Below are 57,671 nucleotides of genomic sequence, written 5' to 3'. Positions count from 1 at the left end.
TTCCGTTCATGTGTGGCTGCACGAAACTTCAGGATCGTGGTCCCCTGCGGGGTGATGCTCAGCTGCGGCTCCGTGCCTACCACGGCACGGATCGTCACAAGGTCACTCATGGCTTCCTACTCCTTCGAATTCCTTTGCCGGGCGCTTCGCCCGCGTAATCCCAGAGTGCCGCCCGGATACCCGACGGTGAGGTAGGGGCGGCGAACTGTGTATAACGCTTCCTCAGTTTCAATTTCGCAAAACGGCCAGTCAATGGGCTAAACTATTTTCGGTCACGCCTCCGTAGCTCAGCTGGATAGAGCAAGAGCCTTCTAATCTCTAGGTCGCCGGTTCGAATCCGGCCGGGGGTACACAAAATAAATCCCATCTTCCTTAGTTGACTAGGGAGGATGGGATTCATCTTTTACCTATTCAGTTTTTACTTGACAGAAACGCACTCTCATGCGGTCATCCTAAATCAGTACACTGCGGAATCCAGTAGGACTTAATCGGTACGCGGCGGAGTCCAGATGAGAGGCGTAAAATCCAGCGGTACGTCATCCTCATTAGCAATGTCCGGCGCCGCCTCGCCTAGGTAGACCGCATTCCCTACAGCTTCCGTCGAGGCGGAGGTTGGTTGCATTTCGGAGAGGTGCACGACGAATACAGGACTAGCGGCCCCCTCCAGTCGCTCCCAGCGCAACGGAGAATACCCCATCGTATCCAGTACCTCATCGGCAATATCACTGGGCATCTTGGAGGGTTCCCAAAAGCAGCAAGTAAAGCCCTCGGGGTCATCCTGTGTTGGAGCAGCGCGGCCAATTAGCAGGCCCGGAACCTCCAAGACTGTCCATAGAAACTCGTTTTCCATCTGCCCACCCACCTTGACGGCTCGGTTAATTGGATCAAGGCTACGCCTGTAAGGCCCGAAAAGGGTGCCCGGATTAGGGTGTGCGTTTCCCAACCGCGCCCGACCCCCGACAACCCAGCCGCCGAGGGCTAGACTGGATGTGTGAGCGCAAAACCTAGTGAAAGTCAAATCTAGGTTTATCGCAGACTAGTCTGCCGTTCACTCCGGCCATAATCTGCTATCACCCTTGCCGACCAATGATCACTCTTAGACTCAGGAGGTCACGATTGACTCTGATTAGCACGCTCCCCGCCGATACAGCGCCAGCCATGGAATGGCTGACACGACGAGAGGCCGCGGAATACCTGCGAGTATCCACAAGGTGGCTGGCCTCTGCCGACGGCAGGGCCACGGTTCCCTACTTCAAGTTTGGGAATCAGGTTCGATACTCCAAGACGGAACTAGACAAGTGGGCACGCGCGCAGCGCGCCAGCTAGGCGGTAGCCGTGCCAATGCCTAAACCTCCGCCGAACGCAGCACGGCAACTGCAATACATGAAAGCCGTGCGCGACTCCAGCCTGAGCCGGAACGCAAAATTCCTTTGCCTCACAGTGGCCACGTATGCGGACAATCAAACAGGGCATTGCTACCCCTCCAGAGAGACGCTGGTCAAGGCTACGGGATACTCCTTAAACGTGGTCAAGAGAGCACTTGCCGAGGCCACGGACACCGGCTGGCTGTACCGAAAACCGGGCCGCTTCAACGGCCCTGCCGACACATGGATAACCATTCCAGGCGCACCTGCGGACGGGCCAGAATCTGGCCCACTGTAAGGGGTCGTAATCTGGCCCACTAACTACATCACCCTTAACTACATCACCGTAGGGAGAGCTACGCTCTCCCCTCGGTAATACTCACTACGTTCGTATTACCTCGGCTGGAGGGCAGGCCCACATAGGCCTGCCTGCCTCGGCTATCCTCCGGTCGCTATCGCTCCCTACGGATAGCCTCGGTGGGGTTCCTTGACCAACGAATTAGACGGTCAGGGAACGGGCACCTTTGGGGGTGCCCTTCCATGGCAGCAGTCAAGGGAACGAAGCGAAGCGAAGCGAGGATGACTCGCCGCCTGATGGGCGCGAGTCTCCGAGTCGGAGCGGGTAGCACGCCGCGTTGTCTCCGAAACGCGGCTACCGGGGCAAAGCGTAAGCGTCCGCTCAAACCCGCCAATCATCGGTCAAGGTGTGGCGAATAGCGAGGCTTTCGCCACCTCACCCCAAACCCCTAGGTATAGGCAATTCGCCATTACCACACTAACCGTCAAGGCGCAATACCCCCTCTAAGGGCCTGCGTGGCCCATTAGAAGGACGAAACTACCTTTTAGGCACACATGCCTGTCCGCAACAATTCTAGGTCGTTAGATCGCATTCTACGGCCTCCGGCGTGACAATGCCCCCGAGGGGGCGAGATTGGAGACATACACTATGTCCACCGTACCAACCATCGAGCAGCTGCAGGCCTCACTGCAGGCCTGCCAGCAGCAGCACAGCCTACGGGTGAAAGAGTGCGCCACCATACAGGCCGAGGCGCAGCAGGCAAGGGCGGAATACTTGAGCCTGAAAGAAGTGTTTGAAGCGGGCGACTTCAAACTAGCTCCAAAGGTTGCCGATGCCAAGGCCGTATCCATGGCCTACACGGAGGCGCTGGGCAAGGCTGAACAGCTGCGCTTGGAGTCTGCGAAGCGTCAAGGCGACGCTCAAGCCGAACTTGAGCGCGTCAAGGTCATCCGCTCCGCCGACCTGCTCACCGGCGAGCAAATCGCCGCCTTGTTGGCGGAGGCGCAGACCGCCATCGACGGCGTGCTATCCCCGTACATTGAGGCGTTGGAGGCGCATGCCGCTGCATATGCCGCAGTGCGTGAGTTGCTGAACGAGTTCCCCGACCACATGCACCGAACACTGGGCATTCATGCACCCGGTTTCGCTGGGCCATACGGCCCTGACAATGGTATTGAAGTTCGCCTAGACGAAGGGGTGCGGCACTACAGTGGCCGCTCCACCGAAGGGGCACTGTCGGACGTAACGCGTGGTTCCTATGGCCGCTACAGTGAATCCCGGCGATAAGCTCAAGGCCACCTCCAACCGCGCCGTCATGGCAGGCGAATGCAGGGCCTGGCGATGCCAGCAGCGCAGCGGGCATGGGGAGTTCTGCACTTACCATGACGAGCGGCTTGCCTTAACTGGCAGCACGGCCAACCAGTGCACGGCCCCGGCCTGCGACAGGCAGGCCGAACGCGTACCCTCGGGCATTGGGTACATGCTCTGCCGATCTCATGCAATGCAACGCTACACTTTGGGGCACACCGGGCCATGGCAAGGTGAGGCCGAGCCTCACCTTGTGCCCCTTGACGGCGACAAAGTCCGTAGCGGCGAGCGCCGGGGGCTGACCCCGCTTGATCGCTTCATGCTGGACGTATCGGGCAACCCTGAAACGGGTTGCTGGGAATGGACGGGATATAGCGACCCATCCGAGCATGGCAATTATGGACAGTTCTGGGATGGTGGCAAACGCTACCGGGCGCACCGCTGGGCATGGGAACACGTGGCATGGCTTGAGTTAAACCCTGAGCTTGACCTAGACCATATATGCCGCAACTCGGCTTGCGTTCGCCCCGGCCACTTGCAGCCGGTCACTCGGAGGGTCAACGGGATTATGGCCACATCCCGTAACGTTCCCCCGCCGGACGGCCTTATCTACGTGAACCCGGTCAAGCACCGCAGCATACATGAGTGGACAATCGGAGGATACTACGGCCTGCCCATCTGGCAAGGTGACGAAGGGGTAATCATTACGGAGTACTTCGTCGACGAGTAAGCGGGTGGCGGTATCTGAATTGCTTAAAGCTACAAGTGAAAAGTCTCTGATACCGCCGCCCCTTTTTTCCGTATCACCCCCGATACGGGGCACCAGCCGCGCAAGAGGGTACCCCCCACCCTCTGGCCGAGCGCCACACGCCTCGGTCATGTGGCGCAACGCTACGCACCCCCATCGATATACCACCATTCGGTGCAGCCCCTAGCTTCACAACATAACTGACATTATGATGTGGTTATGGGAGAGGATTCTAGGGCCGGGGAGGTCGTCATCATGGGAGACATTGAGCAGGCAAACGCCACGCATGAACGCGCCGCGCTTATAGGCCAATGGCTGGCAGCATATCTTGACAGCAACGGAACGGAGGGAAACACATTCAAGGCCTACCGGGCAAACGCACAGCGCTTTACGCGCTGGCTGGATAGCACTGGACTGGACTTACTCGCAGTGACCCGTAGCGATATGGATATGTACCGTTACAGCCTCTCAGGACAAGGGCTTAGCGCCGCTACTGTCTCGCGCCACTTGACAGCGCTCTCCAGCCTGTACACATACCTAACAGACGAAGGCAAGGCCGAGGGCAACCCGGTGGCGCGCGTACGCCGCCCGGTCGTCAGCGCGGATGCCTCCACAACGCAAGGCCTCACGGTAGAGCAGGCCAAGGCTCTAGTCTCGGCAGCTCACAAACACTCACCGCGTGCATACGCGCTAATCGTGTTGCTACTCAATACCGGCATTCGCATTAGCGAGGCGTTGGAGGCGCATGCCTCCGACCTAGGCCACGACTCGGGGCACCGCGTACTAAACGTGACGCGCAAGGGAGGAACCCGGCAGAAAATAGCATTGAACCCTAGCGTCATCCATGCGCTGGCCGGATACCTCGGGGAAGGCATAGCCACCGGAACTGACCTTGAGGCGGCAACTAATGATGCGAAGGGCGCACCTCTGTTTGCCACCCGTACCGGAAAGCCCTGGGCACGTTCCGAGGCGTTCCGCCTCATTCAATCATTGGCGACAAAGGCGGGGATACCGGGTAAGGTATCGCCGCACTCATTGCGTCACACGTTCGCAACCGTGGCCCTTGACCGAGACGTTCCGCTGCATGCCTTGCAGGACAGCATGGGGCATGCCGACCCCCGTACCACGCGCAGATATGACCGGGCACGAAACAACCTGAACAAGGCCGCTGGCTACGCACTAAACGGCGTGTTCGATGACAAATGAACGGGCCGGGGAATTAATGAACGTCCGGCGACGTTCAGCCAAAGACAACCAAGGGGAGGTTTGGGGCAATGGCAATCAAAAGGCACACCGACGGCAAGCGCTGGCAGGTGGACTACTACACACCGGACGGCAAGCGTAAGCGGCCAATCTTTGGCACCAAATCCGAGGCCAAGGCCTTTGAGGCCGATATGGAATCGCGCAAGCGTGGCGGTATCTACGTTGATCCGTCCAAGGCCAAGGGAGTAACCGTTGATAGCCTGTACGCCCTTTGGACAAAGCGCCTCCAGACAAAGGGGGCGCGAGGCACGCGCCCCGTATCCCCCGATACGCTCAAGACCTATGATGTGATCTTTCGTTGCTGGGTGCGACCTCATTGGGAGTATCGCCCCCTCGCTTCAATCACACGGGCCGAGGTAGAGGAATGGCTGGCTACCCTCCGAATGGCCGACGGCTCCCCCGGTACAGACTCCGCCAAGTCCAAGGCGCTGAAACAACTTTCGCGCATGCTGGACTTCGCAGTATCCGAGGGCATTCTTTCATTCAACCCGGCGCGCGACCGCGCGGGGCGTGTCATCCCCACGCCGACCGTCACCCCGTCACGTACTCAAGTGCGCCTCACCATGAGGCAGCTGGTCCGACTGGCAGATGCCACCGGCGAATACCGCCTGTTCGTGCTATTCACCGGATTAACGGGCCTACGCTGGGGCGAGGCCACAACCATACGCCGCAAACACTTGGACTTCGGAGAGCGCCCCACAGTGGCGGTAGAGGCCGGCGTAGCCAAAAACAATGAGGCGCGTATCGTTCCAATACCTTCCCACGTGGCCGAGTTACTGGAGGCAAAGACCCAAACGCTGGAGGCAGAGGCCTACGCTTTCGCCTCACCCCGTGGCAACAGGCTGAATAAGTCGAATTTCAGCAATCGTATCTACGCAGATGCTGGAGAGCGCGCGGGCAATGCAGTGGCAGCGCTGCATGCCCGATTGGCCATCACCGGCGAATCACGGCGCATCCAAGACGGCACAGGGTTCCGGCTGGTCGCTCTCTACGGAGAGCGCACAGAGGCCGCCGTGAAAGCCTTTCAGACAACCGAGGGGCTGGAGGTTACCGGCGTAGTTACGCGGCCTGTATGGGCCGCGCTGGGTCTTACGGTGTATAGCCCCATGACCCTTGGCCTCGGGGATAGTGACTTTATTCCCCCGACCTTCCACAACCTACGTCATACTGCCGTATCTCTCGCCATTAGCGCAGGTGCGAATATCAAGGTTGTACAGCGTATTGCCGGGCATAAGTCAGCGACCATGACCCTAGATGTTTATGGGGATCTCTTTGAAGATGACCTGAACGAAAGCGCTGCACGGCTGGACGTGCAGTTGCGCGAAGTACTCGGCCTAGGCTCGGGCGCAGCCATTGCACAAAGCCTAGACGCAGTAGCCTAGACGCATCCCGTTGGTACTTTGTTGGTACGATTCCAGCTGATGAACCCCTAGAACTAGCGGAAATACCACGTACTTCTAATCTCTAGGTCGCCGGTTCGAATCCGGCCGGGGGTACATAAAACGCTACTTGACTTGGAACGCACCAAGTCAAGTAGCGTCGATCTTTCGCCTAAATCATAACCACCCATTGCTTACCCAACGGAAACAAGTCCAGCGCTGCCAGGGTCACAGGTCAATGAGCTGAAGGAAATCCTCGAACCATTCCTCGCTCGGCAATCGGGCTTCAAAAGGGGCAAACGGCAGTTTCCCGCCGCATGTACTTGTGGGTAGCAGCTGACGACACTAGATCTACCCCCGGCAATCCACCTTCGGTTTCCAGCGGAAGAACACACCTGGAGCGCCAACCATATTGCGAAGCGGCAAGTGACATGACAATTTAGGACCACATCACCCTGTTGTGCGTAGAAGGCCACGGTCCGAGTGAAGAGTTCGAATCCCATGCCATTGGGCTAACGGGTGCCCGGCTTGCTCTAGGAGAATCAGCACAGGGGGCTTCCGGTCTCCGCCATGAGCTCAGAATCCGCCGCCCGTACATTGGAAACCGAATTGACCATCGAGGCCGAGATCCTTGGCAACGCTGGCGACTTGGCGTGGACCGCGTTGCTCCCGCGAAGGGTGTTCAATCTCTGGATAGCCGGCGCAAAATTGAAGCAGTGACGGCCCGGATGACCGTCAATTCGAATCGCCTAGGCACCCACAGCCGGGGAATCTCCCGGCTGCTCGGGCTCGACCCGTGCGGGGGCTCCCTTCGATTTGAACGCGCCGAATACCACCATCACCGCTATCACCGCGGCTGGCAGCAGCCAACCGCTCCACCCCATGATGGTCATCTTGCTGGGCTCCAGGAAGGCGCCAAAAGCCAGGAACAGGGCGCCGAAGCCCACTGCCGCGTTGAACACCCCATGGGCAATCGCCACCGGCCAGACCGATGCGCTGTACATCCGCAGCCAGCCCAAAAACGCACCAAGCACGATGCACATACCCGACATGTAAACCAGGGACATGGGGCCTGATGAGTAGGGATAGTTGTACCCCAGGAGCAGCAACGGTGCATGCCAAACGCCCCAGATCACCCCGGAAAGCACGATCGCCGGAACAGCTCCGAGCCTGAGCAGCCGTGGCCAAAGCCAGCCTCGCCAACCGATTTCCTCCCCCAGCGCGGGCAACGCATTGAGGAATCCGCCCAGGACCACAAAACTGAATTGCAGGGCCAAGAACTTGGCGACGCCGTCACTACCGGCAAGGATCCGCACCCCGACCATATGCTCGAAATCGGCCGGGTACACGCCGATCGCATCACCCACGAACAGCGCCTGGAAGATCAGGGCCAAGGGTATGAGCACGCCCAGCAGGACTCCGAGGAGGAATCGGCCGACGGGTCGCACCGGCCATAGACCCACATCGCGGGCAAACCCCCTGAGCTGGCGCTGGAAGAGAGTAACGATCAGGGCGGCGATGGCCGGAGTCCACATCATGATCGTTGCAATCCACACGAATTGCGGGTGCAACAATCCCTCACCCATCCACAGTGGTAAGGCGACAACCCAGGCCAACCCCATGCTCAGGACCACGAACCAAAGAATCGGCACCAGCCATTGCACCTTGCTTGTTTTCAAGCCACCAAACCTGTCGTCAGTCCCAACTACGTGCCCTTTCACCCTAACGGCATCAATCGCCGATGCAACAAGACACACGAGTGGCAGACGGGTTCCGGACGCAATTGAACCGCTATCGACCAACACCGGCTGCCACTCGTTTCCAACAGATGGCCGGTGCAAGCTGTGCGGGACTTGTGGCCAAGCTCAACAGTTACCCAATTCGCGGTTCGGTGGACCACTTTTCGAAGTCAAGGCCCGGGATCTACGATAAAATCAAAGTACTGTAGTTATTAGGGAAGGTTTGCCAATGACCGTGACCACCGCACCAGCGCGCCGCTTCACCGGCGAACGCTTGGGCATCAGCCTGGTGTTTCTGCTGGCTGGGCTGTGGTTCGCGTCGTGGGCCGGGCGCCTATCGGTCATCAATGACGTTTTCGGCTTCACCGGCACGGGCCTGGGCGCCTTCCTTGCATGCATGACCGCGGGATCACTACTGGGCCTGGGCGTGGCTCCGGCATTGATTCGCCGGTTACCCACCCGTCACCTGCTGACCTACCTGCCTTTCGCCCTGGCACTGAGCCTGATTGCCCTCGGGGTCGCCGTCTCGGTCATGCGGACCCCGGAAACCGCCTATCTGACCTTGTTCGCAGGTGGTGTACTTTTCGGGATCCTGGATGTCACCATGAATGTCTACGGGGCCGGTGTGGAACGGCGTCTTGGGCACAGCATCCTTCCCTCGCTTCACGGATTCTTCAGTCTGGGCACGTTGATCGGTGCCGGCTTGGCGACGATGACCATCGGCATGCAGTGGTACACCATCTGGCATTTCGGGGTGGTGGTACTGCTGATGTCCGGATTGACGCTCTGGTCGGTTCGCTTGATCAGCCACGAAGCACACATTCAGCGACCACGGCCCCCGACGACGCAGCCCGCAGCGGCCCACCACCCCAGATACATGCTCCTGTTGCTGGGGCTCATGGTGGCCGGACTCAGCTTCACCGAGGGTGCAGCCAACGACTGGCTGGCGGTGGCCACTCATGACGGCCACGGCCAGGCCCACTCAACCGGCGCACTGGTGTTCACGATTTTTGTGGGTGCCATGACCTTGGGCCGCTTCACCGGTGGTCGTGTGGTGGACAAGCTCGGCGCGGTACCCGCTCTGCTCCTGATGGGAAGCGTCGGCCTGATCGGTGTCACGCTGTTCATCACCGGCTCGGACATGCCCGTTATCGCGGCCGGAGCGTTGCTCTGGGGATTGGGTAGCTCGCTGGGATTCCCGGTGGGCATGTCCATCGCCGCATCACGCTCGGAGCATCTCGGCCCGCGTGCGGTCAGCATCATCAGCACCTTCGGATATGGCGCAATGCTCAGCGGCCCGCCGCTGATCGGTTTCCTCGCGGATTACCTGTCGGTCCTGACGGCATTGTGGCTTGCCGCGGCCGTTTTGCTCGGTTCGCTGCTTATCACCCCGATCGCCGGCCGTAGCACCAGAACCCTTAGACCGGCAGCGTCTTCCGCTCCTTGATATTCCGCATCACGATCGTGCTGGTCAGCTTTTCGACACCGGGCAATTCCACCAGCACCTCGTCATAGAGCTGCTGGTAGCTGGGCAGGTCCGCGGCATAGACACGCAGCAGGAAATCGGGTTCCCCGAAGAGCCGTTGCGCCTCGACGATGAAGGTCACCTGTTCCACGGCGGCTTCGAAGTCCTTCATTTCAGACCGGTTCTTCAGGGTCACGAAGACGAGCGCCTCGAAGGACAAGCCGACTTTTTGCGGATCAATCACCGCCTGATATCCGGTTATGACCTGTTCTCGCTCCAGGTCGCGGATCCGCCTGTGGCAAGGTGCGACGGTCAACCCCACACGCTCGGCCAAGGCCGTCGCGCTGATACGTCCGTCCGATTGAAGCTCGGCGAGAATTGCACGGTCTAGTTGATCCATGCGTCAAGACTAGCCGATGGGCAATAAAAATCTTGAAATCCGTCATTCGTTCAAATATTTTTGCCCATATCATCAATTCAGCACGAAATTCGGCAAGCACATTTCTCCCGTTGTTCCATACAGTTGGCACCACTAGCTACTGCGATTGGAGAACACCTTGGAACTCTCGCTCTTTACCGGTTTCGCCCTGGTCTCCCTGACATTGGCCTGCACGCCTGGTGCTGATTGGGCCTACATCATTTCTTCCGCCATCTCGAAACGGACCTTTATTCCTGCGGTACTCGGATTACTCAGTGGCTATCTCTTCCACACCGCGTTGGTCGCGTGCGGGATAGCCGCTGTCGTCGCCGGCTCCCCTTGGTTGCTGTCCTGGCTCACCGCAGCCGGAGCGATCTACCTGTTCTGGCTTGGCATCAGCACACTGCGCGGATGGAAGGCGGCGAGCTTCCGTGACGGCGCGACGGTTCGTGAGCCCGATGCACGCACCGACTCCGGCTCGCGCACAGGCAATCATCACGCACCGGCAACCGGTTCGGTGGCACTCGTTACCACTACCGCCACGACCACGCGCGCGGATTTCCTCAAGGGCCTGCTTACCAGCGCAACGAACCCCAAGGCCCTGTTGCTTTACGTGGCTTTGATCCCGCAGTTCATCTCCCGGGAATCCCCCTGGCCGCTGCCTGTACAAACCGCTACCTTGGGCCTGATGCACTTTGCGGTTTCGATTCTCGTCTACTTCGGTGTGGCGATGGCCGCACGCATCCTGCTGCGCAGCCGGCCACTGGCAGCCAGGCTGGTCACCTTGCTCAGTGGGCTGATTATGATCTGCCTATCCGCCGGGCTTGTGATCGAGCAGGTCATACTGCCCTAACCAGTTTTCCCCTGCCCACGAACCACTGCCCGAGCCTGTTGCTCGGGCAGTGGTTCGTTAGGCACGTCAATCCAGCATCTACCCCGAGGCCGCGACTCGGGATTTTGCCAGAATATGACGTAGAATTGAACACCGATCAAGACAATTGAACAGTGATCAAGTATGCTCAATGGAACGTGCCAGAAGGCACCGATCCCCCGTTGCTAGCCGACCGAAAAGAACCCACCATGCAAGCCAGCCCGAAGGCCGCAGGCCAAACCAGTTCCGTGACCGTTCCCGGCATCCATCTGGAGAAAATCACGGTATTGCGGGCAGGCAAGGTAATTCTCGAGGACATCACGGTTTCCCTGAACGAACCACGCATTGGAATCATCGGACCGAATGGGGCGGGAAAGTCCACTTTGGTGCGTTTGCTGAACGGACTGGTTCTTCCCAACAGCGGTACCGTGCAGGTCGGGAATTTCACGACTGCGCGGGCAGCGAAGAGGATTCGACGGGACGTGGGATTCGTCTTCCAGAATCCCGCCAACCAGATCATCATGCCATTGGTGCGCGATGACATCTCCTTCGGTTTGAAGAACCTGGGCCTCGCAGCCTCCGAACGGCTGCGCAAGGTCGACCAGACACTTGAGGAACTCGGCATCGCCCATCTGGCCGAACGTGAAAGCCACACGCTGTCCGGAGGGGAACAACAGATGGTCGCACTCGCGGCGGTCCTGGCCATGGATCCCCGTGTCATCATCTTCGACGAACCCACCACCATGCTGGACCTACGGAACAGGCTTCGCTTCCAGAAGGAAATCAACGGATTGAACCAGCAGGCCATCGTGGTCACCCACGACCTGGAGGTTCTTGAAGACTTCGACCGGGTTCTGGTGGTCACCGACGGACGGATCGGATTCGACGGGGCGCCGGGCGATGCGGTGGACTTCTACCGTCACTGGAGCGCCCAGTGATTGCGGCCAAGAACGATTCGTGGCTTGCCTTGGTTCCGGCCGGGGCCAAGTTCGCCGTCTTGCTGCTGGTCAGTATCGGGCTCTACCTGGTCGGCCATTGGCAGCCATTGGCCGTTGCCCTGCTGGTCTCCATCGCGTTGCTCCTCTCCGCGAAGGTGGCACTGAGGCAGTTACTGTGGCCCCTTGTCTCGCTGCTGGTCATCGTCGGCATCATCTGGGTGCTCCTCGGTATACAAACGGGATGGGAACAAGGAGCCGTGGCCGCGCTACGGCTGCTGACCCTGTGCATCTTCGCCTACACCGTCAGCCTGAGCACCACCTTCGATCAAATGCTTGAGCTGTTCCAGAAGGTGGCCTCGCCGCTGAAATACCTGGGAGCGAATCCCGCCCAGATCTCCCTCGGATTGGCCCTGGCTGTACGCTTCATTCCCGAACTCAAACGCGTCTACCTGGAAGTCCGCGAGGCGCAATTTGCCCGTGGCCTTCACAACAACCCCCTGGCGGTCGCGGTACCCCTGGTCATCCGCTCCTTGCGCATCGCCGAGGAAACGGCAGAAGCCCTGGATGCCAGGGGATACGACAGCACCACCACACCGTAGCCATCACACCAACCACCACATTTCCCTAGGACCCACCATGCACAGCAAACCACTAGAGAGTTCCCCCGAAATCCCCGTCACCGGTGCAGCCGGCACCTCCAGCGCCACCAAGGACACCGTGCTGGTTGCGGTCTTCGCCGCGATGATCGCCGCCATGGGCCTGGTCCCTCCCATCACATTGGGCCTGATCCCGGTTCCCATTACCCTGCAGACCATGGGAGTGATGCTGGCCGGTGCGATGCTCGGACCAGTTCGCGGAATGCTCGCCACGCTCACCTTTGTTGCCCTGGTCGCTGCCGGATTGCCGCTCCTGTCCGGCGGTCGCGGCGGCTTGGGCGTGTTCGCCGGCCCGACCGGTGGCTACCTGATCGGCTTCATCGCCGGTTCCCTGGTGATCGGAGTGCTGTACAAGTACTGGGTGCTCTCCCGCCGCAGCAAGGCCGCCAGGCTGGTCGCCGGGTTCCTTTCCGCCGTCATCGGTGGCGTCCTGGTGATTTACGCCTTCGGAATCCCCTGGACCGCCATGGTCGCCGGAATCCCCATGGGCACTTCGGCCATCGGTTCGCTCGGATTCCTGCCCGGTGACTTGATCAAGGCAGGAATTACCACCGCCGTGGCTGTCACCGTGCACCGAAGCTACTCGGGTCTGATGAAATAGGATCCATGGAACTTGCCGCTACACTGCATCAGCGCACCCTGAACCATCCGGCCAAAGCGGCGCTGATCACTCCCACCGAAACGCTGACCTATGGACAGCTGTACGCCACCGCGTGGGACCTGGCCGTGAGGATCGGCCGGGGCGCCCATACCAGGGCCCGCTCCGGCCAGCCCAGCCGCGTGGGACTGCTGGCCAGCAACCCGGTTGACCTGATCGCCGGATACTACGCCGGGGCCTTGAGCGGCACCAGCGTGGTTATCCTGGACCCGGTATGGCCGGATTTGCGGCTGCGGACGGTGATCGCCGACCTGGGCCTGGAACAGATCATCTGCGGGGCACGGACCACACCGCTGGTCGGCGAACTGGCACCCGAGGTCGAACGGCATTCGGTGGTGCGCCATGGCGGGACGGACGTGTTCGTGGCCCCCGAGCATATCGATTCGGACCACGAGCTGATGGTCGTGTTCACTTCCGGAACCACGACCTCCCCCAAGGCCATCTGCCGTTCCCGGGCCTCCTGGCAGGCATCACTGCGGGTGGGTACGCGAATCCTGCATGCCACGGCCTCGCAGGTGACCCTGGTACCCGGTCCGCTGGCCCACGGGCTCAGCCTGTATGCCGCCGTCGAGAGCATCACCACCGGCGGAACGGCCCTGTTGACCGGCAAATGGGACTCCAGCGCGGTAAGTACCCTGCTGGCACGGTACGAGTGCACCCGGGTGGTGGCGGTCCCCTCGATCCTTGGCAGGCTTCTTGCCGAGCACCGGCAGCAGCTCAACTCCCTGCAGTTCGTCATCTGTGGAGGCGAGGCCCTGTCCCCGGCATTACGCGATGCCTACGAGGCCCTGGCCCCGGTCCAGGACGTCGTCGAATACTACGGCACCAGCGAACACAGCCTGATCGCCTACCGCACATCCGCCGATGCGGCATTGCCCCGCTCCGCGGGTTTCACCGGACGCTCGTTCCCGGGAGTGGATATCCAAATCCACCAGGCCAATCCCCAGACGGGGATCGGCGAGATTTTCGTGCACAGTCCCATGCTCGCCAGCGACTACCACCACAGCAGCACGGAGTCCTTCCGGCGACGCGGACGCAGGGTGAGCGTCCAGGATCATGGGAGCTACGCCCGCGGCATCCTGCAGATGGCGGGCCGTGCCGGTGGAATGATCAACCTCGGCGGAAACAACCTGCACCCCTCGGAAGTCGGAGAGGCTCTCGCCCGGGCCCTGGGCGTTACCGAAAGCCGCCTGCTGCTGGCCTCGGATCCCTCCGGAGAGGCGCGGCTGGTGGCTTTCCTGCTCGCCGCCGACTTGGGTGACCGGCGCAATCCACAACTGTTGTTGGATCTTCTGCATCACCAGCTGCCCAAATACAAGATCCCGCATGAGCTGGCCTTGCTGGATCATTGGCCAATGACCAACAGCGGGAAGATCTCCACCAGCCGGCTGCTGGAGGCGCATGCCGGGCAGCAGGCCACACGGGTCGTGCTGCGGTGAATCCCGTCTACCTGGTCGCGGCCCGACGCACCCCGGTGATGCGTGCCGGCAAGCAGTTCCTGGACGTGGGTGCCGAACGGCTGGCGGCGCTGGCCATCGATGCGGTCCTTGAGGACAGCGGCATCAGCATCCCCGATATCGACCACGTGTTCCTGGGAAATGCCGCCGGCCCCGGCGGCAATATCGCCCGGGTATCCGTGCTGGCCAGCCAACTGCCCGATTCGGTGCCCGCTACCAGCCTTGATGCCCAATGCGCCAGTGGACTGGATGCCATTGCCACCGCGGCACGGATGATCGCCTCCGGTGAAGCCCATGCGGTGATTGCCGGCGGTACCGAAAGCTCCAGCACCGCCCCCTGGCGACTCACCCGCCCCAACGACCCCATGGAACCGGTGCGCCGGTACTCACGGGCCCGCTTCACCCCGGCCCCGGACCCCGATCCGGATATGGGCCAGGCAGCGGAGAACATCGCCGAACGCTACGGCATCAGCCGTGAGCGGCAGGACCTGTTCGCCCTGCAAAGCCATCACCGGGCATTGGCCGCCCAGCAATCCGGGATCTTCGACAACGAACTGGTGCCGGTACAGACCATCCGGGGCCTGTACGCCGCCGATGGCTGCCCGCGGAAGAACCTGACTGCCGAGAAGCTCGCGGCCCTGCGCCCGGTCTTTCGTGCCGCTGGCACGGTGACGGCCGGTAACTGCTGCCCGATCAATGACGGCGCCGCCGCGGTGTTGTTGGTCGGGCACGAGATGTTGCATTCATTGTCCCCCGGTTACGCCCTGCGGTACCTGGGCGCTGCACATGGCGGTTACGATCCGCAACTGCTGGGAATGGCTGCGGTCCCGGCCTATCGTCGACTGGCCCGCTTGCGGCCGGACCATTTCCGGCATACGCCCCGGCTGGTGGAATTCAACGAGGCCTTCGCGGTGCAGGCACTGGCCTGTTTGGACGAGCTGGGTATCGATCCCGGGGATGTGAACCGTGATGGGGGTGCCATCTCCCTGGGACACCCGTACGGGGCCAGCGGGGCGATCCTGGCCACACGACTGTATTGGCAGGCCCGCCAACAGCGATTGCATGGCCAGAGCGTCGTCGCGCTCATGGCCGCTGCCGGTGGCACCGGTACCGCCGTGGGATTCGAAGGCCTGGATCTGGACGGAGATCTGCCCTAGAGGTTGAATCCCAGGGCGCGCATCTGTTCGCGTCCGTCCTCGGTGATCTTCTCCGGGCCCCAGGGTGGAAGCCATACCCAGTTCAAGTGGTAGGTGTGCACCAGGTCCTTGAGCGCCGAGGCCACCTGTTCCTCGATAATCTCGGTTAACGGGCAGGCCGCGGTGGTCAACGTCATGTCAATGGTCAGCACCGAGTCATCGCCGTGGCGCAAACCGTAGACCAGGCCCAGATCCACGATATTCACCCCCAGCTCGGGGTCGATCACCTCCATGAGCGCTTCACGGATCTGTTCAACCGGCCGGGTGATGCGGCTGGTCCTGATTTGCGATGCGTCTGTCATCAGCTACTCCGAAACACTCATGGATTTAGGTCTACCTTATGGCATTACGCTACACTATACGCACGCTATCGGTGATTCGTATAGTGGATCGCCACATGGCGCGGAATTTTTCACGTACTTTTCCACCAGACACGGGGTTAACGACCAGGCCGGCCAGGCAAAGGGCACGGGAGTGTCCATTGCCTGGCCGGCAGGTTGTTGCAGGATGGTTCCTAGATGTTGAACCCGAGGGCTCGCATCTGGTCACGTCCATCATCGGTGATCTTCTCCGGACCCCATGGTGGCATCCAGACCCAGTTCAGGCGGTGCTCGTCAACCACGCTTTCGAGCGTCGAGGCCACCTGCTCCTCGATGATGTCGGTGAGCGGGCAGGCTGCGGTCGTCAGGGTCATGTCGATCAGCAGTACGCCGTCTTCCGCGTACTTCAGACCATAGAGCAGACCCAAGTCGACGATATTGACACCGAGTTCGGGGTCAATAACATCCTTGAGCGCTTCCTCGACTTCATCCAGCGGGGTCACTGCCGATCCCTGCTGTGCTTGTGTTGATTCGCTCATGGTTGTTTCCCTAGGCCGTGACGTTCAGGTAGCGGTCGTAACCTTCATCTTCCAGGCGGTCGGCCAGTTCCGGCCCACCCTGTTCGGCGATCTTGCCATCGACGAAGACGTGTACGTGATCCGGCTTGATGTAACGCAGGATCCGGGTGTAGTGGGTGATCAGCAGGACACCCATCTCGTTCTCGTCCTGGGCGCGGTTGACACCCTCGGAGACAACCTTCAGCGCATCCACGTCCAGGCCCGAGTCGGTCTCATCCAGCACCGCGAACGTCGGCTTGAACAGTTCCAGCTGCAGGATCTCGACGCGCTTCTTCTCGCCACCGGAGAAACCCTCGTTCACATTGCGCTGGGCGAAATCGGCGTCGATCTTCAGCTGCTCCATGGCGGCCTTGACATCCTTGGTCCAGGTCCGCAGCTTCGGGGCCTCGCCGTCGATCGCGGTCTTGGCGGTGCGCAGGAAGTTGGTCATGGACACGCCTGGGACCTCGACCGGGTACTGCATGGCCAGGAACAGGCCGGCCTTGGCGCGCTCGTCGACGCTCATTTCCAGCACGTCTTCACCGTCGAGGGTGATCGAACCGGAGGTCACGTTGTAGCGTGGGTGGCCGGCAATGGTCGAGGCCAGGGTGGACTTGCCCGAACCGTTCGGGCCCATGATGGCGTGGGTTTCGTTGGTGTTGATCACCAGCGAAACACCCTTGAGGATTTCCTTCTCGCCCTGCTCGGTGTCGATCGAGACGTGCAGGTCCTTGATTTCCAGAGTAGACATACGTCGTTCCGTTTCTGTGTCTAAAAGCTTTCGAATTGTCCGGGCCAACTAGCTGTTGGTGACGGCCAGTTCCTCTTCGATGATGTCGTTCAAGCGCGCTTCGAGCTCCTCGTCGCGGATCTGCTGCACGATCTCGTTCAGGAAGCCGCGCACCACCAGACGGCGTGCGGTCTTCTCATCGATACCGCGGCTCATCAGGTAGAACAGGTGCTCGTCATCGAAGCGCCCGGTGGTCGATGCGTGCCCGGCACCATCGATCAAGCCGGTTTCGATTTCCAGGTTGGGCACCGAGTCGGCACGGGTGCCGTCGGTGAGTACCAGGTTGCGGTTGGCCTCGTACGAGTCGGTTCCCGGTGCCTCCTTGCGGATCAGCACGTCACCCACCCATACGGTGTGTGCCCCATCGCCCTGCAGCGCGCCCTTGTACAACACGTTGGACTTGCAGTTCGGCAGGTTGTGGTCCACCAGCAGGCGGTGTTCCAGGTGCTGGCCGGCGTCGGCGAAGTACAGCCCGTACAGCTCCACTTCGGCGTGTTCCCCGGTAAAGCGTGCCGAGGGGTTCACGCGCACCAGATCGCCACCGAAGGTGATGACCACGTGCTTGAAGTAGGCATCCTTGGCCACGGCAGACTGCTGGCTGGAGGCGTGGATGGCGGTGTCTTCCCAGGCCTGCAGGGAAACCACGGTCAGCTTGGCACCGGAACGGACCTCGAACTCGATGTTCTGGGCCAGCACGGCCGAACCCACATGGTCAAGCACCAGGGTCGCCTCGGAGTTCTCCTGGGCCACCACGATGATGTGCTGGGCCGCGGCGTCCATGGACTGGCCGGTAATGGTCAGCCGGGACTTGATGCCTTCGGCATTGGCCGGAATGGTCAGCACCTGCGCCTCGGAAGCGTACTTCCAGGCGTTGGCGGAGACCCGGTCATCCGGGGTGGCCACCACGCCGCGCAGCTTGTCGGCCTGCGGCACGGTGGTGATGGTGACCTTCTCGTCACCGCTCAGCTCGACCTTGGGGGCCGGTCCGGTCAGTTCCGCGGTGTGCAGCCCGCCCAGGCGCTTGAGCGGGGTGAAGCGCCAGTCCTCTTCACGCCCGGTCAGCGGGGTGAAGTCTTCGACGTTGTAGCTGCGCAGGCGTCCGGCACGGGAGGAGTCGGGAACCCCGACACCGCCACCGTGGCTGTGACCCTTGACGGAATCACCGGAAAGTGGAGCGGCGGCTTCGTTCAGCGGCGAAAGGTTCTCGCCCTCTTCGGTGAAGCCCGGAATCGAAGGGGCGCCAATGCGGGCCTTCTCGTCGGGAATATGGGTAGTGGTCTCGGACATGCTTAACCGACCGATCCTTCCATCTGCAGTTCAATGAGGCGGTTCAGTTCCAGTGCGTATTCCATCGGCAGCTCACGGGCAATCGGCTCAACGAAGCCGCGCACGATCATCGCCATGGCCTCGTCCTCGGCCAGGCCGCGGGACTGCAGGTAGAACAGCTGTTCTTCGGAAACACGCGAGACGGTGGCCTCGTGGCCCATGGTGACGTCGTCCTCGCGCACGTCGATGTACGGATAGGTATCCGAACGCGAGATCTGGTCAACCAGCAGCGCGTCGCACACCACCGAGTTCTTCGTGCCCTTGGCGCCTTCGCGCACCTGGACCAGGCCGCGGTAGGCCGAACGGCCGCCATTACGGGCCACCGACTTGGCCACGATGGCGCTGGAGGTGTTCGGGGCGATGTGCACCATCTTGGAACCGGTGTCCTGGTGCTGGCCCTCGCCGGCGAAGGCGATGGACAGGGTCTCGCCCTTGGCGTGTTCGCCGACCAGGTAGACGGCAGGGTACTTCATGGTGACCTTGGAGCCGATATTGCCATCGACCCACTCCATGGTGGCGCCCTCTTCGCAGACGGCACGCTTGGTCACCAGGTTGTACACGTTGTTCGACCAGTTCTGGATCGTGGTGTAGCGAACGCGGGCGTTCTTCTTCACCAGGATCTCGACCACTGCCGAGTGCAGCGAGTCGGACTGGTAGATCGGTGCGGTGCAACCCTCGATGTAGTGGACGTAGGATCCCTCGTCCGCGATGATCAGGGTGCGTTCGAACTGCCCCATGTTCTCGGTGTTGATGCGGAAGTAGGCCTGCAGCGGGATTTCGACATGGACGCCCTTGGGGACGTAGACGAAGGAACCGCCGGACCAGACCGCGGTGTTCAACGCCGCGAACTTGTTATCACCGGCCGGGATGATGGTACCGAAGTACTCCTCGAAAATCTCCGGGTGTTCCTTCAGCGCGGTATCGGTATCCAGAAAGATGACGCCCTGGGCTTCCAGGTCCTCGCGCAGCTGGTGGTAGACGACCTCGGATTCGTACTGGGCCGCGACACCGGAAACCAGGCGCTGCTTCTCAGCTTCGGGGATGCCGAGCTTGTCATAGGTGTTCTTGATGTCCTCGGGCAGGTCTTCCCAGCTGGTGGCCTGCTTCTCGGTGGAGCGCACGAAGTACTTGATGTTGTCGAAGTCGATCCCCGACAAGTCCGCACCCCAGGTGGGCATCGGCTTGCGGTCGAAGTACTTCAGCGACTTCAGTCGACGCTTCAGCATCCACTCCGGTTCGCTCTTCAGGCGGGAAATATTCTCAACGACGGCCTCGCTCAAGCCGCGCTGGGCGGTGGCACCTGCCTCGTCGCTGTCTGACCAACCGTATTCGTAATTTCCGATTCCGTGGAGTTCGGGGTTCTTCTCCAGGATTTCGTTAATCACGCCCGGGTCGGCAGACTCATGTGCAATCTGATCCGTCATCGCGGCCTCTCCTGCTTCGTGAACTGAATTCGAGTTCTCTTCTCGGCGCTTCGCGGCGCCTTTTCACGTCCCACAGGGATGTGGGTCGTGCACACGTGGCCCCCGCTCGCCAATGTGGATAGCCGACGGACGTCGACTCCCAGCAGGCGGGCGAACATTTCCGTTTCGGTGTCGCAAAACACCGGGAACTCACGTGCCAAGTCTTGGATGGGGCAATGCCCCTGGCACAGCTGGACGCTGCGCATCATTTCCGTGGGCAGTTTCGTGTCCACGGCTCGGGAATACCCGACGAAGCCGTCAACATTGAGCAATTCGCCCAATACCTCGGCCCGTTCCTCCAATCCCTCGACCCCTTCCAGGGCCTTGGAATACCGCTTTTCCATATCTTCGAAGCGGCGCCGGGCGAATTCGCGAATCGCGTCCTCGCCGGCAGCTTCACCCAGCTCCTTCAGAGCCAGCGTGGCAATGTCCAGATAGTCATTGCCCAGTTTGGTCTGCCCACGGTGGGACAGAACATACCGTCGCGACGGGCGACCGGCACCCGACTTCTGGTTCGCAACGAGCTTGACCTCTACCAGCCCAGCCTTTGACAGGGCGTCGAGGTGGCGTCGAACGGCAGCCGGGGTAAACCCAAGGGTCTTTCCCAGCTCCGCGGCACTGACCGGCCCGTCCTCCAGGACGGCATACAGCACGCGGTCGCGAGTCCGTTCTTCGGTATCCCCAATCGCGCCCACTACCTTTGCCGGCGCTTCGCCGACCGAGTTTGCTTTAGATGAATACACAACACAAGCATGACCATATTTAACCGATTGGTCTAGTAAGGAAGGACTTACTAAGGATGACCATGGCTCGGGTGTCGCGTTCGCGGGATTACCCGCGATGCGGCCCCTGGCATAATTCTATCCCCCACCCGTGGAACTCGCCGTGAGCAATCACTCACCCCCGGGTACTTCGACCTGACGTAGAATCGATGGGTGTCTTCCGTATCCCCCAGTCTCATCATCAGTGAGCTGTGCAAAGATCTTGGACCAGTTCCGGCGTTGAATGACCGGATGCTTCGAGTTCTTCACAATGTTTCCCTCAAGGCCTTTCCCGGGCAGGTCACGACGTTGCTCGGTTCCAACGGTGCCGGAAAATCAACGACCCTCGGATGCGCACAGGGACTGCTTCGCCCCGAAAGCGGGACCGTCGAACTGCTCGGGCAGGACCCCTACGGGGATAAGCCCGACTTGCGTTCCCGTGTGGGAGTGATGCTCCAGGACGGTGGCCTGCCGCCCTCGATGCGCCCGATCCCGTTGCTACGCCACGTGGCCTCGCTCTACCGAAAGCCCATGGATATCGACGCGCTAATTGAACGGCTGGATATCGCCTCGTTCTCCTCGCGCACCATCCGTCGTTTGTCCGGGGGGCAAAAGCAGCGGGTGGCCCTGGCCGCGGCGCTGGCCGGTGATCCGGACGTGGTATTCCTGGATGAGCCCAGTGCCGGGCTGGATCCACAAACCCGCCAGGTGGTTTTCGACCTGATCCTGGAACTGCGCGATGCCGGCAAGGCGATCATCCTCACCACCCATTTGATGGACGATGCCCAACGGCTCAGCGACTACGTCTACATCATCGACAAGGGACGTACCGTCGCCCAGGGTACGGTCGCCGAACTGACGGCCATGGCGGCCGAAGAACAGGAAACCCGCCCGGTCTCCTTCGGGGCCGCCCCCGGGCTGGCACTGCCCGACACGGTCCCTTCCGGTTTACACCTGAGTGAGACCACCGCCGGGGAATACCGGCTGGATGGGGTCCGCTCCCCCGACCACCTGCAATGGCTGACGAATTGGTGGGCGACGGCGGGGATCCTGCCCACCCACCTCTCACTCCAGGCCCGAAGCCTGGAAGACGTGTTCCTGGAGATCGCACAGAAGGAGTCCGAGGACGCATGAGCGCCACCACCAGCGATCAGACGAGCAATGCGGTTTCGCCACTGAAACGCATCACCTTGCAGGGCAAGTACGAAACCATCCAGATGCTCAGCAACGGCGAGCAACTGGTCCTGGCCATTGTCATGCCGGTGATCGCCCTGTTTGCCCTGACATTCACCGACCTGCTGGCGGGGGTGGCCGAACGCACCATTGATGCCGCAGCCCCCGGCGTGCTGGCCCTGTGTGTCATTTCCACGGCCTTCACCGGCCAGGGCATCGGCACCGGCTTCGACCGCCGCTATGGGGTGCTGCGGATGTTCTCCACCACCCCACTGGGCAAGGCCGGACTGATTTTCGGCAAGGTTATCGCGGTACTCACGGTCCTGGCCGTCCAGGTGGTGCTGATCAGCATCTGTGCCCTGCTCATGGGCTGGGAACCACGCCTGGTCGGGATCCTGCCTTCCCTGGTCTTCCTGCTGCTGGGCGCCGGCTGCTTCACTGCGCTGGGTTTGCTCATCGCGGGCACCGTGCGCCCCGAAGCCACCTTGGCCATCACGAATCTGGCCTGGATCCTGCTGGCGGGTATCGGCGGGGTGCTGTTCCCGACCACGATGGCCCCGGAATGGATCCAGTTGCTGCTCAACGCCCTGCCGTCGGCTGGCCTGGGCGACTCGTTGCGTGCAGCGCTGATCGACGGAACCTTCCACATCCCGGCGGCCATCATGCTGGTGGTATGGACCGGTATCGCCTCGTTCGCCGCCGTGAAACTGTTCAAATGGAACTGACCACCACACATATCCAAGGGAGAAGATAATGTCTGCGTCCGCAGCCCCGACATCGAGCTGGGCCGAGAAATTGCCGACCAAGGTCACCAAGACCGTCCACGGCCTGGCGATCGCCTCGCTGATCTCCCAGGTGGGAATCATTGTCTCCGGTGGTGCGGTGCGACTGACCAAGTCCGGTCTGGGCTGCTCGGAATGGCCCAATTGCATGCCCGGCACCATGACCCCGGTGCCCGAAATGGGCATCCACGGCCTGATCGAATTCGGCAACCGCCTCCTGACCTTCGTGCTGATCGCGATCGCGTTGGCCTTCCTGGTATCGATCTGGAAAATGCGCGCCACCCACCGTTCCCTGTTCATCCTCGGCTGGGTGCTGCTGGCGGGCATCCCCTTCCAGGGTGTCATTGGCGGGATCACCGTTTGGACCAGGCTGAATCCGTGGGTGGTTTCGCTGCACTTCCTGCTGTCCATGACGCTGGTGATCCTGGCGACCCTACTGGTGAACCGCACACGGCGGGAGTACAAGGCGCTCCAGGCGCCGGCCCAGGACAAGACCATCGGCCAGGTGTCGTGGGTGGCGTGGATTGCCGCGCTGCTCGCGATCATCTTCGGCACCATCGTGACCGGAACCGGACCACACGCCGGGGACGCTTCGGCGCCACGCCACATGTTCGATCCCCTGTTGGTGACCCGCATGCATACCGCGCCGGTGTACCTGCTGATCGGTGCGGTCATCATCCTGCTGGTCCTGGCCGCCAAGCGCCACGCCGGTCCCCGCTTCACGGCCGGTCTCTACTGGCTGGTCCTGGTCATCGTGCTGCAGGCGGGTATCGGATACACCCAGCATTTCACCGGACTGCCCATCACCCTGGTCCTGGCCCACATGCTGGGCAGTGCCCTGCTGGGTATCGCCGCAACCAACGTCTGGGACCGTGCAGTCCTGCTACCCAGAACCGAGCCCACGGGTCTGTAGCACCGGACCTCTGGTTGCCAGCATGGCGGTTCGTTTCCCGTAGTTATCGGGGGGCGGGCCGCCATTTGCGTCCGTCCGACCATCAGGTGGATCGGGGAGGCACATGTCCTCAGAACCGGTACCGGCCCATCAGACAGGTTCCGCCTTGGTCCGGTCGGTTGGCCCGACCCGCGGGTTAAGCCGCAGCAACCCGTGGAGTCCCAGGGCGAGCGCTACCCCGCCGCCGACCCAGAAGGCCGCAACCAGGATCCCGGCGTCAAAGACGGCCACACCCAGGATCAGCACCCCGTAGGCCAGCACCGTCCAATGGGCCGCCCGGGAGTTCAGCGCGTACCCGATCGCCAGCGCCAGGCTGAACAACATCCAAAGCAGCAGGGGAATGTAATGGGCGCCGACAGTGCCCAGCATCAGCCCTGTGCCAAGCATGATGACCGGGAAGATCAGCAGCAGGCTTCCCAGGATGCGGGCGGACAACTGCTCCCCGGCCGGCGCAACCGGCTTGCGGGCATACGGGATCGTGGCCGCCAACCACGCGGTCAGTGCCATCGGCACGGCGAACAGTCCCGATGAAAAGATGTCCAGGAACACCAGGACACTCAAGGCGAGGGCCACACCCAGCATGGCCCAGCGGCGGAGACGGCGTGGCAGGAAGTGGACCAACAGGAGTACCACGGCCGGCACCAGGCTCAGCAAGGCCACCCCGGGCCCATAGGACTCCAGCAACGTGGCCATTGCTTGCTCAGGCTCGGTGCCCGCGTCGGGGTGCTGTCCCTCGGGAGCACGCAGGAAGAAGCTGACGATCACCGCCGCCAGGACCGCCAGGGCGATACTGGTTCCGCCCAGAATGGTCCCGGAATCCAGACGTGAGGTTCGTGCCGGCTGGTGCAGCACCAGCTCCGCACGGCTGGCCTCGGCCAGCTCCCGGGGATTCCCCAGCGAAGCCAACACCTGATCGGAGCTTCTGCCTGTGGCCGTGGCCTCCTCGATATGCGCCCGCACATCCTGCAGGATCGATTCGCTGGCTTCGGCCGGAAGGTCTGCCAGCCGTTGCTTGAGACTGCGAAGATAGCGTCGCGATGCGCTGTCCAAACCGTTGTCATCCATGGTGTCCTCCCAGGAGCCCGTCAACCTGTCCCCTGATCTCGTTCCACACCGTCTCGAAGGTGGCCAGCTGCTGCTGCCCCTGGACGGTGATTGAGTAGTATTTGCGTGATCTGCTACCCGCGGCCTGTTCCCACCGGGTCTCCACGATGCCCGAACTCTTCATCCGGGCCAACAGCGGGTAGAGGCTGCCCTCACTGGCAGACAGTTCCCGAGCCATCAGCTCATTGGCGATTTCCAAACCGTACATTTCCCCTCGCCCCAGCAGGGCGAGCACACAGTATTCAAGCACTCCCTTGCGCAGGTTGGTGGCGATCTTTTCCGTGCTCGCGTTCATACTCCACAAGATACCTTGCACCACAAGCCTTGTATAGCAAGATTAGTGCTTTGTGGCCTTACCGTAACCCTTGCATCGCGAACCGGGCACGAAAAAGCCCCCGGTGATACCGGGGGCTGAGATACGGGACGTTACTGGAACAGCGGACTGCCGACGAACGGGTCGATGGCCAGTGCCAGGAACACGATCGACAGGTAGGTGATCGAGATATGGAAGACCTTCATGGCCTTGCGGTTCATCTCTGCCGGACTGTGGTCCCGCTGGGCCTCGCGGTACAGCACATGGGACTCGTACACGAACCACAGACCCGAACCACCGGCCAGCGCCGTGTACACGATGCCGGCGTAGCCCATCGGCACCAGTAGCATCGAGCAGACCAGGGTCGCCCAGGCGTAGAGCACCACCTGCACCGAGACACGGCGGGCATTGGCAATCGCCCCGAACATAGGCACCGAGGCGGCGTTGTAGTCATCGGCGTACTTCATGGACAGCGGCCAGTAATGCGGTGGGGTCCACAGGAAGATCACGATGAACAGGATGATCGCCGGCCATTCGACGGTATTGGTGACCGCAGCCCAAGCGATGACCACGGGCATGCACCCGGCGATGCCGCCCCAGACGATGTTCTGGGTGGTGCGGCGCTTGAGGATCAGCGTGTAGAGCACCACGTAGAACAAGATGGCCAGCAGCCCCAAAGCGGTCGTCAAGGGGTTGGTACCGAACCAGAAGACGGCCAGCGACGCAATGGCCAGCACCCAGGAAAAGACCAGCGCCTCACGCGGGGTCACATCCCCGGTCACCAGAGGACGCCCCTTGGTCCGCTTCATCAGCTTGTCCATGTCGCGGTCGAAGTAGCAGTTGAAGGCGCCGGAGGCGCCGGCGGCCATGGCCCCGCCAACCAGGGTGGCCACCATCAGCCACACCGCAGGGAACCCGCGTTCGGCGAAGATCATGGTGGGCAGGGTGGTGACCAGCAGCAACTCGATGACCCGAGGCTTGGTCAGTGCCACATAGGCACCTGCCTTGCGCTTAATGAATTCGCCGGTGCTTTCCTCGGGCTGACGCGAGGACCGGGGAATCGGCGATTCGGCGACACTAAGAGTCTTCAATTAAACGCACTCAGTTCTACACGGGTACAAGACAGACGATTTCATTCTACGACGAATAGAAAAGTAATGAAACTCTGCCCACGTCAAATATCCTTGCCCACGGGGTGATCTAGCTCAAACAGCGGCAATGACCGGCCCGCCGGTCCCGGTCGTCCGATCGCTCAATTCCCGCGACGGACACGACTTCCGGAGCCCCGGGGGAATGCGGCCACAAAACTGCCCGGGCGGCGCCCCCGTCGCACTTTCCGGCAAGCCATTCGACCACCGCCAGGCCCCGGAGTGCATCGGGCGGGGAACTTCCCTTCGAGACAAGTACTGCCGTGACGAGCCCGAAAACAAAATTGGAAACTTGTGGAATCACCACGTACAAACTCCAGCCCTTGTGAAACAGGGCGCAGCTGACCGGAGGAACAGGCTAGTGAAGGGCACCGCAACGAGGTAGTTGTGCCGCGTCCGCTGGCTACCCGCATCCATTCGGTCAAATCCCCGTGTCATCTTGCGCCACCCCGCGCACAAACCGGGGGTTACGCGATAGAGTGGGATCCAGTTGCGCCGTCGCTGCCTTCCCCCGAGTTCGTTCGACACGGGTGCAAGGTCGACGGCGTATTGCGTGTCAGCGGGAAGAGCCCCCGCACCAATCCTGAATGGAAGGAAACGCCGCAGTGGCGACTGAATCCTTAGTTGAAGAATTTTCACTTACCGAACTGGACCGCAGGGCCATCGACTCGGCCCGCGTCCTGGCCGCCGATGCCGTTGAGAAGGTCGGCAACGGCCACCCCGGTACCGCGATCAGTTTGGCCCCGGCCGCGTATCTGATCTTCCAGAAGCACCTGCGCCATGACCCGAAGGATCCGAACTGGATCGGCCGCGACCGCTTTGTCCTGTCTCCCGGACACACCTCGCTGACCCTGTACCTGCAGCTGTTCCTCTCCGGCTACGGCCTGGAAATGGAGGACCTGGCAGCCCTGCGTACCTGGGATGCCAAGACCCCGGGCCACCCGGAGTACGGTCACACCGCAGGCGTGGAAATCACCACCGGCCCGCTGGGCCAGGGCCTGGCCTCCTCGGTCGGTTTCGCCTACGCCCAGCGCCGCATGCGCGGACTGTTCGACGCCCAGGCCCCGGCCGGAACCAGCGTCTTCGACCACACCGTCTACGTCATCGCTTCCGATGGCGACCTGCAGGAAGGCGTGACCTCCGAGGCCTCCTCGCTGGCCGGCCACCAGCAGCTGGGCAACCTCGTGGTGATCTACGACGACAACCAGATCTCCATCGAGGACGATACCGATATCGCCTTCAACGAGGATGTGCTCAAACGCTACGAGGCCTACGGTTGGCATACCCAGCGTGTCGACTGGACCAAGACCGGTGACTACGTCGAGGACCTGAACGAGTTGGACGCCGCGATCCGCGCCGCCAAGGCCGAGAGCACCCGCCCCTCGATCATCTCGCTGCGCACCATTATCGGCTGGCCATCACCCACCAAGGCCAACACCGGTGGCATCCACGGCTCGAAGCTGGGTGCCGAGGAAGTGGCCGGGCTGAAGCAGGCGCTGGGCTTCGAGACCGAGGCCCACTTCCACATCGACGACGAGGTCCTGGCCCACGCGCGCCAGGTCGCCGACCGCGGCGCGAGCCTGCACGCCGATTGGGACCAGCGGTTCCGCGACTGGTCCGCCGCCAACCCCGAGGAAGCGGCCCTGCTTGAACGCCTGCTGGCCGGCGAGCTGCCCGAGGGCTGGGAAGAGAAGCTCCCGGTCTTCGAAGCCGGCACCTCCCTGGCTACCCGTGCGGCCTCCGGCAAGGTCATCAACGCCATTGCCGACGTGCTTCCCGAACTCTGGGGTGGTTCGGCCGACCTGGCCGGTTCGAACAACACCACGATCACCAACGCCAAGTCCTTCGCCCCGGTCGAGCGCTCCACCGACAGCTGGAGCGCCGACCCCTACGGCCGGGTCCTGCACTTCGGTATCCGCGAGCACGCCGCCGCGTCGATCACCAATGGCATCGTGCTGGCTTCCCCCACCCGCGCCTTCAACGGCACCTTCCTGATCTTCTCGGACTACCAGCGTCCGGCCATCCGCCTGGCCGCGCTGATGGGTGTGCCCTCGATTTTCGTGTGGACGCACGACTCGATCGGCCTGGGCGAGGACGGTCCGACCCACCAGCCGGTGGAGCAGCTGGCCAGCCTGCGCGCCATCCCGAACTTCGACGTGGTCCGACCCGGTGACGCCAACGAGGTGGCCTACGCCTGGCAGGGCATCCTGCAGCTGAAGGACACCCCCGCCGGAATCGTGCTCTCACGGCAGAACCTGCCGGTCTACGACCGCACCGCCGAGGGCTTCCGTCCGGCCGCCGGAACCCTGAAGGGCGCCTACATCCTGGCCGAGGCCGTGCGCGAAGGCGCCGAGGTGACCCCGGATGTCATCCTCATCGCCACCGGCTCCGAGGTCGAACTGGCCGTGGCCGCCCGCGAACAGCTGGCCGCCGAGGGCATCGCCGCCCGCGTGGTCTCGATGCCTAGCCACGAGTGGTTCGCCAAGCAGGACCCGGCCTACCGCGAAGAGGTGCTGCCGGCCGCGATCACCGCACGCGTCTCGGTGGAAGCCGGCGTGGCCATGGGCTGGCGCGAGATCGTCGGCGCGGCCGGCGAGATCATCTCGCTGGACCACTTCGGCGCCTCGGCCGATTACAAGAAGCTCTACAGCGAATTCGGGATCACCACCGAAGCCGTTGTCGCCGCCGCTCACAAAGTCGCGAAGTAAGGAAACCTGTTACCCATGAGCAATCCCAACACCCAGGCGCTATCCGATGCCGGTGTCTCGATCTGGCTTGACGACCTCTCCCGTGAACGGCTCACCAGCGGTTCATTGGCCCAGCTGATCACGGAGAAGAACGTCACCGGAGTCACCACCAACCCGGCGATCTTCGCCGCCGCCCTGGCCAACGCCGAGGTCTACGGCACGGCCATCGCCGAGCACCGTGACAAGTCAGTGGAAGCGGCGATCACCGAGATCACCAGTGACGATGTGGCCGCGGCCTGCGACCTGTTCCGTGGGGTCTATGAGGCCAGCAACGGGGTGGATGGCCGCGTCTCGATCGAGGTCGACCCACGTCTGGCCCACGAAACCGCGCAGACCATTGCGCAGGCCAAGGCCCTGTACGAGCGGGTGGACCGCGAGAACGTGCTGATCAAGATCCCCGCCACGCAGGCCGGACTGGAAGCGATCACCGAGACCATCGCCGCGGGCATCAGCGTGAACGTCACCCTGATCTTCTCGCTGGAACGCTACCGCGAGGTCATCAACGCGTACCTGATCGGTCTGGAAAAGGCCCAGAGCAACGGGCTGGACCTGTCCAGGATCCACTCGGTCGCCTCCTTCTTCGTCTCCCGGGTGGATACCGAGATCGACAAGCGGCTCGATGCCATCGGCAGTGACGCGGCCGCCGCGGTCCGCGGCCAGGCCGGGGTGGCCAATGCCCGTCTGGCCTACCAGGTCTTCGAGGAACAGTTCGCCACCGCGCGCTTCGAGGTGCTGGCCGCGGCCGGCGCCAATGTGCAGCGCCCGCTCTGGGCTTCCACCGGTGTGAAGGATCCGGCGTACCCGTCCACCCTGTATGTCACCGAGCTGGTCGCCCCGCAGACGGTGAACACCATGCCGGAAAAGACCCTGGATGCCACCGCCGCCGAAGCCCAGGTGCGCGGCAACGCGATCGCCGGGAACTACGATGCGGCCAACCGGGTGCTGGACAAGCTCGCGGCCCTGGGCATCGACTACAACGAAATCGTCGAGCTGCTGGAAGTCGAGGGTGTCAAGAAGTTCGAAGACGCCTGGAACGAACTGCTTGAGGATATGGCCGTGGCGCTCAAGGAGGCCAAGTAAATGGAACTGGGCCTGGTGACCTCCGGGGCCGCCCTGGCCGCGGTCGAACAGTACCTGCCGCAGCTGCTGCACCATCAGGTGGGCAGCCGCATCGCTGCCCGGGATTCGAGCCTGTGGGGTCCCGAGGCGCAGCCCGAGGCCTCGATCCGGCTGGGCTGGACCAACCCCTTCGACACCGCCGAGGAGCTGGTCCCGGCGATCCTGAACCTGCGTGACGAGCTGGTCCAGGAGGGCCTGACCCGAATTGTGCTGTGCGGCATGGGAGGTTCCTCGCTGGCTCCCGAGGTGATCACCGCCCACGACGGGGTGGATCTGGTGGTCTGCGATACCACCGATCCGCAGATGGTTTCCGGCATCCTGGCCGAGGACTTGGAACACACCGTCGTGGTGGTGGCTTCCAAATCCGGTTCCACCGTGGAAACCGACTCGCAGCGCCGCGCCTTCACCGCGGCCTTCGAGGCCGCCGGCATCGACCCTGCCACCCGGCTGGTACTGGTGACCGATCCCGGTTCGCCGCTGGATGACCGCGCGGGGGTGCGCGCGGTCTTCACCGCCGATCCCAATGTGGGCGGCCGATACTCGGCACTGACCGCCTTCGGACTGGTGCCCTCGGGCCTGGCCGGCGCGGACATCGACGTGTTGTTGGAGGAGGCCGGCCTGGTTGCCGACCTGCTGGGCGAAAATGACGAAGACAACCTGGCCTTGCATCTGGGGGCCGCAATGGTCACCGAGGGCCGGGACAAGCTGGTCTTCGCAGCCCTCGGTGACACGGTGGCCGGATTCGGCGATTGGGCCGAACAGCTGATCGCCGAATCCACCGGAAAGCTCGGCAAGGGGGTGCTGCCGGTCGTGGCGCATCCCGGTGCCCCGGAGCTGAAGCAACCGGCATCCGATATCCTGCCGCTCTACCTCTACGGGGAACTGCCGCAGGAGGTGGACGAGGATGCCACCGCCATCCATTTCTCCGCACCGCTGGGCGCCGCCTTCCTGATCTTCGAGTACGCCACCGCGGTGGCCGGCTACCTGCTGGAGGTCAACCCGTTCGACCAGCCCGATGTGGAAGCGGCCAAGACCGCGGCCCGCTCGTTGCTGGATGCACCGCCGGCCGGCGCGGCCGATGCCGTGGACGGCTCCGTGCAGATCCACGGTGCGCACGGCACCACGGTGGTGGAGGCAATCCGGTCGCTGGCTTCACAGCTGCCGGCGGACGGCTACCTGGCGATCCAGGCCTACCTGGACCGCGACGGGGACAAGGACCTGGAGGCGTTGCGCGACCTGTTGGCGACGATGACCGGTCGCCCGGTCACCTTCGGCTGGGGTCCGCGCTTCCTGCACTCCACCGGCCAGTACCACAAGGGCGGACCCCGCCAGGGCGTCTACCTGCAGATTACCGGCGACAGCCAGGCTGATGTGCGGATCCCCGGCCAGAACTTCGGATTCGCCGGGTTGATTGCCGCCCAGGCCTCGGGAGATGCCAAGGTGCTGACCGATGCCGAACATGGCCGTCCGCTGCTGCGTTTGCATCTGACCGACCGGGCAGCAGGAATCCGCCAGCTGATCGAGGCAGTGAGCTAGGAACACATGAGCAATCCACTACGCGACGTCCGCGACCGGCGGCTTAACCGCATCGCCGGTCCGGGCGCGCTGGTGTTCTTCGGGATCACCGGCGACCTCGCCCGCAAGAAATTGATGCCGGCGGTCTACGACCTGGCCAACCGCGGACTGTTACCACCCAACTTCGCCATTGTCGGCTTCGGCCGGCGTGACTGGTCGGCCCAGGATTTCGCGGACCAGGCCCGCGAATGGATCCTGGCCAGCGCGCGCACCGCCTTCAACGAGACGGTGTTCGAACAACTGGCCAGCGGGATGCGGTTCATTTCCGGTGCCTTTGACGACGACGGGGCCTACGAGCAGCTCTCGACGACCCTGGATGAGCTGGCCCGCACCCGAAACACCGGACGCAACCACGCCTTCTACCTCTCCATCCCGCCGAGCTGGTTCGATGTGGTCTGCCAGAAGCTCTCCGAACACCACCTGGCCAACGAGGCCAACCCCGGCTGGGAGCGGGTGGTGATCGAAAAGCCCTTCGGCCATGATTTGGCCAGTGCCCGCGAACTGAACGAAATCGTCGAATCGGTCTTCCCGCCGGACGCGGTGTTCCGGATCGACCACTACCTGGGCAAGGAAACCGTGCAGAACCTGCTGGCTCTGCGTTTCGGCAACCAGCTGTTCGAACCGTTGTGGAACAACAAGTACGTCGATCATGTGCAGATCACCATGGCCGAGGATATCGGCATCGGCGGACGGGCCAGTTACTACGACGGGGTGGGCGCGGCGCGCGACGTCATCCAGAACCACCTGTTGCAGCTGCTGGCCCTGACCGCCATGGAGGAGCCGATTTCCTTCGACGCCGACCACCTGCGCGCCGAAAAGGAAAAGGTGCTGACCGCGGTCAGCCTGCCCGGGGACCTGGGAGCGGCCAGCGCGCGCGGCCAGTACACCTCCGGTTGGCAGGGCGGCGAGGAAGTCGTCGGTTTCCTGGACGAGGAGGGGTTCAACCCCGAGTCCAAAACCGAAACCTATGCCGCCATCCGGCTGAACATCAACACCCGACGCTGGGATGGGGTCCCGTTCTACCTGCGGGCAGGCAAACGCCTGGGACGCCGTGTCACGGAGATCGCGGTGGTTTTCAAACGCGCCCCCAATCTGCTGTTCACCGACCACAAGGACGACGAATTCGGGCAGAACGCCATCGTGATCCGCGTGCAACCCGATGAGGGGGCCACCATCCGCTTCTCCTCCAAGGTGCCCGGCACCCAGATGGAGATCCGCGACGTGACCATGGACTTCGGCTATGGAAATGCCTTCACTGAGTCTTCCCCCGAAGCCTACGAACGCCTGATCCTCGACGTGCTGCTCGGCGAACCGCCGTTGTTCCCCCGGCACGAGGAGGTCGAGCAATCCTGGCGGATCCTGGATCCGTTCGAGGAGTACTGGGCCGGGTTGGAAGCACAGCCCGAACCGTACCACCCCGGTTCCTGGGGTCCAGCCGGAAGCGACGAGCTGATGGCCCGAGACGGAAGGACATGGCGCCGCCCATGATGATCGATCTTCCCAATACCACCACCAGCCAGGTGGCCAAGAAGCTGATTTCGGCCCGACGCACCCACGGGGCCTCGGCCCTGTCGCGGGTACTGACCTTGGTGGTCATCACCCGCGAGGGCTTCGCCGAGAAGGCCATCGACGCCGCGGACCTGGCCAGTCGTGAACACCCCTGCCGGGTGATCGTGGTGGTGCGCGGCCCGGTGAGCGGCGGGAACCGGCTGGATGTGCAGATCCGCGTCGGTGGTGATGCCGGGGCCTCCGAGGTCATCGTGATGCGCACGCGCGGCCCGAATATGCTGGCCGATGAGGCGTTGATCTCGGCGTTGCTGCTGCCCGACGCCCCCATTGTGGCCTGGTGGCCGCACGGGGTTCCCGAGGATCCGGCCAGGACTCCGCTGGGCAAGCTCGCCCACCGCCGGATCACCGATTCGGCCGAGGACCCCGATCCGTCGGCGGCGCTCTTCCAACGCTCGAAGACCTACCAGGCCGGGGATTCGGACCTGGCCTGGACCCGTATCACCTTGTGGCGCGCCCAGCTGGCCAGCATCATCGACCTGATCGGCACCAAGGGCCTGAAGAACATCACCGTCAAGGGCTCTGCCAACTCCCCCTCGACCACGCTGCTGGCCGCCTGGCTGACCATGTGCCTTGAGGTACCGGTGACCATCGCGGCCGACAAGTCCACCGGGGGCCTGTCCAGTGTGCGTCTGGCCCGGGTCGACGGGGATGTGGAACTCTCCCGGCCCTCGGGTGAGGTCGCCCACCTGTACCTGCCGGGCAGCGCCCCGCAGCGGATCTCCCTGCCCCGCCGCCCGAACGCGGACTGCCTGGCCGAGGAAATGCGCCGGCTGGATGCCGACGATGTCTTCGGTGAAGTTGTCACCCGAGGATTGCACCTAACCAACCTGAGGAGTATCGAGCCCAGTGATCGCTAGACAGATCGTCATCCACCAGGACATGGAAGCCACCGCCCATGCGGTGGCCGCCCGGCTGATCACCTCGGTCCTGGATGCCATCTCCACCCGCGGGGTGGCCCATGTGGTGCTTACCGGCGGCAGCCTGGGGATTGCGGCACTGGCCGCCGTGGCGGTCAATCCGGCCCGCAAGTCGGTGGACTGGTCGCTGGTCCACTTCTGGTTCGGTGACGAGCGATTTGTCGCCCGCGGCTCCGCCGACCGGAACGCCGGACAGGCCGAAGTGCTGTTCGCCGAGTTGGACGCGTTGGGTCTGGACCGCGACAACGTTCATGAGATGGGGTCCACCGATGAGTACCCCAGCGCGCAGGACGCGGCGGACGCCTACCGTGCCCTGTTGCGCGAGGAGGCCCCCACCGGGGCAGCCAGCCCTGCCTTCGACGTGCTGATGCTGGGCATGGGCCCGGACTCGCATGTGGCCTCGCTCTTCCCGAACCACACCCGTTCCGATGAGCTGGGTGCCATCGCGGTACACGACTCGCCCAAGCCTCCGGCCGACCGGGTATCGCTGACCATGGGAACCATCAATACCGCGCGTGAGGTGTGGCTGCTGGTCGCCGGGGGCGAAAAGGCCCCGGCCCTCGCCGCAGCCCAGCACCGGGTTGATGAGCGGGCGGTGCCGGCCAGTGCCGTGAAGGGTACCGACGCCACCCGCTGGCTGGTCGACCGTGCGGCCGCCGCCCTGCTGTAGCCCTCCAGGCTTGCCCAGACCCCGGTCAGCGTTCCCGATGGGAACGCCGGCCGGGGTCTGCCGCGTCCCGGGGCACCGGATTGGCCGACAGCAATGCTTGTGGGGTTAACCCGTATTCCCTGGGGAATCCGCTGATCGTTACCGCGCAACATCCTATGCTGGGGGCAGAACATCGGGTACGACGAAGGACGAGAAGGCATGGACACCATTTCCACCCAGTGGTTCAAGCTCCTGATCGGTCTGATGGCGATCTTCTGCCTGCTCAGTGGGCGTACCGAACTCGGTGTGCTGTTCCTGCTGATCGGAATCCTCGTGCCGCTGGCACGGAGGCTCGTGCACCCGATGGATGATCCTTCACCACAAACCCCATCCGGAACCCCGTAGCCAACAGGCCAACCCCCACCTCTTCCTGCTAATTGCGCCCGATGCTGTCTTGGGCGGCGTTTCTCCGGTAACGTGGAAAGACCATATAGGGCACCAGGGGGTGTATCGCAGATGAACCCGAAAACAATGATGCTGCTCCAGGGATCCATCGCGGTGATAGGTATTTTCAGTTTGCTCGCAGGCCGAACCGGATTCGGCGTCTTTTGCCTGTTGGCCGCCATGGCACCGTCATTTTATGCGCGGATGCTGGCCGGCAGACCACCAAGAACCAAGCCGCGACACCATCACCCGACCGATTCGAGCTAGGTTCGACCCGATTCCCGCGCCACCCGGGGCACGGGAATCGACCATGCGCGACGGGGATTTCCCTTCGGGACACCCCGCCTGCCGGATGCCGCCACCGGTGGGAATGCTGGCACGCCCCCGAATCACCTTCCGATGGCCACGCACCTGCGGTTAAAGAGCATCGGGGGCTTCCACTCCGGAAGCCCCCGATGCTCTTACAAGTCCTCTGTGCCTAGGATTCGATGCTGAAACGCATGATCAACGCCAATCCGATGATCACCGCAGCCCAAGTCAGGCCCAGCACGATAGTGACGCGATTCAGGTTACGTTCGGCTACGCCGGAGGAACCCAATGACGAGGTCACACCGCCACCGAACATATCCGACATACCGCCACCGCGTCCCTTGTGCAGCAGGATCAACATGGTCAACAGGACACTGGTAATGCCCAGCAGTACCTGCAGAACAATCTGGATGATATCCACTACGTCGGTTCCTTATCTAGGATTCAGTCGGTCACGAGGTGATGCTCGAACCTAACAATATTAGCAAACTCTTCAGCCTCCAGGCTCGCACCCCCGACCAGGACTCCGTCCACATCGCGTTCACGCATGATGGCTGCCGCATTTGCAGCTTTCACGCTACCACCGTAGAGCAGTCGAATCGATTCGGAGACCTCGGTGCCGTAACGCTCGGCCAGGGCCGCACGGATCGCGGCGCACATTTCCTGCGCATCGGCGGGACCGGCCACCTCACCCGTGCCGATGGCCCACACCGGTTCGTAGGCGATGACCAGGGTTGTCGCCTGGTCGGCGGTGATGCCGTCCAGCGACCCATCCAGCTGCTCCAGGGTATAGGCCACATGCTCGCCTGCCTGGCGCTTCTCCAGGCCCTCGCCAATGCACAACACCGGAGTGAGCCCGTGACGGTAGGCGGCGGCCAGCTTGCCGGCCACCACCGCGTCGGTCTCGTTGTGGTATTCACGGCGTTCGGAGTGCCCGACCAACACGTAGCTGCAACCCAGCTTGGCCAGGAACTGTCCGGAGATCTCGCCGGTGTATGCTCCCGAGTCCTGGGCGGACAGGTCCTGGGCACCGTAGACGATGTCCAGCTTGTCCCCCAGGGTCAGCGTCTGCACCCCACGGATATCGGTGAACGGCGGGAAGACGGCAACCTCGGCACGATCGTAGTCATGCTGGTTGTCCTTCAGGGTCCACGCCAGTTTCTGCACCAGGGTGATGCCCTGGATGTGGTCCATGTTCATCTTCCAGTTACCGGCAATCAGCGGCTGGCGGACGAACTTTCCATTTTGCGAAATGGTCATTAACTAGCCTTCCAGAGCGGCAACACCCGGCAGGGTTTTGCCCTCAAGGTATTCCAGTGACGCGCCGCCACCGGTTGAGATATGTCCAAAGTCGTCATCCGCGAAACCCAGCGTGCGCACCGCGGCGGCCGAATCGCCACCACCGACCACGCTGAAGGCTTCCGACTCGGCCAGGGCTCCGGCCACCCGGCGGGTGCCCTCGGCAAAGGCCGGAATCTCGAAGACGCCCATTGGCCCGTTCCAGAACACGGTATTGGCGCTGGTGATGTAGCTGGCGAACAGTTCGGCGGTCTTCGGTCCGATATCCAGGCCCAGCCCGGTCGACCCGAAGCTGGCTTCCTCGATCTTCTCCGCGTCAAGCACCTCGTAGGCGGCGTCGGCGGCGAACTTCTCGGCTACCACGACGTCGGACGGGATGATGATGTCGCAACCGAGCTTCTCGGCGCGGGTCAGGTATTCCTGGCACGTGGCCACCTGGTCCTCTTCCAGCAGCGAACCGCCTACGGCATGCCCTTGGGCCTTGAGGAACGTGAAGGCCATGCCGCCGCCGATCAGCAGCTGATCGGCCTTGCCCAGCAGGTTATCGATCACTGCCAGCTTGTCCGACACCTTCGAACCGCCCAGCACCACCACATAGGGTCGCTTCGGTGCCTCGGTCAGGGTCTTGAGGACCTTGACCTCGGTGGCCACCAGGTCGCCCTGGTAGGCCGGCAGCACCGAGGCGATGTCGTATACGGAGGCGTGCTTACGGTGCACCGCGCCGAAGGCGTCGTTGACGTAGGCGCCGTTCTGCCCGGTCAGGCCAGCCAGTTCGGCGGCGAATTGGGCACGTTCGGTGTCGTCCTTGGCGGTCTCGCGGGCATCAAAACGCACGTTTTCAATGACCAGCACGCTGCCTTCGGCCAGGTCGGCCGCGGCCTGCCGGGCCGAGGGGCCTACGACATCCTCGGCGATGACCACTTCGAAATCGGACAGTTCGTTCAACCGGTGGGCGGCCGGGGCGATCGAGTACTTGGGATCCACGGCACCCTTGGGGCGGCCGAGGTGGGCCATGACGATCACCTTGGCACCGGCTTCGGTGAGTTTGGTGAGCACTGGAAGGGACGCGCGTACGCGCCCATCATCGGTTACGGTGGCACCGTCCAACGGCACGTTCAGGTCGCTACGGACCAGAACGTGCCGTCCACGGACACCATCGGCGATCAATTCGTCGAGAGTGTGGGAAGTCATGTCTCTAGGTTATCCGACTACAGGGTTGAACCCACGAATTGAGTCAGGTCAACGAGTCGCGACGAGTACCCCCACTCGTTGTCGTACCAGGCCAGCACCTTGACGGTATTGCCGATCACGGTGGTCAGTCCGGAGTCGAAGATGGCCGAGTGCGGGTTGGTCACGATATCCGTGGAGACCAGCGGATCGGTCGAGTACTGCAGGTACGGCGCCAGACGTCCCTCGGCTGCGGCCTTCTCGAAGGCGGCGTTGATCTCCGCGACGCTGGCCTCACGGGCCAGGTTCACGGTCAGGTCGGTAGCCGAACCGGTCGGAACCGGAACCCGCATGGCGTAGCCGTTGAGTTTGCCCTTCAGCTCCGGCAGCACGCTGCCGATGGCCTTGGCGGCACCGGTGGAAGTGGGGATCATGTTCAGTGCCGCGGCACGGGCACGGCGGGGATCCTTGTGCGGGGCATCCTGCAGCCGCTGGTCGGCGGTGTAGGCGTGGATGGTGGTCATCAGACCGTCGATGATCCCGAATTCCTCGTTGAGCACCTTGGCCACGGGGGCCAGGCAGTTGGTGGTGCAGGAGGCGTTCGAGATGATGTGGTGATTGGCCGGATCGTATTTCTGGTCGTTCACACCCATCACGATGGTGATGTCCTCGCCCTTGGCCGGCGCGGAAATGATGACCTTCTTGGCGCCGGAGTCCAGGTGCTTCTGGGCACCCGCAGCCTTGGTGAAGTGGCCGGTGGATTCCAGAACCACGTCGACACCGATTTCACCCCACGGCAGGTTTTCCGGGTGCTTGTCCGACAGGACCTGAATGCGCTGTTCACCGACGATGATGAAGTTCTCTTCGACGCTGACCGGCTGGGCGAGAACGCCGAGCACGGAGTCGTACTTCACCAGGTGGGCCAACGCGTCGATTGAACCAAGGTCGTTGACGGCGACGATCTGGATGTCGGCGCTGCTTGCCAGGACCGCACGCAGGTAATTGCGTCCGATACGACCGAAACCATTGATTCCAACACGGGTTGTCACGTGACTATCTCCTCTAAATGGGGATGTTAATGCCACTTGCCGTGTGCTAACGGAAGTGGCCTTTCATTTGAAGGACACTCCGTTGTGCCGTGTTTCCGGGCCCCGGAGAACCGGGGCCCGGAAACACATTGTTAACATACTACGCCACCAAGGCGCGGATGTGAGACAGCTAACTGCCTGAATTTGCTACTTTCCTGGAACTACCAGCGAGGTGGCGCCGTTGCGGGCGGCCTCGAAGCGTGCCTGGACGTCGGCCCAGTTCACGATATTCCAGAAGGCCTTGACGTAGTCGGCCTTGACGTTGACATAGTCCAGGTAGAAGGCGTGCTCCCACATGTCCAGCATCAGCAGCGGGGTGGTGGCCACCGGGATGTTGCCCTGCTGGTCGTAGAGCTGCTCGATGACCAGCTGGCCGCCGATCGGCTCGTAGGCCAGCACGGCCCAGCCCGAACCCTGCAGGCTCAGTGCGGCGGCGTCGAAATGCCCGCGGAACCCGTCGAAGGAGCCGAAGAACTCGTCAATGGCCGCGGCCAGCTCGCCCTCGGGCTTGTCGCCGCCTTCTGGGGACAGGTTGTTCCAGAAGATCGAGTGGTTGGTATGTCCGCCGAGGTGGAAGGCCAGGTCCTTGGACAGCTTCGGGATGTTGCCGAAGGCGCCCTTCTCGCGGGCCTCAGCCAGCTGCTCCAGCGCCGAGTTGGCACCGGCAACGTAGGCCGCGTGGTGCTTCGAGTGGTGCAGCTCCATGATGCGAGCCGAGATGTTCGGCTCCAGGGCGGCGTAGTCGTACTGCAGTTCAGGCAGCGAATAAACAGCCATGATTCTCCTCAATCTTGTCAATCGGATGAATCTCCGCGGACTCTTCCGTGCCCGCGGGGACACTTACTGTTCCAGTGCGTCTACTGGAACGCTGGACTCAGTCCCAGGTATTCCCAAATCACCGGCTTTTTTGTCGGCCATGGCCAACAAGCGGCGGATCCGACCTGCGATGGCGTCCTTCGTCATCGGCGGTTCGGCCATGCGGCCGAGCTCATCCAATGAGGCTTGTTTGTGCTCCAGCCGGAGCAACCCGGCGTAGCGCAGGTGCTCGGGCACCTCGTCCCCCAGGATCTGCAGCGCACGCTCAACACGTGCCCCGGCAGCCACGGCGGCCTGCGCACTGCGGCGCAGGTTCGCGTCATCGAAATTGGCCAGCCGGTTGGCCGTGGCACGCACTTCCTTGCGCATCCGCCGTTCTTCCCACACCATGAGCGCATCATGTGCACCCATGCGGGTCAGCAGCTGGGCAATGGCATCGCCATCGCGGATCACCACACGGTCCACCCCGCGTACTTCCCGCGCCTTGGCGGTGATGTCCAGCCGGCGGGCCGAGCCCACCAAGGCCAACGCCGCTTCGGGACCGGGGCAGGTGATTTCCAGTGCGGAGCTGCGTCCGGGTTCGGTCAATGACCCGTGGGACAGGAAGGCACCGCGCCATACCGCTTCAGCGTCGGCCGTTGAACCGTTGACGATGACCGAGGGTAGGCCGCGCACCGGCCGTCCGCGCGCGTCCAACAGCCCGGTTTGCCGGGCCAGGACCTCGCCGTCCTTGGCCACACGCACAATATACCGGCTGCCCTTGCGGATGCCGGAGCCGGTGACCATCACGATTTCCGCGTCATGCCCGTACAGTTCCGAGATCGCCAGTTTCAGCCGGCGCGCCGTAGCGGCCAGGTCGACCTCTGCCTCGATCACAATTCGTCCGGACACGATATGCAAGCCGCCGCTGAAACGCAGCATGGTGGACACCTCGGCCTTGCGGACCGAGGGCTTGCGGATCTCTACCCGTGACAGCTCGTCTTTGACGGAAGCCGTCAATGCCATGAATCAAACTCCCTTACATGGTTCTTCATCCTACGAACCGATGGCGGTGAATACCTCATGATAGGCCGCCGCGAGTCGCAACGGGTCGTGAACAGCACGACCGTCGGATAGTCCTACTCTACCGAAAAAGACCCGGGCCCCCAGCTTTTGTGCTGCTAGCTCAAATCGTTCGCGGTTCACAATCGTGTGTTCGTCGGCGATAATGGCGTCGAATTTGACTTCCGGAGCGTACCTGGCCAGCACTTCCAGATGCGCCGTTTCATCCATGCCACCGGTTTCGGCGGTATTGGTCGACAGGTTCATGGTCAGCAACTTCTTCGCCGTGGTCGAGGCGATCGCGCCACGCATTTCGGGCAACAGCAGGTGGGGCAGGACCGAGGTGTACCAGGACCCCGGGCCGAGGATGACCCAGTCGGCCAGGTCGATGGCCTCCAACGCCTCGATACAGGCCGGGGCCCCCTCCGGTTCGACCCGGACATTGGTCACCAGGGCGTTGCTCCCGGCCTTGGCCAGCTCGGCCTGCCCGCTGATCCGCCCGCGGACCAGGTTGCCTTGCTCCCCTGCCTGCAGGACCTCCCCATGGATGGTCAACGGCACGGTGCTCATCGGCAGGACCTGGCCGCGGGCGCCGAGCAGCGCACCGGCCCAACGCAGGCCGGCCACCGGATCGTCCAGCAGTTCCCACAGGGCCAGGATCAGCAGATTGCCCACGGCGTGCCCGTTCAGCGGTTCGGTGTCGTTGAGCTTCGCCTCGAATCGGTGCTGCATGACATCACGCCAGGTCCGCCCCCAGTCATTGTCGTCACACAGGGCGGCCAAGGCCATCCGCAGGTCCCCCGGTGGCAGCACCGGGAAGGACTCGCGTAACCGCCCGGAACTTCCCCCGTCATCCGCCACGGTGACGATGGCGGTCAACACGGTGGTCAGGCGGCGCAGAGCGGTCAGCGATGCGGACAGCCCGTGTCCACCTCCGAGAGCGACAACCGAGGGGTTATATGACGAATTGTCTCGGGTCAGCCCCTGTACGGGGATCGGTCCGGTTGCAAAAGCCACGGTCTTCCCCTGCCCTACTCGCGACCCAGGTCTCGGTGTGTGACGTTGACCCGCACGCTGGGAAGCTGCGCCAGCCGGCGGCCGAGCTCGATGGCCGTGGCCACCGAGCGGTGCTTGCCGCCGGTGCATCCCACGGCGATGGTCGCGTAGTGCTTGTTCTCACGCCGGTAACCGTCGAACACCGGTTCCAGGGAGCGCAGGTAGTTGGTGATGAACTCCTCGGTTCCGGGGTGACCGAGCACGTAGTCGGAGACCTCCACATCGCGTCCGGTCTTGGGGCGCAGCTCCGGAACCCAATGCGGGTTGGGAATGAACCGCACATCGGCCACGTAGTTCGCATCGGTAGGCAATCCGTACTTGAAGCCGAAGCTCATCACATTCACCCGCAGGATCACCGGACCGGAATCGCTGAACAGCTCGTTGACCGAGCGGGCCAGGTCGTGCACGGACATCTCCGAGGAGTCCAGGATCACCTCGGCGGCCTCGCGCAAGAGCGCGGTGACATCACGTTCGCGTTTGATGCCGTCCACGATCCGCCCGTCACCCTGCAACGGGTGGGGCCGCCGGCCCTGCTCGAAGCGACGGACCAGCACATCATCCTGGGCGTCGAGGTAGAACAGCCGGTATCCCACTCCCCCGGCGGTCAGCGCCGTCAGGGCCTCGCGGATCTCGGGGAACAGGTCCTTGGAGCGAACGTCCATGACCACGGCAAGCTTGGGCAGCCCGCCTTGCGAACGGCTCATCAGTTCGGTGAGCATGCCCAGCATGGATGGCGGTAGGTTCTCCACCACATACCAGCCCAGGTCTTCCAGGGCATGGGCCACGGTGGTTCGACCCGCACCGGACATCCCGGTGACAATCACCAGCTCGGATTCGGGAGGCTTTACTGTCTCATACTCGACCGTCATGTGGTTAAGGCTAGTCCAGAATTTCCCCGGTCGTCATGTTGACCGCACCTGATGACGCACCTTCCAAGGAATCTTTGATGGTGCGGGCCAGTTTCTCGCCCACGCCCTTGACCTGCATCAGCTCGTCGAGGCTGGCCGCACGGATCTTCTTCATCGACCCGAAGTGCTTGCGCAGGGCCTCCTGTTTGGCCTTACCCAGCCCCGGGATCTTGTCCAGCTCGGATTCGATCATCGACTTGGACCGTTTTGAGCGGTGGAAGGTGATGGCAAAACGGTGCGCCTCATCGCGAAGTCGCTGCACCAGGTAGAGCGCGGCCGAGGCACGCGGGAGAATCACCGGGAACGGGTCCTCCGGAAGCCATAGTTCCTCCAGGCGCTTGGCGAGCCCGACCACCGGGATATCGTCAATGCCCAGGTCGTCCAGGGCCCGTTGCGCGGCAGCCACCTGCGGGGGCCCGCCATCAACGATCACCAGCGAGGGCGGATAGGCGAATTTCTTCACCTCGGTCTCGGAACCTTCCACGGCACCGCTGACAAAGGTCTTGGCATCCACCTTGTCCTTCAGGTACCGCGTGAAGCGGCGATGGATCACGTCGTACATGCTCGCGGTATCGTCGCGTGCGGCATCCCCGGTGATCGAGAACTTACGGTAATCGCTTTTCTTCGGAAGCCCATCCTCGAAAACCACCATCGATGCCACCACGTTGGTGCCCTGGGTGTGCGAAGCGTCGTAGCATTCAATGCGCAGCAGCGCCTCATCGGCGCCCAGCGCCTCCTGCAACTCCTGCAGGGCTGCCGACCGGGTGGAGATGTCCCCTGCACGCCTGGATTTGTGCAGCCGCAATGACTGCTCGGCATTCTCCACCACGGTCTCGGCCAGGGCGGCCTTGTCACCGCGTTGCGGGATGCGCAGGGACACCCTGGAGCCGCGGAGCTCCGAGAGCCAGGTGGTCACGTCGTTGATGTCCACCGGTAGCACCGGCACCAGGATCTCACGCGGGATCCGGTCCGGGTGTTCGGCATAAACCTGCGTCAGCAGGTGTTCCACGAATTCCTCGGGGGTGGTGTCGGCGACCTTCTCCACCACCCAGCCGCGCTGCGAACGGATCCTGCCGTCCCGGACATGGAATACCTGGACGGCCGCTTCCAACTCGTCCTCGTGGATGCCGAAGATATCGGCCTCGGTATTTTCGGCCAGCACCACGGCGTTGCGTTCGAAGACGCGTTTGAGCGCGGCGATGTCATCGCGGTATCTGGCGGCCTGCTCGTACTCCAATTCGGCGACCGCTTCGGCCATCTTCACTTCGAGTTGCTTGACGAACCGGGTGGCTTCGCCCCCCATGAACGTGCACAGGTCCTCGGCGAGTTTGCGGTGCTCTTCCTCGCTGACCCGGCCCACGCACGGTGCCGCACACTTGTCGATATACCCCAGCAGGCAGGGACGACCAGAGGCCTGGGCGCGGTTGAACACCCCCGGTGAGCAGCTGCGCACCGGAAAGACGCGCAGTAGCGTATCCAGGGTTTCACGGATGGCCTTGGCCGGATAGAACGGTCCGAAGTACTTGATGCCCTTGCGCCGGTCCCCGCGCATCACCAGGGCCCTGGGGTACTTCTCGTTCAGCGTGACGGCCAGGTAGGGGTAGGATTTGTCGTCGCGGAAGACGATGTTGAACCGGGGGTTGTATTCCTTGATCCAGGTGTACTCGAGCTGCAACGCCTCGAGCTCGGTGGCGACCACGGTCCACTCCACGCTGGCCGCGGTGAAGACCATGGCGTGGGTCTTGGCGGTCAACCGTGCGGGGTTGACGAAGTAGGAAGACAGCCGGTTGCGCAGCACCCGGGCCTTGCCGACGTAAATGACCCGCCCGTGCTCATCCCTGAACCGGTACACTCCCGGTTTGGTGGGGATGTCCGAGGTTTTCGGGCGGTAGTTGGCCGGATCCGCCATGGCTACTTCGCGTCCGGTGGCAACTGGTTATATGACTCCACGCGCTCCTGGCCGCTCAGTTCTGCGATGGCATCCACGATCCGGTCGGTGGCCTTGCGGCGTTCGGGCAGTGGATGTTTGCGTCCCATCTGCTCGAAATACAAGGGTTCACCGTAGCTGATGGAGAACCTGGTCGGGCGGATACCCTTCTTGCCGGCAGGCTGCAGCTTCTCGGTGCCGACCAGTCCGACGGGAACCACCGGTGCACCGGTGGTCAGTGCCAGCCAGCCCACTCCGGTTCGGCCACGGTAGAGCTTTCCGTCCCGTGAACGGGTCCCCTCCGGATAGATTCCGATGCCACTTCCGGAGTCCAGGACGTCAACCAGCGAGTCCAGGGCAGCCACGCTGGCGGCCTGTTCGCCGCGCTGTACCGGGATGGAACCCACCGACTCGAAGAAGTTCTTCATGACCTTGCCCTTCACCCCCGGGGTGGTGAAGTACTCGGCCTTGGCAAAAAACGCCACATCGCGGGGTGTCAACGCCTGGATGATGATGGAGTCCAGGAAGGACAGGTGGTTGGAAGCAACAATGAACGAACCGTCCTTGGGCACATTCTGCAGTCCTGAGATCTCCGGACGGCACATCGTGTGCAACCCCACACGGATGGACGACCGGGTCATCGTGTACAGGCTCATGACTTGGTGCCTTCCTGGGTTTCAACTTGCCTTCTTGCGGCCGCTTCCTCGGGGGCCAGGAGCAGCGCCGCCAATTCGGCGGTGTCATTGACGACGAAATCCGCGTCGTCCAGCTCGTCCCCCTGGGCGAATCCCCACCGCACGCCGATACTGCGCAAACGATTATCGCGCGCAGCATCCAAGTCATAATAGCGGTCTCCCACCACAACACTGGAATCCTGATCAAGCCGCGCATGGTCCAGGGCAGCGGCGACGATATGTGCCTTGCTTGATCCGTGGGCCCCGGCTTCGCCGGCATTTCCGTGGATCGCGTCGAAGGCGCCGTCCAATTGCTGTATTTCCAGCAACTGACGCGCGATGGGTTCAGGCTTCGCCGTGGTGACGGCCAAATACATGCCCGATTCACGCAAGCGGGCCAGCAGCTGGACGATGCCCGGGTAGATCCGCGACCGCGCCATACCCTGCTCGGCGTACTGCTTGCGGTAGGCGGTGATGATCCGCTCGATATTACTGTCGTCGACACCGTCCAGGGTACGCAACCCGACTTGCAGGGGCGGACCGACCAAAGCGGCGACTCGTTCCTCGCCCGGATCCGGCAGGCCATGGGCCGTCAGGGCGAATCGGATACCGGAAGTAATGGCCCCGGCAGGGTCCACCAGGGTCCCATCCAGGTCGAAAAGCACATTTGAAACCGACAACATCACCTAGCAATTCTCGCATGAGTTGGGGGTGAACAGTGCCATCCATGCATGGCAGGGAATATACGGTGCCTGTTGACGACACAAAGCCGTTAAAGGGTGAAGCCGACCCGGGGTGCGTCCGGGTCGGCTTCACGGTACTATCCCAGGGTCTCGGCCAGAAACCGGCCGGTATGCGATTCGCAGACCTTGGCCACGGCTTCCGGAGTGCCGGTTGCCAGGATGGTTCCTCCACCGGAGCCGCCTTCCGGGCCCAGGTCGATCACGTAGTCCGCCGACTTGATGACATCGAGGTTGTGCTCGATGGTCAGCACGGTATTGCCCTTCTCGACCAGCCCCTGCAACACCTTCAGGAGTTTGCGGATATCCTCGAAATGCAGGCCCGTGGTCGGTTCGTCCAGCACGTAGATCGACCGGCCATTGGAGCGTTTCTGCAGTTCCGCGGCCAGCTTCACGCGCTGCGCCTCACCACCGGACAACGTGGTGGCCGGCTGTCCCAGGCGCACATACCCCAGTCCCACATCCACCAGGGTGTTCAGGTGGCGGGCGATCGGGGTGAACGCGGCGAAGAACTCGGCGGCCTCGCTGATCGGCATATCCAGCACATCGGCGATGTTCTTGCCCTTGTAGAGCACCTGCAGGGTTTCACGGTTGTAACGGGCCCCGTGGCAGACCTCGCACGGCACGTACACATCCGGCAGGAAGTTCATCTCGATCTTCAAGGTGCCATCGCCCGAGCAGGACTCGCAGCGCCCGCCCTTGACGTTGAACGAAAAGCGACCGGGCAGGTAACCGCGCAACTTCGCCTCATTGGTCTCGGCAAAGAGCTTGCGGATGTGGTCGAAGACTCCGGTATAGGTGGCCGGATTGGAACGCGGGGTGCGGCCAATCGGCGACTGGTCCACGTGCACCACCTTGTCCAGGTGTTCCAGTCCATGCACCCGGGTGTGCCGTCCGGGCACCTGCTTGGCTCCGTTGAGCTTGTTCGCCAACACCTTGTACAGGATGTCGTTGACCAGCGTGGACTTGCCGGACCCGGAGACGCCGGTGACCGCGGTGAAAACCCCAAGCGGGAAATCGACAGACACGTCCTGCAGGTTGTTCTCCTTGGCACCCACGATCTTGAGCATGCGCTTCTTATCGACCTTGCGGCGCGTGCCAGGGATCTCGATCCGCTTGCGTCCAGCGAGGTAGTCGCCGGTCAGCGAGAGTTCGTTGTCCTTCAGTCCCTCCAGCGAACCGGAATGCACCACCATCCCGCCGTGCTCCCCGGCTCCCGGTCCGATGTCCACGATCCAGTCGGCCTCGGCGATGGTGTCCTCGTCGTGTTCCACCACGATCAGGGTATTGCCCAGCGAACGCAGCCGGATCAGGGTATCGATCAGCCGGCGGTTGTCCCGCTGGTGCAAGCCGATGGACGGCTCATCCAGAACGTAGAGCACGCCAACGAGCCCGGAACCGATCTGAGTGGCCAGCCGGATACGCTGCGCCTCACCACCGGAAAGGGTCCCCGCTGCACGTTCCAGGGTCAGGTACTCCAGCCCCACATCCAGCAGGAAGCGCATACGCGCCCCGATTTCCTTGAGCACCTGGGCGGCGATCTGCGCCTCACGGGGTGACATCTCGATACCCGCCATGAATTCCGCGGCGCTGCGCAGGTCCATGGCCGAGACCTCGGCGATGGACCTGCCGCCCACCAACACGGACAGCGAGGCCGGGTTCAGCCGGGCCCCGGAACAGGTCGGGCAGGGGATCTGGCGCATGTATTGCTCGTAGCGGTCCCGGGCGTGATCGGATTCGGTCTCCTGGTGCTTGCGGTGCACATAGGAGATGACGCCTTCGAAGCCGGTGGAGTACTTGCGTTCGCGGCCGAACCGGTTCTTGTACTGGACCACCACCTTGTGGTCCTTGCCGTTGAGGATCGAGTTGCGGGCCTTGGCCGGCAGGTCCTTCCAGCGGGTGTCCATGCTGAAACCCAGCTCGTTACCCAGACCCTCAATCAACCGGTTCCAGTATTCTGTGGTGGCCTTGCCCAAAGACCAGGGGGCGATGGCCCCGTCGGCAAGCTTCACCTCGTCATCGGGGACGATCAGCGACTCGTCGACCTCCAGCTTGGTGCCGATGCCGCTACAGGCGGCGCAGGCGCCAAAGGGGTTGTTGAACGAGAAGGTGCGCGGTTCGACCTCGTCGATGGCCAGCGGGTGCTCGTTCGGGCAGGCCAGGTTCTCCGAGAACGCCCGGATGCGTTGCGGATCCCCGGATTCCAGGTCGACGAAGTCGATCAGTACCCGCCCCTCGGCCAGGTTCAGCGCGGTCTCGACCGAGTCGGTCAGCCGCTGGCGCACGCTGTCGTTGATCGCCAGCCGGTCAACGACGACCTCGATGGTGTGCTTGTACTGCTTGGCCAGCTTGGGCGGATCGGTCAGCTGGATGGTTTCGCCATCCACCCGGGCACGGGCGAAACCCTTGGCCGTCAGCTCCGCGAACAGGTCAACGAACTCGCCCTTGCGGGCGCGGACCACCGGGGCCAGCACCTGGAAGCGGGTCTTGGCCGGAAGTTCCAGCAGCTGGTCGACGATCTGCTGCGGGCTCTGCTTGGAGATCGGCTCCCCGCATTCGGGACAATGCGGGTGCCCGATCCGCGCCCACAGCAGGCGCATGTAGTCGTAGACCTCGGTGATGGTGCCCACGGTGGATCGCGGGTTGCGGCTGGTCGACTTCTGGTCGATGGAGACCGCCGGGGAGAGCCCCTCGATGAAGTCCACATCCGGCTTGTCGACCTGGCCCAGGAACATGCGCGCATACGCCGAGAGCGACTCCACGTAGCGGCGTTGCCCCTCGGCGAAGATCGTATCGAACGCCAACGAGGACTTGCCGGAGCCGGACAGCCCGGTGAAGACGATCATCGCATCACGCGGCAGATCGAGGTCGACATTCTTCAGGTTGTGCTCACGCGCACCCTTGACGACCAATCGTGATAAATCGAGGGAAGTTGTCTCTGCAGTAATAGCCACCAGCCCATACTAATCGAAAACTGATTCGAATAAGAGTGCCCCGGGGCACATCCCCGGGTGAGTTTCACCGCGCCTGGGCATCACGGCGAGCGCGGCGGCATCGCTGGTTCCCGGTTCGGCGCCGGCATGCGGTAGACGAGCAGTCCTTCCGTTCCGGCGAGCGCCACATGTGGCTGGTCTCCGTACCCGGCGCGCAGGAACTCACGGTACACCGGTACGCTGTCCACCGGCTCCATGGTTTCCCGGTCGCAGGGTTGGATTGCTGCCGGGAGGGTGATGTGCCGCCCCTGCTCGTCGTGCGGATCGTCGAATTCGAAAACCTCGCGTTCCACCGAGCAGAGCACGGTGGGTTCGTAGACCTCCGCGGGCTGTTTCAGGGTGCCGCTGGCGATCTCGATGGCCCGCCACCCGTCCTGCATTGGCAGATAGGCGTGGTCGTTATCCGAGACGATACGCCGCTGCCCCGCCATCAGTTCGCGGAAGCGTTCCAGCGGGGGCATCGGGTGGCTCCATAATTCCTTGCCGGTCCAGGTGTCGATGGCCATGGCGCGCCATGCAAGACCGGTGATGTTCTGCTCCCGGGTGCCCCCGCTGGCCTCGGCCACGGTTCCCAGTGCACTGTCGAACTGGCACAGCACCATGCTCCGGCGCCCGTCGAGCACCCAGTCCGAGATCGCCCCGCCGCACTCCGGGTGGCCACCGGGCAACCGCCACAATACGTCCCCGGTGTCCTCGCCGAGTCCGACGGTCATGAAGTCCTTGGACCAGTCAAGCAGGTAGGTGCTCTCGCTGCGGACGGCATGGGAACGGGAGCCGGCCCCGATGAGGGTGCGTTCCGGGTCCGCCGTTCCCTGCCATTGCCACCCGGAGTCCGTGGAGTACCGCGAATCGAAGACCTCCTCGTAGGGATGTTGCCACTGGATACTCCCGTCCTTGGCGAAGACCAGTAGTTCCTCCCCCGGTCCGCGCTCCCCCGTGGAGGACAAGCCCGGCCCCACGATGCGCGAACCTTCGGGTCTGGGGGTGCCCAGCTCCGAAGGGTCGAGCCTATCCCAACGGCCGGTGTCCCAGTCCAGTTGCAGATCCCGCCAGGTGTGCTCCTCGAAGCTGGGGTTGTTGATGCCGTCCAGGCACCAGCTCCCGTCACAGGAGCTGGGGCGACTGCCCCAGTAGTCCTCGCCCCATGAGGTGATGGCGTGGCCGGTGAGCGCGTTGATGACCACGACACCGGTGCCTTCGCTGCCTACCGGTTCCAGGAAGGCAAGGGTCGGGGCGTCGTTGTGGGTGACTGTTTCCAGCTGCAACCGGACTCCGGTGGGGTCCGCCCCCGTCCTGGCCTCACGTTGCCAGCGTTCTTCACCGGTTTCCAGTTCACGGGCCAGCAGCCGGAGCGTTCCACGGTCATGGACATAGGCGAGCACCAGCTCGTCGACGATCAACGCATCGCTGGACAGCTCCTCTGTGGACTGCCAGAGCAGGGTGGCCGGGGTACTGCCCAGTTGCTCGGCGGCGATCCGGTGTTCCTCCGCTTCAACCCGTTCGGTATCCGCAGCGGAGACGCAGGCTGCAAGCGACAACGCCGCTCCCACGGACAGGGCCAGGTATTTTCGTGAGCTGGATGGTTGACGGGCGGCCATGGTGTTCCCCCTCGGCATGTTGGACCAGTGGGCTCATCCTAGGTCCGGGGGAAAATTCCTGCTGCGCTTATCCACAGCCGGTAGATCGTGGCCGCTACCGGGGCAGGGAGCTGAAGGCGGCGCGCAGGTATTGCACGGCCTTGTCCTCGTCGACGTTCCAGATCTGGCAGATCCGGGCCAGGTCGGCGGCGGCGTCGCTGACTTCCTGGACTCCCTTGTTGCTGCTGGCTTGCACGATCGTGCCGTGGCGTCCCCGGGTGACCACCGCTCCCTGGGCTTCGAGTTCCTTGTACACCTTGGCCACGGTGTTGGTGGCCAGGGAAAGGGTTTCGGCCAGAGCCCGCACCGAGGGCAGTTTGGTGCCCGGGGCGAGTTGCCCTGCGGCGATTGCGCCCAGGATCTGTTCCCGGACCTGCTGGTACGGTGCGGTCGAGGCTTCGGAGTCAATCGTGATGAAGTCCAGGCTGTCCATGGCACGTCCCTTTCCGTCGGTGGATCTGCGGCGAATATTTCGAGCCTATCGCCTCGGGCGTGCTCTGGGTCTTAGGCTGGACGTATGACTGAGCTAAACCTTCACGATGTGGTGCTTCGCCACATCAGCGTGTCCGACATGTCCAATAACGTGTACCTGCTGACCGAGAAAGCCAGTGGAAAGCAGCTGCTGGTCGACGCGGCCGACGACTGGCCTGCCATTGCCGGAATGATCGAGTCCGCGGCGGGTGACGGACCTGACCCCGAGATCGTGGCCATCGCCACCACCCACCAGCATTGGGACCATGTCCGGGCCCTGGGCCAGGCCCATGAGGCGTACCCGGTACCCACCTACGCCGGGGCCGAGGACGCGGCCGAGATCGAGAAGCAGTCCGGGGTGGCAACTACGCACCCGGTGAAACACGGTGACCGGCTGCCCCTGGGCGATGTGGTCATCGAGTGCGTGCACCTTCGCGGCCACACCCCGGGGTCGATCGCCTATGTGGTGAAGGATTCCTCCGGCCAGGTGGTGATCCTCAGCGGTGATTCGCTGTTCCCAGGCGGTGTGGGGAATACCTGGAAGGATCCGCAGCGCTTCATGTCGCTGTTCGCCGATGTCAGCGAAAGGCTGTTCGGCAAGTACCCGGACGAGGCGTTGGTCTACCCGGGTCACGGCAGCACCACGACCCTGGGTACCGAGCGCCCGCATCTGGCCGAATGGCAGGAACGCGGCTGGTAACCGGGTCCCGGTGACGGGCTGGGCCAACTGCCGGTGCCCGTGTCACCCGGAGCGGGGGAAGTCCTGGATGTACAACAGCATCCGCTGGTCGCTACCCGGTTCGCTATTGCGGAAGCCGTGTCGAACATAGAAACGCCGGGTATCGATGTCCTCTTCATCCACGTTGATATGCATTTCCTCCCCGCCCCGGGCAAGCAATTCGCTGATCGCCAGGCGTAGCAGTGCGGTGCCCAACCCCGTCCCACGTTTGACGGGTTTGATATAGAGCTCGTCCAGCACACCCAGTGGCCCATCCGAATAAATGGTGGGCCGCAACGTGATGATCCCCATGCCGGCCGGGTCCGCCTGCGCCCCGATGGCTACGCCAAAGCACTGGTTCCCGGCCAGCATGCGGGACAGACGGGATTGCAGCAGCCGCCGATCCGGGCAGGGGGAATCGAACTCGGTGTTGAATGCGAACTGCAGTTCGGCCAGCACTTGGGCATGTGGTGGCCCTGCAAGCCATGGCACCAGCGCACCCATGGTTCCCACCTCGCAGCAATCAGCCCAGCTTCTGTCCGACCATGAAGATGCGGCGGAACGGGAAATTGGTCAGTGTAGCCCCGCCGGCAACGTCGATGCCCTGGTACTTGTCGGCGACAGCCTGGCGGTAGTCATCCTCGAATTCCAGGTAGTCTGCCTCGCTGAGCACGTCCTTGACCGGCAGCAGCGCGGTGCCGCGCACCCACTGCAGGATCGGGTCCTCACCGGCCACCAGCTGGTGGTAGGTGGTCTCCCAGACATCGGCGGTGTATCCGGCATCAATCAGCAGACGTTGGTAGTCGGCGGGATCACCCACCGCCTCATTGTGGCGCAGCACCCCACCAAGCTTTCCGGACCACTTCTGGCTGTCGGCCACTTCCCGCATCACCGTGTGCGAGGGTGAGGAGAAATTCCCGGGCACCTGGATGGCGACCGCGGCCTCGGTGTCCATCTGCCCCAGCCACCGGCTCAATAGCTGCTGGTGTCCGGGGATCCACTGCAGCATGGCGTTGGAGAAGATCATGTCGATGGTGTCATCGGCCTGCCAGCTGGTGGCATCGGCCAATTCGAAGCGCAGGTTCGGCAGATTGATCTGGGCGTTGGCCGAGTCGATCATGGTTTGCGAGGAATCGAGGCCAAGGACCAAGGCTTCGGGCCACCGTTCGGCCAGCCGTTTGGTCATGTTTCCCGGTCCACACCCCAAGTCCACGATTTTCTTGGGAGCAAGATGGTCAACGCGCGCCATCAGGTCCAGATACGGGCGTCCGCGGTGATCGGCGAACTCGGTGTACTTGCTTGGATCCCACTTCATGGTTCAAGTTTAATGCCGCACGGCGCACCACGCCTAGAGCAGGTTCATAGTTCGCAACCGATAAGCTGGAATTATCATGATGCTCACTGACTTGCTTCCGGCCGATCCTTCCAACGTTTCCGATGAAGAAATCTACGAGGCCTTCGGCCGCTGGGTGACCGAACGCGGCATAAACCTGTACCCGGCCCAGGACGAGGCCTCGTTGAATCTGGTGGCCGGCAACAACGTCATCCTGGCCACCCCCACCGGGTCGGGCAAGTCGTTGGTCGCGGTTGCGGCGCATTTCTACGCCATGTGCCGGGACCAGGTCAGCTTCTATACGGCACCGATCAAGGCGCTGGTCTCGGAGAAGTTCTTCGATCTGTGCAAGATCTTCGGCGCCGAGAATGTCGGGATGGTCACCGGGGATTCCTCGGTGAACGCCGATGCCCCGATCATCTGCTGTACCGCGGAGATCCTGGCCAACATCGCGCTGCGAGAGGGATCCAAGGCCGATGTGAACACCGTGGTGATGGATGAGTTCCATTTCTATGCCGATCCGCAGCGCGGCTGGGCCTGGCAGGTCCCGTTGATCGAGTTGCCGCAGGCGCAGTTCCTGCTCATGAGCGCTACCCTGGGGGATGTCACCCGCTTCGAGGAGGAGCTCACCGGGCGCACCGGGCGGGAGACCGCTACGGTGGCGCACACCGAACGCCCGATCCCGCTGCACTTCTACTACTCCATGGAGCCGGTGCAGGAGGCCGTGGACGAGCTGATCCGCACCAGCCAGACCCCGATCTACATCGTGCATTTCTCCCAGCTGGACGCGATCGACCGGGCCACCGGGCTGATGAGTATCAATGTGGCCACCCGCGAGGAGAAGGAGAAGATCAGTGAGCTGATCGGCGGGTTCCGTTTCGCCGCCGGCTTCGGCAAGACCCTGAACCGGCTGGTCCGCCACGGCATCGGGGTGCACCATGCCGGGATGCTGCCCAAGTACCGGCGGCTGGTCGAGCAGTTGGCGCAGGCCGGGCTGCTGAAGGTCATCTGCGGCACCGATACCCTGGGGGTGGGCATCAATGTGCCCATCCGCACCGTGGTGATCACCGCACTGTCCAAGTTCGACGGCACCCGCACCCGGATCCTCAACGCCCGCGAGTTCCACCAGATCGCCGGCCGGGCCGGCCGGGCCGGATTCGATACCGCCGGCACCGTACTGGTCCAGGCCCCGGAACACGCGATCGAGAATGCCAAGGCCATGGAAAAGGCCGTGAAGAAGCACGGCGAGGGTTCATCCAAGCTGCGCCAGATCCCCAAGAAGAAGCCGCCACAGGGTTTCGTGACCTGGGGAGAGAAGACCTTCGAGAAAATCGTGGACGCCGCTCCGGAGACCCTGAAGTCCTCCTTCCAGGTCTCCCACTCGATGGTCCTGAACCTGCTGGAGCGCGAGGAAAACACCTTTGAGACGATCAGCCGGTTGCTGAACCAGAACCATGAGACCCCGTCCGCGCAGCGCAAGTTGAAGCTGCGGGTGCTGGGGATCCTGCGTGAGCTGCTGGCCACCGGAGTGGTGGTGCGCAATAAGGAACCGGACCAGTACGGCAACCACTACGCGTTGACCGTGCATCTGCAGCAGAACTTCGCGCTGAACCAGCCTCTGTCCCCGTTCGCCCTGGCCGCCCTGGAACTGTTCGAACCGGAATCGGCCAGCTATGCGCTGGATGTGGTCTCGGTGATCGAGGCGACCCTGGAAAAGCCCCGCCAGGTACTCTCCGCCCAGGAGAAGAAGGCCCGGGGCGAGGCCGTGGCGCAGATGAAGGCCGACGGTATCGAGTACGACCAGCGGATGAACATCCTGGACACCATCAGCTATCCGCAGCCGCTGGCCGAACGGCTGGAGTCCGCCTTCGAGCAGTACCGCCAGGGCGCCCCGTGGCTCGCCGACTTCGAGCTCGCCCCGAAGTCGGTGGTGCGCGACATGTACGAACGCGCCATGGGTTTCAGCGACTTCGTGCAGTACTACCAGCTGGCCCGTTCCGAGGGCGTGTTGCTGCGCTATCTCACCGATGCCTACAAGGCGTTGCGCCAGACCGTGCCGCAGGATTCGCTGCGTGAGGACCTGGTTGACCTGATTGAGTGGCTGGGCGAGATGATCCGCCAGATCGACTCCTCGCTGCTGGACGAATGGGAGGAGCTCTCCCGCGGGGAACTGCACGAGGACACCGAGATCACCCCGCCGGCCCCGGAGAAGCTGACCAGCAATGCGCGGGCATTCCGCGTGATGGTGCGCAACGAGATGTTCCGCCGGGTCAAGCTCTTCGCCGACGAACAAGACCGGGCTCTGGGCGAACTGGACGGGCACAACGGTTTCGATGCCGATGCCTGGGCCACGGTCATGGACGATTATTTCGAGGAACACGAGGATATCGACGACGGCCCCACCGCACGCAGTACCAAGCTGTTCATCGTGCAGGAGAAGCCCGGCCGGATCTGGGAGGTCCGCCAGATCTTCGCCGACCCCGAGGAGAACCACGACTGGGGTATCAACGCCACCATCTCGCTGGATGACTCCGACGAAGCCGGGTTCCCGGTGGTGACGGTGACCGCTGTGGGGCGGCTGGACTAGGCACCCTGGGGCCGGCTACCGGGGCACCGCCGCGCAGGTTCTGATGGCCAGCAGCCACAGCTGCACGGTGATGTCCTGGCCCTGGCGGAATCGCTCGCGTAACCCGATTACGGTATCGAGGATTTCCTCCAGGTCGCTGCGCAGGGCCGGGGCGGTAGCCCGGTATTCGTCAACCAGCTGCTGCGCGAGCTGGAACAGCATCCACTCCGCGGTGATCCTGTCGGGTACCTCGAGATCCAGCAGGTCCATGGTGACACTGCAGGTTCTGCTGGCCGTATCGGCGGACAGGAATCCTGCGTGACCGGCGGGATTCCCGAACCGGTCGAGCAACGCTTCGGCGTACTCGTCGGCCGTTCGTCCCTGTTGGGCGGCGGACCTGCCCAGCGGCCCCGCCAGGTCATCAACGCTGGTTCCCATGGTCCTGGCCAGTTCGTCCAATGAAGTTGTCCCCCGGACGGAACAGCCCGCAAATGCCGGCATCAGGATGGAAGCTACTACCGCGGCGGCGATCGTCCCACGTACCGCCCGGCTTCTCCCAACGGGTGTTCGTTGGCCCCGCGGCCCGCTCATGCCGGCCGCCCCTGGTCATCGGTCCTGAAGGACTGCGTGGCGAACTTATTCAGGAAACCGACCAATTGCCCATCGGGTTTCGCCACGATCGTCGCCCCGTCCTGCCAGATCCAGTTCTCCTCATCAAAGCCTCCCCCGATGGGGTCCCCCTGGTTCTGGTGGATGTTGTGCACTCCCAACCCGGTAGAGAAGGGCTCGCCGAAGACGTAGCAGCGGGTGCCCTGCTCGATCGTCCGTTCCAGTTCGGTGAGCGCCTGGATACCGGTCCCGCTGTTCCATGGTGGATTCCATCGCAGCCAGCGAAGCAACCGGCCAAGCGACCCGTCACAACGCACGGTGCGGACCAGCAACGGCGGATGCAGCACCCTGGACCGGATGTAGTCCAACGCACCGGTCGACTCCTCCGAGACCAGCGGGTGCCAGCCCCCAGGCCATGCCGCGATCCGCGCGAAGTCCCGCTCGCGGATTTTCACGCTTCTCCACTGGATCCCGTTGGGCATGTTTTTGGGGTCCACATCAATGGCGCACTTGTAGTGGCCGGCAGGGGACCGCACCACGAGGTTGCCATGATAGAAACGGCCGTAATTATCGGGCGGGTCCCGGTAGTAGTCATGCAGGGTGCCGACCAGCACCCCGTAACCGTGGCTCAGTGGCATGATCCCTCCCCACCGGATGTGGCGTGTCGGGTTCACCTTTTCCCCTCGGCGCCGACTCGACCGGTCAGCGAAGTATGGGCAATCCACCGTTACACCGGAGCCTGTCAGGAAGTTTGTGTAAGCCCCTAGTCACATCCGTTATTCAGGGCTTCTTAACACTCACTTCAAATACGGCTCGATGCGCTCCGGGTAGGCCATGGCCAGCTGCTGCAAC

56 protein-coding genes and 1 tRNA gene (1 of these 57 running past the window's edge) are annotated in these 57,671 nt (G+C 63.0%); 26 read left to right on the top strand and 31 right to left on the bottom strand.

Annotated elements, in window-relative coordinates; all coding sequences use genetic code 11:
• Positions 1-110, bottom strand: the beginning of a protein-coding gene (locus tag OK351_RS03820) for a single-stranded DNA-binding protein (RefSeq protein ID WP_265156032.1). The gene continues 364 nt to the left of window position 1, outside the view; 110 of the gene's 474 nt are visible here — the first part of the coding sequence; its start codon is at positions 108-110; its stop codon lies off the left edge, out of view.
• A 166-nt stretch (positions 111-276) separates the two neighbouring features.
• Here OK351_RS03820 and OK351_RS03815 point away from each other — a divergent pair.
• Positions 277-350 (top strand) — tRNA-Arg (locus tag OK351_RS03815).
• A 134-nt stretch (positions 351-484) separates the two neighbouring features.
• On the opposite strand, the gene OK351_RS03810 is transcribed toward OK351_RS03815, so the two are convergent.
• Positions 485-850, bottom strand: a complete 366-nt coding sequence (locus tag OK351_RS03810; RefSeq protein ID WP_265156031.1) for a hypothetical protein — start codon at positions 848-850, stop codon at positions 485-487.
• Positions 851-1,086: 236 nt separating this feature from the next.
• On the opposite strand from OK351_RS03810, the gene OK351_RS17925 reads away from it, so the two are divergent.
• The 6 genes from OK351_RS17925 to OK351_RS03790 all read left to right on the top strand — a co-directional run bounded on the left by OK351_RS17925 (position 1,087) and on the right by OK351_RS03790 (position 7,080).
• The gene (locus tag OK351_RS17925; protein ID WP_371931373.1) at positions 1,087-1,326 is read left to right on the top strand and encodes a helix-turn-helix domain-containing protein; all 240 of its coding nucleotides are present in this window, start codon (positions 1,087-1,089) and stop codon (positions 1,324-1,326) included.
• Between the two features lie 15 nt (positions 1,327-1,341).
• Positions 1,342-1,662, top strand: a complete 321-nt coding sequence (locus tag OK351_RS17920) for a helix-turn-helix domain-containing protein (RefSeq protein ID WP_371931372.1) — start codon at positions 1,342-1,344, stop codon at positions 1,660-1,662.
• A 648-nt stretch (positions 1,663-2,310) separates the two neighbouring features.
• A complete protein-coding gene (locus OK351_RS03805) occupies positions 2,311-2,949 on the top strand; it encodes a hypothetical protein (protein WP_265156030.1) in 639 nt (212 codons plus the stop codon).
• Between the two features lie 1,024 nt (positions 2,950-3,973).
• On the top strand, positions 3,974-4,924 hold the full coding sequence (locus OK351_RS03800; RefSeq protein WP_265156029.1) for a tyrosine-type recombinase/integrase: 951 nt from the start codon (positions 3,974-3,976) through the stop codon (positions 4,922-4,924).
• A gap of 68 nt (positions 4,925-4,992) precedes the next feature.
• Positions 4,993-6,363, top strand: a complete 1,371-nt coding sequence (locus OK351_RS03795; RefSeq protein ID WP_265156028.1) for a tyrosine-type recombinase/integrase — start codon at positions 4,993-4,995, stop codon at positions 6,361-6,363.
• 567 nt (positions 6,364-6,930) lie between these two features.
• A complete protein-coding gene (locus tag OK351_RS03790) occupies positions 6,931-7,080 on the top strand; it encodes a hypothetical protein (protein ID WP_265156027.1) in 150 nt (49 codons plus the stop codon).
• A 29-nt stretch (positions 7,081-7,109) separates the two neighbouring features.
• On the opposite strand, the gene OK351_RS03785 is transcribed toward OK351_RS03790, so the two are convergent.
• The gene (locus OK351_RS03785; RefSeq protein ID WP_265156026.1) at positions 7,110-8,039 is read right to left on the bottom strand and encodes a CPBP family intramembrane glutamic endopeptidase; all 930 of its coding nucleotides are present in this window, start codon (positions 8,037-8,039) and stop codon (positions 7,110-7,112) included.
• Positions 8,040-8,334: 295 nt separating this feature from the next.
• On the opposite strand from OK351_RS03785, the gene OK351_RS03780 reads away from it, so the two are divergent.
• Positions 8,335-9,546: an MFS transporter gene (locus OK351_RS03780; protein WP_265156025.1), complete on the top strand. Its 1,212-nt coding sequence runs from the start codon at positions 8,335-8,337 to the stop codon at positions 9,544-9,546.
• Here the strand turns inward: OK351_RS03780 and OK351_RS03775 are convergent.
• Positions 9,518-9,964, bottom strand: a complete 447-nt coding sequence (locus OK351_RS03775; RefSeq protein ID WP_265156024.1) for an Lrp/AsnC family transcriptional regulator — start codon at positions 9,962-9,964, stop codon at positions 9,518-9,520. The genes OK351_RS03780 and OK351_RS03775 overlap by 29 nt on opposite strands.
• 157 nt (positions 9,965-10,121) lie before the next feature.
• Here OK351_RS03775 and OK351_RS03770 point away from each other — a divergent pair, with 157 nt between their 5' ends.
• From OK351_RS03770 to OK351_RS03745, 6 genes are all read left to right on the top strand, one after another.
• Positions 10,122-10,835 (top strand): LysE family translocator, encoded by a 714-nt coding sequence (locus tag OK351_RS03770; RefSeq protein ID WP_265156023.1) that lies wholly within the window; start codon positions 10,122-10,124, stop codon positions 10,833-10,835.
• 227 nt (positions 10,836-11,062) lie between these two features.
• Complete coding sequence (locus OK351_RS03765) at positions 11,063-11,791, top strand: energy-coupling factor ABC transporter ATP-binding protein (RefSeq protein WP_265156022.1); 729 nt, start codon at positions 11,063-11,065, stop codon at positions 11,789-11,791.
• On the top strand, positions 11,788-12,390 hold the full coding sequence (locus tag OK351_RS03760; protein WP_265156021.1) for an energy-coupling factor transporter transmembrane component T family protein: 603 nt from the start codon (positions 11,788-11,790) through the stop codon (positions 12,388-12,390). The genes OK351_RS03765 and OK351_RS03760 overlap by 4 nt, the downstream gene beginning before the upstream one ends.
• Before the next feature lie 37 nt (positions 12,391-12,427).
• On the top strand, positions 12,428-13,048 hold the full coding sequence (locus OK351_RS03755; protein ID WP_265156020.1) for a biotin transporter BioY: 621 nt from the start codon (positions 12,428-12,430) through the stop codon (positions 13,046-13,048).
• A gap of 5 nt (positions 13,049-13,053) precedes the next feature.
• Positions 13,054-14,544: a class I adenylate-forming enzyme family protein gene (locus tag OK351_RS03750; protein ID WP_265156019.1), complete on the top strand. Its 1,491-nt coding sequence runs from the start codon at positions 13,054-13,056 to the stop codon at positions 14,542-14,544.
• Positions 14,541-15,719 carry a thiolase family protein gene (locus OK351_RS03745; protein WP_265156018.1) on the top strand — a complete coding sequence of 393 codons (1,179 nt, stop codon included), beginning with the start codon at positions 14,541-14,543 and terminating at the stop codon, positions 15,717-15,719. Before OK351_RS03750 ends, OK351_RS03745 begins: the two co-directional genes overlap by 4 nt.
• Here the strand turns inward: OK351_RS03745 and OK351_RS03740 are convergent.
• The 6 genes from OK351_RS03740 to OK351_RS03715 form a co-directional block, all read right to left on the bottom strand.
• Complete coding sequence (locus tag OK351_RS03740; RefSeq protein WP_265156017.1) at positions 15,716-16,060, bottom strand: metal-sulfur cluster assembly factor; 345 nt, start codon at positions 16,058-16,060, stop codon at positions 15,716-15,718. The genes OK351_RS03745 and OK351_RS03740 overlap by 4 nt on opposite strands.
• Positions 16,061-16,272: 212 nt before the next feature.
• Complete coding sequence (locus OK351_RS03735; RefSeq protein ID WP_265156015.1) at positions 16,273-16,617, bottom strand: metal-sulfur cluster assembly factor; 345 nt, start codon at positions 16,615-16,617, stop codon at positions 16,273-16,275.
• Positions 16,618-16,627: 10 nt separating this feature from the next.
• On the bottom strand, positions 16,628-17,386 hold the full coding sequence (gene sufC, locus OK351_RS03730; RefSeq protein WP_265156014.1) for a Fe-S cluster assembly ATPase SufC: 759 nt from the start codon (positions 17,384-17,386) through the stop codon (positions 16,628-16,630).
• A gap of 48 nt (positions 17,387-17,434) precedes the next feature.
• On the bottom strand, positions 17,435-18,712 hold the full coding sequence (gene sufD / locus OK351_RS03725; protein ID WP_265156013.1) for a Fe-S cluster assembly protein SufD: 1,278 nt from the start codon (positions 18,710-18,712) through the stop codon (positions 17,435-17,437).
• Positions 18,713-18,714: 2 nt separating this feature from the next.
• Positions 18,715-20,175 carry a Fe-S cluster assembly protein SufB gene (gene sufB, locus OK351_RS03720; RefSeq protein ID WP_265156012.1) on the bottom strand — a complete coding sequence of 487 codons (1,461 nt, stop codon included), beginning with the start codon at positions 20,173-20,175 and terminating at the stop codon, positions 18,715-18,717.
• The gene (locus OK351_RS03715; protein WP_371931371.1) at positions 20,172-20,957 is read right to left on the bottom strand and encodes a helix-turn-helix transcriptional regulator; all 786 of its coding nucleotides are present in this window, start codon (positions 20,955-20,957) and stop codon (positions 20,172-20,174) included. Before OK351_RS03715 ends, sufB begins: the two co-directional genes overlap by 4 nt.
• A gap of 192 nt (positions 20,958-21,149) precedes the next feature.
• On the opposite strand from OK351_RS03715, the gene OK351_RS03710 reads away from it, so the two are divergent.
• The 3 genes from OK351_RS03710 to OK351_RS03700 are packed head-to-tail and all read left to right on the top strand — an operon-like array spanning position 21,150 to position 23,843.
• Positions 21,150-22,109 (top strand): ABC transporter ATP-binding protein, encoded by a 960-nt coding sequence (locus OK351_RS03710; protein WP_265156010.1) that lies wholly within the window; start codon positions 21,150-21,152, stop codon positions 22,107-22,109.
• Positions 22,106-22,873 (top strand): ABC transporter permease, encoded by a 768-nt coding sequence (locus tag OK351_RS03705; protein WP_265156009.1) that lies wholly within the window; start codon positions 22,106-22,108, stop codon positions 22,871-22,873. Before OK351_RS03710 ends, OK351_RS03705 begins: the two co-directional genes overlap by 4 nt.
• A gap of 28 nt (positions 22,874-22,901) precedes the next feature.
• Positions 22,902-23,843, top strand: coding sequence for a COX15/CtaA family protein (locus tag OK351_RS03700; RefSeq protein ID WP_265156008.1), 942 nt, complete (start codon positions 22,902-22,904; stop codon positions 23,841-23,843).
• Between the two features lie 129 nt (positions 23,844-23,972).
• Here OK351_RS03700 and OK351_RS03695 read toward each other — a convergent pair whose 3' ends face one another.
• The 3 genes from OK351_RS03695 to OK351_RS03685 all read right to left on the bottom strand — a co-directional run bounded on the left by OK351_RS03695 (position 23,973) and on the right by OK351_RS03685 (position 26,360).
• Positions 23,973-24,947 (bottom strand): DUF1700 domain-containing protein, encoded by a 975-nt coding sequence (locus OK351_RS03695; RefSeq protein ID WP_265156007.1) that lies wholly within the window; start codon positions 24,945-24,947, stop codon positions 23,973-23,975.
• Positions 24,940-25,281, bottom strand: coding sequence for a PadR family transcriptional regulator (locus OK351_RS03690; protein WP_265156006.1), 342 nt, complete (start codon positions 25,279-25,281; stop codon positions 24,940-24,942). Before OK351_RS03690 ends, OK351_RS03695 begins: the two co-directional genes overlap by 8 nt.
• Positions 25,282-25,412: 131 nt before the next feature.
• On the bottom strand, positions 25,413-26,360 hold the full coding sequence (locus OK351_RS03685) for a heme o synthase (RefSeq protein ID WP_265156703.1): 948 nt from the start codon (positions 26,358-26,360) through the stop codon (positions 25,413-25,415).
• A 692-nt stretch (positions 26,361-27,052) separates the two neighbouring features.
• Between OK351_RS03685 and tkt the strand changes: the two genes are divergently transcribed.
• From tkt to OK351_RS03650, 7 genes are all read left to right on the top strand, one after another.
• Complete coding sequence (gene tkt, locus OK351_RS03680; protein ID WP_265156005.1) at positions 27,053-29,155, top strand: transketolase; 2,103 nt, start codon at positions 27,053-27,055, stop codon at positions 29,153-29,155.
• 15 nt (positions 29,156-29,170) lie between these two features.
• Complete coding sequence (gene tal, locus OK351_RS03675; RefSeq protein WP_265156004.1) at positions 29,171-30,274, top strand: transaldolase; 1,104 nt, start codon at positions 29,171-29,173, stop codon at positions 30,272-30,274.
• Positions 30,275-31,849 (top strand): glucose-6-phosphate isomerase, encoded by a 1,575-nt coding sequence (locus tag OK351_RS03670; RefSeq protein WP_265156003.1) that lies wholly within the window; start codon positions 30,275-30,277, stop codon positions 31,847-31,849.
• Positions 31,850-31,855: 6 nt separating this feature from the next.
• Positions 31,856-33,376 carry a glucose-6-phosphate dehydrogenase gene (gene zwf / locus OK351_RS03665; protein ID WP_265156002.1) on the top strand — a complete coding sequence of 507 codons (1,521 nt, stop codon included), beginning with the start codon at positions 31,856-31,858 and terminating at the stop codon, positions 33,374-33,376.
• Positions 33,373-34,314 (top strand): glucose-6-phosphate dehydrogenase assembly protein OpcA, encoded by a 942-nt coding sequence (locus OK351_RS03660; protein ID WP_265156001.1) that lies wholly within the window; start codon positions 33,373-33,375, stop codon positions 34,312-34,314. The genes zwf and OK351_RS03660 overlap by 4 nt, the downstream gene beginning before the upstream one ends.
• Positions 34,304-35,044, top strand: coding sequence for a 6-phosphogluconolactonase (pgl, locus tag OK351_RS03655; protein WP_265156000.1), 741 nt, complete (start codon positions 34,304-34,306; stop codon positions 35,042-35,044). The genes OK351_RS03660 and pgl overlap by 11 nt, the downstream gene beginning before the upstream one ends.
• 198 nt (positions 35,045-35,242) lie before the next feature.
• A complete protein-coding gene (locus tag OK351_RS03650; RefSeq protein WP_265155999.1) occupies positions 35,243-35,428 on the top strand; it encodes a hypothetical protein in 186 nt (61 codons plus the stop codon).
• Positions 35,429-35,945: 517 nt separating this feature from the next.
• Here the strand turns inward: OK351_RS03650 and secG are convergent.
• From secG to OK351_RS03580, 14 genes are all read right to left on the bottom strand, one after another.
• A complete protein-coding gene (gene secG / locus OK351_RS03645; protein WP_265155998.1) occupies positions 35,946-36,197 on the bottom strand; it encodes a preprotein translocase subunit SecG in 252 nt (83 codons plus the stop codon).
• Between the two features lie 23 nt (positions 36,198-36,220).
• A complete protein-coding gene (tpiA, locus tag OK351_RS03640; protein ID WP_265155997.1) occupies positions 36,221-37,036 on the bottom strand; it encodes a triose-phosphate isomerase in 816 nt (271 codons plus the stop codon).
• A 3-nt stretch (positions 37,037-37,039) separates the two neighbouring features.
• Complete coding sequence (gene pgk, locus OK351_RS03635) at positions 37,040-38,266, bottom strand: phosphoglycerate kinase (RefSeq protein ID WP_265155996.1); 1,227 nt, start codon at positions 38,264-38,266, stop codon at positions 37,040-37,042.
• Positions 38,267-38,283: 17 nt separating this feature from the next.
• On the bottom strand, positions 38,284-39,291 hold the full coding sequence (gene gap, locus OK351_RS03630; RefSeq protein WP_265155995.1) for a type I glyceraldehyde-3-phosphate dehydrogenase: 1,008 nt from the start codon (positions 39,289-39,291) through the stop codon (positions 38,284-38,286).
• 186 nt (positions 39,292-39,477) lie between these two features.
• A complete protein-coding gene (locus OK351_RS03625) occupies positions 39,478-40,107 on the bottom strand; it encodes a superoxide dismutase (RefSeq protein ID WP_265155994.1) in 630 nt (209 codons plus the stop codon).
• Positions 40,108-40,170: 63 nt separating this feature from the next.
• Complete coding sequence (gene whiA, locus OK351_RS03620) at positions 40,171-41,151, bottom strand: DNA-binding protein WhiA (RefSeq protein ID WP_265155993.1); 981 nt, start codon at positions 41,149-41,151, stop codon at positions 40,171-40,173.
• A gap of 30 nt (positions 41,152-41,181) precedes the next feature.
• Positions 41,182-42,204 (bottom strand): gluconeogenesis factor YvcK family protein, encoded by a 1,023-nt coding sequence (gene yvcK / locus OK351_RS03615; RefSeq protein ID WP_371931370.1) that lies wholly within the window; start codon positions 42,202-42,204, stop codon positions 41,182-41,184.
• Positions 42,205-42,218: 14 nt separating this feature from the next.
• Positions 42,219-43,112, bottom strand: a complete 894-nt coding sequence (gene rapZ / locus OK351_RS03610; RefSeq protein ID WP_265155992.1) for an RNase adapter RapZ — start codon at positions 43,110-43,112, stop codon at positions 42,219-42,221.
• Between the two features lie 10 nt (positions 43,113-43,122).
• Positions 43,123-45,060, bottom strand: coding sequence for an excinuclease ABC subunit UvrC (gene uvrC, locus OK351_RS03605; protein WP_265155991.1), 1,938 nt, complete (start codon positions 45,058-45,060; stop codon positions 43,123-43,125).
• Between the two features lie 2 nt (positions 45,061-45,062).
• Positions 45,063-45,734, bottom strand: coding sequence for a lysophospholipid acyltransferase family protein (locus OK351_RS03600; protein WP_265155990.1), 672 nt, complete (start codon positions 45,732-45,734; stop codon positions 45,063-45,065).
• Positions 45,731-46,435, bottom strand: a complete 705-nt coding sequence (locus tag OK351_RS03595; protein WP_265155989.1) for an HAD hydrolase-like protein — start codon at positions 46,433-46,435, stop codon at positions 45,731-45,733. Before OK351_RS03595 ends, OK351_RS03600 begins: the two co-directional genes overlap by 4 nt.
• Before the next feature lie 137 nt (positions 46,436-46,572).
• Entirely contained in the window at positions 46,573-49,446 is a 2,874-nt protein-coding gene (uvrA, locus tag OK351_RS03590; protein WP_265155988.1) for an excinuclease ABC subunit UvrA, read from the bottom strand.
• Between the two features lie 80 nt (positions 49,447-49,526).
• Positions 49,527-51,083, bottom strand: coding sequence for a hypothetical protein (locus tag OK351_RS03585; RefSeq protein ID WP_265155987.1), 1,557 nt, complete (start codon positions 51,081-51,083; stop codon positions 49,527-49,529).
• A 94-nt stretch (positions 51,084-51,177) separates the two neighbouring features.
• Entirely contained in the window at positions 51,178-51,555 is a 378-nt protein-coding gene (locus OK351_RS03580; protein ID WP_265155986.1) for a GntR family transcriptional regulator, read from the bottom strand.
• Between the two features lie 84 nt (positions 51,556-51,639).
• Between OK351_RS03580 and OK351_RS03575 the strand changes: the two genes are divergently transcribed.
• Positions 51,640-52,293 (top strand): MBL fold metallo-hydrolase, encoded by a 654-nt coding sequence (locus OK351_RS03575; protein WP_265155985.1) that lies wholly within the window; start codon positions 51,640-51,642, stop codon positions 52,291-52,293.
• Between the two features lie 42 nt (positions 52,294-52,335).
• On the opposite strand, the gene OK351_RS03570 is transcribed toward OK351_RS03575, so the two are convergent.
• Positions 52,336-52,815 carry a GNAT family N-acetyltransferase gene (locus tag OK351_RS03570; protein ID WP_265155984.1) on the bottom strand — a complete coding sequence of 160 codons (480 nt, stop codon included), beginning with the start codon at positions 52,813-52,815 and terminating at the stop codon, positions 52,336-52,338.
• 19 nt (positions 52,816-52,834) lie between these two features.
• Positions 52,835-53,626 (bottom strand): methyltransferase domain-containing protein, encoded by a 792-nt coding sequence (locus OK351_RS03565; RefSeq protein ID WP_265155983.1) that lies wholly within the window; start codon positions 53,624-53,626, stop codon positions 52,835-52,837.
• A 76-nt stretch (positions 53,627-53,702) separates the two neighbouring features.
• On the opposite strand from OK351_RS03565, the gene OK351_RS03560 reads away from it, so the two are divergent.
• Entirely contained in the window at positions 53,703-56,231 is a 2,529-nt protein-coding gene (locus OK351_RS03560) for a DEAD/DEAH box helicase (RefSeq protein WP_265155982.1), read from the top strand.
• 15 nt (positions 56,232-56,246) lie between these two features.
• Here the strand turns inward: OK351_RS03560 and OK351_RS03555 are convergent, their stop codons facing one another.
• Complete coding sequence (locus tag OK351_RS03555; RefSeq protein ID WP_265155981.1) at positions 56,247-56,648, bottom strand: hypothetical protein; 402 nt, start codon at positions 56,646-56,648, stop codon at positions 56,247-56,249.
• Between the two features lie 149 nt (positions 56,649-56,797).
• Positions 56,798-57,457, bottom strand: a complete 660-nt coding sequence (locus tag OK351_RS03550) for a YukJ family protein (protein WP_265155980.1) — start codon at positions 57,455-57,457, stop codon at positions 56,798-56,800.
• Positions 57,458-57,671: the final 214 nt, after the last annotated feature.

The organism is Glutamicibacter sp. MNS18, from assembly GCF_026107515.2.
Lineage (GTDB): Bacteria > Actinomycetota > Actinomycetes > Actinomycetales > Micrococcaceae > Glutamicibacter.
The sequence above is the reverse complement of the archived record's forward strand: the minus strand, read 5'-3'. Positions and strand labels throughout refer to the sequence as shown.

Bases quoted from the DNA above. Each gene is read 5' to 3' on its own strand.
- OK351_RS03765 (WP_265156022.1), top strand. From the start codon at position 11,063: ATGCAAGCCAGCCCGAAGGCCGCAGGCCAAACCAGTTCCGTGACCGTT.
- OK351_RS03580 (WP_265155986.1), bottom strand. From the start codon at position 51,555: ATGGACAGCCTGGACTTCATCACGATTGACTCCGAAGCCTCGACCGCA.
- OK351_RS03795 (WP_265156028.1), top strand. From the start codon at position 4,993: ATGGCAATCAAAAGGCACACCGACGGCAAGCGCTGGCAGGTGGACTAC.
- uvrC (WP_265155991.1), bottom strand. From the start codon at position 45,060: ATGGCGGATCCGGCCAACTACCGCCCGAAAACCTCGGACATCCCCACC.
- OK351_RS03595 (WP_265155989.1), bottom strand. From the start codon at position 46,435: ATGTTGTCGGTTTCAAATGTGCTTTTCGACCTGGATGGGACCCTGGTG.
- OK351_RS17925 (WP_371931373.1), top strand. From the start codon at position 1,087: ATGATCACTCTTAGACTCAGGAGGTCACGATTGACTCTGATTAGCACG.
- OK351_RS03625 (WP_265155994.1), bottom strand. From the start codon at position 40,107: ATGGCTGTTTATTCGCTGCCTGAACTGCAGTACGACTACGCCGCCCTG.
- OK351_RS03700 (WP_265156008.1), top strand. From the start codon at position 22,902: ATGTCTGCGTCCGCAGCCCCGACATCGAGCTGGGCCGAGAAATTGCCG.
- OK351_RS03650 (WP_265155999.1), top strand. From the start codon at position 35,243: ATGGACACCATTTCCACCCAGTGGTTCAAGCTCCTGATCGGTCTGATG.
- OK351_RS03705 (WP_265156009.1), top strand. From the start codon at position 22,106: ATGAGCGCCACCACCAGCGATCAGACGAGCAATGCGGTTTCGCCACTG.
- OK351_RS03670 (WP_265156003.1), top strand. From the start codon at position 30,275: ATGGAACTGGGCCTGGTGACCTCCGGGGCCGCCCTGGCCGCGGTCGAA.
- OK351_RS03660 (WP_265156001.1), top strand. From the start codon at position 33,373: ATGATGATCGATCTTCCCAATACCACCACCAGCCAGGTGGCCAAGAAG.
- OK351_RS03695 (WP_265156007.1), bottom strand. From the start codon at position 24,947: ATGGATGACAACGGTTTGGACAGCGCATCGCGACGCTATCTTCGCAGT.
- OK351_RS03690 (WP_265156006.1), bottom strand. From the start codon at position 25,281: ATGAACGCGAGCACGGAAAAGATCGCCACCAACCTGCGCAAGGGAGTG.
- OK351_RS03740 (WP_265156017.1), bottom strand. From the start codon at position 16,060: ATGACAGACGCATCGCAAATCAGGACCAGCCGCATCACCCGGCCGGTT.
- tal (WP_265156004.1), top strand. From the start codon at position 29,171: ATGAGCAATCCCAACACCCAGGCGCTATCCGATGCCGGTGTCTCGATC.
- sufC (WP_265156014.1), bottom strand. From the start codon at position 17,386: ATGTCTACTCTGGAAATCAAGGACCTGCACGTCTCGATCGACACCGAG.
- zwf (WP_265156002.1), top strand. From the start codon at position 31,856: ATGAGCAATCCACTACGCGACGTCCGCGACCGGCGGCTTAACCGCATC.
- sufB (WP_265156012.1), bottom strand. From the start codon at position 20,175: ATGACGGATCAGATTGCACATGAGTCTGCCGACCCGGGCGTGATTAAC.
- OK351_RS03600 (WP_265155990.1), bottom strand. From the start codon at position 45,734: ATGAGCCTGTACACGATGACCCGGTCGTCCATCCGTGTGGGGTTGCAC.
- pgk (WP_265155996.1), bottom strand. From the start codon at position 38,266: ATGACTTCCCACACTCTCGACGAATTGATCGCCGATGGTGTCCGTGGA.
- whiA (WP_265155993.1), bottom strand. From the start codon at position 41,151: ATGGCATTGACGGCTTCCGTCAAAGACGAGCTGTCACGGGTAGAGATC.
- OK351_RS03550 (WP_265155980.1), bottom strand. From the start codon at position 57,457: ATGCCACTGAGCCACGGTTACGGGGTGCTGGTCGGCACCCTGCATGAC.
- tpiA (WP_265155997.1), bottom strand. From the start codon at position 37,036: ATGACCATTTCGCAAAATGGAAAGTTCGTCCGCCAGCCGCTGATTGCC.
- sufD (WP_265156013.1), bottom strand. From the start codon at position 18,712: ATGTCCGAGACCACTACCCATATTCCCGACGAGAAGGCCCGCATTGGC.
- OK351_RS03585 (WP_265155987.1), bottom strand. From the start codon at position 51,083: ATGGCCGCCCGTCAACCATCCAGCTCACGAAAATACCTGGCCCTGTCC.
- OK351_RS03810 (WP_265156031.1), bottom strand. From the start codon at position 850: ATGGAAAACGAGTTTCTATGGACAGTCTTGGAGGTTCCGGGCCTGCTA.
- OK351_RS03750 (WP_265156019.1), top strand. From the start codon at position 13,054: ATGGAACTTGCCGCTACACTGCATCAGCGCACCCTGAACCATCCGGCC.
- OK351_RS03805 (WP_265156030.1), top strand. From the start codon at position 2,311: ATGTCCACCGTACCAACCATCGAGCAGCTGCAGGCCTCACTGCAGGCC.
- OK351_RS03560 (WP_265155982.1), top strand. From the start codon at position 53,703: ATGATGCTCACTGACTTGCTTCCGGCCGATCCTTCCAACGTTTCCGAT.
- rapZ (WP_265155992.1), bottom strand. From the start codon at position 43,112: ATGACGGTCGAGTATGAGACAGTAAAGCCTCCCGAATCCGAGCTGGTG.
- OK351_RS17920 (WP_371931372.1), top strand. From the start codon at position 1,342: ATGCCTAAACCTCCGCCGAACGCAGCACGGCAACTGCAATACATGAAA.
- OK351_RS03570 (WP_265155984.1), bottom strand. From the start codon at position 52,815: ATGGGTGCGCTGGTGCCATGGCTTGCAGGGCCACCACATGCCCAAGTG.
- OK351_RS03800 (WP_265156029.1), top strand. From the start codon at position 3,974: ATGGGAGACATTGAGCAGGCAAACGCCACGCATGAACGCGCCGCGCTT.
- OK351_RS03565 (WP_265155983.1), bottom strand. From the start codon at position 53,626: ATGAAGTGGGATCCAAGCAAGTACACCGAGTTCGCCGATCACCGCGGA.
- OK351_RS03775 (WP_265156024.1), bottom strand. From the start codon at position 9,964: ATGGATCAACTAGACCGTGCAATTCTCGCCGAGCTTCAATCGGACGGA.
- OK351_RS03790 (WP_265156027.1), top strand. From the start codon at position 6,931: ATGAGCTCAGAATCCGCCGCCCGTACATTGGAAACCGAATTGACCATC.
- OK351_RS03555 (WP_265155981.1), bottom strand. From the start codon at position 56,648: ATGGGAACCAGCGTTGATGACCTGGCGGGGCCGCTGGGCAGGTCCGCC.
- OK351_RS03575 (WP_265155985.1), top strand. From the start codon at position 51,640: ATGACTGAGCTAAACCTTCACGATGTGGTGCTTCGCCACATCAGCGTG.
- OK351_RS03735 (WP_265156015.1), bottom strand. From the start codon at position 16,617: ATGAGCGAATCAACACAAGCACAGCAGGGATCGGCAGTGACCCCGCTG.
- OK351_RS03755 (WP_265156020.1), top strand. From the start codon at position 12,428: ATGCACAGCAAACCACTAGAGAGTTCCCCCGAAATCCCCGTCACCGGT.